This is a genomic window from Streptomyces puniciscabiei (assembly GCF_006715785.1).
In the GTDB taxonomy this organism is placed as follows: domain Bacteria; phylum Actinomycetota; class Actinomycetes; order Streptomycetales; family Streptomycetaceae; genus Streptomyces; species Streptomyces puniciscabiei.
The window spans coordinates 1-57098 of record NZ_VFNX01000009.1 but is presented as its reverse complement, the minus strand read 5'-3'; the positions used below and the strand labels follow the sequence as shown (position 1 = coordinate 57098).

Below are 57098 nucleotides of genomic sequence, written 5' to 3'. Positions count from 1 at the left end.
CGGCGTACAGGTATCCGTCGGAACTGCCGACGTAGGCGACTCCCCCGGTCACCACCGGCGAGTGCACGATCCCGCCGGTGCTGAACGTCCACCGTTTTGCGCCCGTCCTCGCGTCGAGCGCGTACAGCTTGCCGTCGTCGCTGCCCAGGTAGACCACTCCGCCCACGAGATAGGGGGCTGAGCCCAGCGCCGCTTGGGTGGTGTATGACCAGCGCCGCTCGCCTCTGGCGGCGTCGACCGTGTACAGCGTGCCGTCGTTGCTCGCCGCGTACACCAGATCACCCGCGACCGTGGGGCGGTTGACCAGGACGCCGGTGAGAGGGAAGCGCCACAGGCGGGTACCGGCCTTCGGGGGGTCGCCGTCCAGCAGCCGCCGGCCGGTGAAGGCCAGGGCGGCGGAGGCGGCAACACCGGCGGCGGCCAGCAGGACGCGCCGCCGGCCGGACGCCGCGTCCGCCGCAGCGGGGACCTCGCGCGGACCCGATCCGGTCGTCGGCGGGCAGTCACCGGTGTCGCCGCGGCCGTCCGGCGCGCGCACGAGGATGTGCCTCGGGTCCGTGCTGGGCGTGGCCGCCAACGGGCGGGGCAGCCAGCCCGGTTCGAACAGGGCCGTCGCGGACCGGCCCCGGCCCAGCACCGCCCCGACCTCGGGCAGCCCGGGGCGCCGCGCAGCGTCCTTGTCCAGGCAGCCGGCGGCGATCCCGCGCAACGGCTCCGGTACCGCGCCGAGATACGGCTCCTCGTGCATGATGCGGTACAGCAACAGGTGGGCCGTGCCCTCACCGAACGGCCCCATCCCGGTGGACGCGAAGACGAGGACCGCGCCCAGCGCGAAGACGTCCACGGCGGTGCCGACGCCCTTGCCGCGGATCTGCTCCGGCGCCATGTATCCGGGTGAGCCCATCATGGTCCCCGTGCCGGTCAGCGCGCTCGCTTCGACGACCCGGGAGATACCGAAGTCGATGACCCTGGGACCGTCGGCCGCCAGCAGCACGTTGCCCGGCTTCAGGTCGCGGTGCACCACCCCGGCCGCGTGAACGGCGGTGAGCGCCTGGACCAGTCCGAGACCCAGCTCGCGTACGGAAGACTCCGGCAGCGGCCCCCCGGCCAGGACCGCATCCTGCAGCGAGGGGCCGGGGATGTAGGTGGTGGCCAGCCAGGGCGGTTTGCCGTCGGGCTCGGCGTCGACGACTCCCGCGGTGCAGGGCCCGGACACCGACCGGGAGGCGGCGACCTCCCGGGCGAACCGCCTGCGAAAGAGCGGATCCTCCGCGAGATCGGGCCGAATGACCTTCAACGCGACCTGTTGGTTCTCCGGCGACCGGGCCAGATAGACCCGCCCCATACCCCCACTGCCCAAGCGGGCAAGCACCCGATAGCGGCCGACCTCGCGAGGATCGTCCGGCGTCAATGGCTCCATGCCGCCCGCCCCTCCCTGACTCCGCGGGGAAGGAACCTTCCCCGAGCCGCACACGTACACACTGGCCCCCCGTCCGCCCGGGCCGCGAGCGCAGCACGACAGCACGACTGGTACACGCGCCCCCAGCCCGGTCGACGCCCTGAATCAAACAGGAGTCCGCAAACCTCCTCCTTGCGGTGAACGTGCCGTGTGGCATCCGGGCGGACGCGCCGTGGCTCTGCAGGATGGGGCCCCGTTGTCTGCCCGTCGATGACCGGCCGGTGCAGCAACGGATCTCTGGGGACTCTCATCTCGCATAAGGATCACGCACGTTGACCAGAATCTCAGCCCTGACCCCCTCTGTCCGCCGCCTGGCTGCCGTCGCGGTCTCGGGCTTCCTCGTGGCCGGCCCGGCCGTCACGGGAGAGGCTTCCGCCGCTGAGGCGGCCGACGCGTCGAAGGGCGGCGCCACCGCGACGGCGTTCCGCGCCGCGCTGGACGTCTCCGGGCCGACCGGAACGGTGCCCGTGCACGCCTCGCTCAACGCGGTTCAGGCTCCGGCGACCGCCGAGAAGAAGACCCTGGACGTCGCCCTCGACAAGGTCGACGGCGACCGGCCGGTCAATCTTCTGCAGGCCGACGTCGCCATGGCCAGGGGTGATGTCGCGCGGGGCCGGGCGCAGGGCACCACCCACCTCGTGCGGGCGCGAGTCCATGTGCCCGGCCTCCCGGTGCTGCCCGTGCTGGAGGTGGAGGAGGTGACGGCCACGGCGACCTGCGTCGCCGGACAGAAGCCGACCGCCGAGTCCCAGGTCCTTGGCCCCCTCACGGCCCTGGGCAAGCCGTTGCCGAGCACGGGCGACGGTACGACCGTGGAGGTTCCCGGCGTGGGCAGGGTGCGCCTCGCGTTCTCCCACAAGGAAACGACCAGCAGCACGGCCGCCGCCACCTCGGTCCAGCTGCAGGTGTCCGTGGATCCGCTGCACCTGGGCGTCGCGAAGGTGGAGGGAACGGTGACCCTGGCGGAGGCCACCTGCCGGTCCCCTCGGGCGAACGCCCCGGTGGCGCCGGGGCGTTCGGCGCCCCGTCCGCAGCTGGTCAGCCGCTCCGAGGCCAGCGACCTGGCCAAGACCGGCGGCACCGGTCTGACCCCGTACGTCCTGTCGGCGGGAGCGACCCTCGTCACCGTGGGCGCAGGAGCCGTGAGGCTCGCCCGCCGGGGCCGCCGCAGGCACCCCTGACGTCATGACCGGCGGCAAGGCTCGCCCCCGCCGACGGAGTCGTCGTGCTCGGGGCGGGTCCTGTCGTCGCGTGGGGCCCTACGGGCTGTGGCAGGCAACCGGCGCAAGGTGATCGGCGCCCTGGGCGTGTCGGAGCCGGGCGCACGCGCGCCTGCCGGCCCGGGCAGGGCGAGGTCGGTCCTTGCGGGTCAGCGCACCCTTCCTCGCGGCTTCAGCGGTACTCCAGGCAGTTCCGGCGCGGGCAGCGGTGCCCCGTCGTACCCCTTGACCTCACCGAAAAGGAGTCCCTTCATCCAGTCCTGCCGGGCCTCTTCGATCTCTTCCTGGGACCGGTCGACGAAGTTCCACCACATATCAAAGCGATCGCGCGTTTGATGGAGGTCTGCAACCAGAAGAAGGCGATGCCTCGGTCGCAGTCGAAGGCGGAGCGGATCCAGAAGTACGGGAGGATGCGCTTGGAGGAGTATGCCGAGGAGTGGAAGGCCGGCCAGCGGCACCTGGCTGTCTCGTCGCTGCGGCACCTCGCCTCGCTGCTGGAGCACCACCTCCACCCGGCGCTCTGCAGTCGGCGGATGAACTCCTTCGATCCTTACGACAAGCTGCGCGCGGTGTTCCTCGATGCGCATCGGCTCGGCATCTTCTCCGACAACCCGTTTGATGGCGTCAAGCCGCCGCAGTACGACCCGGCTCGGGCGGTGATCCCGTCCCTCGAACAGCCGCGAGCGATACGGACCGCGGGTGACGACGCCTTCATGCTGGTCGTGGAAGCGGATCAGGGCAGCGGGCGAGGTGGACATCCCGGAAGGGATGGTCCTCTACGGCAACCGCCGCTTCTACGCGTCGAACTGCCTGAGCAACGCCATACCGATCACGGACGTCGCCAAGTGGATGGGACACAAGAGCGTCGACGTCACGTTCAAGATCTACCGGCACCTTCTGCCGGGATCGATCAGCAAGGCGGCGCAGGTTCCGGACATGGCGCTCGCGGCCTGACATATCGAGGATTCCTGGCCGCTCCGAAGCTCAGGCATCGAGCGTGGGCGAACTCAGCCGAGCTTGGGTGCATCTCGGTACACCCACGTGATCGACATGTTCAGATACTCGGCGGCCTGCGCAAGCTATGCGCTCGCGTCGATCACAGCTTGGCTCGCATGAAGGGTAGAACGGACAGAAAGAACCGACGACCAGGACGAAGAGCGAACTACGTCCGTCCACAGCGAGCGGCATCACGGTATTGAAAGGAACAACCGCCATGGCCCTGACCCAGCAGACGATGACCGATGAGCAGCGTAAATCGGTCGTTCTGGAATACCTCAAGGCCTTTGACCACGGCGGTGTGACTTCCAGCAGCGGCAACATGGTGGACCTGTTCGCCGATGACGCTCAGGTGTACTTCCCGAAGTGGGGACTGGCTACCGGCAAGGAGGAGATCGGCACGCTCTTCGCCGAAGTCGGCACCACGATCAAGGCGATCAAGCATCACTACGCTGACTTCAACTGGATCTTTTCCGGCAGCGATGTGGTGGTGTGTGAGGGGACCAGCCATGGTGAGCACCGTGACGGTCCGTGGCGCGCCGGAGTGCCCGAATGGGGCGCCGGACGATGGTGTGACGTATTCGAGATCCGCGACTGGAAGATCCAGCGTTGTTTCGTCTACCTGGATCCCGACTATGCCGGCAAGGACACCGCCCGCTATCCCTGGCTTGCCAAGCGGACCAATCCCTGAGAGCGGCTTGCCTCGGCCGGCCGCTTCACACTTTTTCTTCGACAAGTCCGAACATTATCAACTGATTGTAAATCCAGGCGTCGCCCTGGTGATCTACACGTGCGTCTTTGTCGCTGTGGATGTGTCCGCGGTGCCGGTCTGCGCCAGGGGCCTCAGGGCGGCGACGGGATTCATGGGCGGACCTGATGTCGCGATTTCGGTTACCTCGGTCGGCGGCCTTGGTCTCGACGGTCGCGACGGGATGCGTGGAGGCGTCTCTCGCGGCCGTAAGGCTTGCAGCGGAAGCGGAGCTGACCGTGGCGAGGAGAGCACCTCCGGCTACGGCGAGAGAAGCAGTGGCTATGGCGACACGCCGGACTATCGTGTTCATCGTCTTTCCTTCTGGAAGCCCATCTCTCAATGTCCGCGAGTGCTGTCCTGTGTCGTGACTGCGGGCACTGGGTCGAACCTACGCCAGGAAATGTAGTTGAACAATAAACTACATCGGTGGTGTGTGTCGCCCAGCTCGGCTTCGTGCAGCGGTCGCCAGGGCTCGGTTCCGGACGGGGTGTCGACGCGCGGTGTCGGGATACCGGCTGCCCCGTCACCGGTGCCGGCCGCACCATCCGGCGGTGGCCCGGGCCACTACCCACGTTCACGTTCTTTCAGGGGCGCGCCGTCTTCCTCGGTGCCGCACAGCCGGTGGGTCAGGACCGTGCAGTGCTTGTTCACCCGGTAGAGGACGAAGGCCGCGATGAGAGCCCCCACCATGGGGGCGAGCAGGTACACCCACAAGAAGGACGACTGCCCGGACGCCAGGGCCGGTCCGAACTGGCGTGCCGGGTTGACCGAGCCTCCTGTGGTCGTTCCCAGCAGGGCAATCGCTCCGCCGATCAGGAAGCCGACCAGCCAGGGGACCAGGCGTGCCAGGCGAGGGGCCTGCAGGAAGGAGCCGACGAGGTACACGATGACACCCATGCTGGCGGCCTCGGCGCCGAACAGCTCAGCTGCCGTCCAGCCTGCGCCGGGCTGCAATACGGCGTAGGCGACCGGGGGGTCTTTGGCCGCCGGGCCCCATACGGCGCCGGCCAGGAGTACTCCCAGAACGGAGCCGGTGAGCTGTGCCAGGACGTAGGGGACAACGGAAACGCCGGGGAAGACGCCGAACCGCCACATCGCGAGAGAGATTGCTGGATTGATGTGTCCGCCGCTCGTCCTGCCTGGCCGGCTGACGATGAGAGCGGCGATCAGTAGTCCGACAGCTGCCCCGACGATCAACAATTGCAGATGAATCCGATCGACTCCGTCGGAGATGAAGGATGGGCCCATCACCCATCGGACGATCGTGGTGACGCCGAACAGCAGCACAAATGCGAGGTAGCACTCCAGGGCGCTGTGACCCGCGATCGTCGCCGGCCGCGGAGGGGCGCTGCCGGTTCGCCCGGCCGGCCGCGGGTCGCTGGAGGGCGCGGGAGTCTCTGGCATGGCGGTCCTCGGGAACGGGAAGAGTGGACCGGCGACAGGCATCGGGACGTCGCCGGGGTGACCTCGAACGTGGCTCTGGTGCCGTCGGCTCAGCCGCTGTTTCGGCGCGCTGGAAGATAGTGAGAGACCTTGAACGGGTGCCCGGGATCCAACAGCGATCTGGCCTTCTCCTCGGCTGACCGGTCATATCCGGTGAGCCGGCCGCTGTGCTGCCGTTCATGCTCCTCCCACGGGGCCACCGCGAAGACCTCCAGGTATGTGTCCGGTTGGGAGCCGTCACGGAACAGATCCCAGCGCAGTGCACCGGTGCGCAGACGGGAGCGGCCCACAGCCTCCATCGCGTCGGTGAAAGCATCGGCGTGGTCGGCTGGAACGCGGTACTCGACCGTGACGAGAACTGGTCCTGTCGATGCCGATGGATCGAGAACCATGACGGGAGCCGGCCAGTGCATGGATGAGGTTCAGCCCGTGTGGCTGCCGAACATGGCGCGGGCGTAGGTGACTCCTATGCCGTAGGCACCGGCGTGCTGCGTGACGATGTCCATGACCGGCTCGTACGTGTCGGTGCGACCCCAGTCGCGCTGCCATTCGAGGAGGGTGGTGAGCCAGGTCGTGGGGACGATGCCACGCTGTGTCATGCGTGTGACGGCGTTGTTGTGAGCAACCGGCGAGACGCCGCCGCAGGCGTCGGTGGGAACGTACACCTGGTAGCCCTGGTCGGTGGCGGACAGGGCGGCGAACGAAATGCACACCTCGGTCCACAGGCCGGCCAGCACGATCTTGGGTCGTCCGGTGGCCTTGACGGCGTCGACCACCCGCTGGTCCTCCCAGCAGTTCATGGTGGTTCGGTCGATGGGCTCAGTACCGGGGAACTGCTCCGCCAGCGGGGCCAGCAGGGGGCCGGAGAACGACTTGGAGGCGACGGTGGTCAACACCACCGGTACGTCGAAGACTTTCGCGGACTTCGCGAGAGCCACGGTTGCGTTGATGATGTCACCGCGGTCGGCGCTGGTGGTGCCGAAGAACATCTGAGGCTGGTGATCCACCAGCACCACGACGCTGTCCTGCGCGGTGAGAAGCTGTGCGGCGGGGGCGTCCGTCACATTCTGGATGTTGACCATGGTCCTTCTGCCCTTCAGCTGTTGTGGATGCCCTGGTACCGACGGATCGTTGCCTCGCCTGCCGTACGGCCGGTCACAGAACGAAACAGGCGTCGAAGATTTCGGATGCTGCGGCATCGTCGGGAGCGAATCCCTGGACGATGCGCCACTGGCGGTGCTCTTCCGATTCGGCTGCGGCCTCGATCAGCGCTTGGGCCTGCCGCACTCCGGAGGGCGGGGTCGGGAACATCGTGTGGTGGTAGCCGCCGTAGTAGGTGACCGGGCTCCAGGACGGCGATGCGTCGGGCAGGGCGGGGGCGAGCCCCTCGAACTCCCCGGCCGCGTAGACGACGCGTCCGCCGACAACGGTCAGCAGCGACTCGATGTGGGAGATGTCCTCATCCGGAACGGTGAAGTAGTCCGCCGACAGGACCGCCACGTCGGCGTAGTAGCCCTCCTTGAGGATTCCCTTGACGTCGCTCTCGCCGGACAGTTGGGCGCCGGCGGCGGTGTACATACGCAGGGCGGTGTCCCTGTCGACCATGTTTTCGGGGGAAGCCAGAACCTGGCCGCCGATGGAGCGCCCTCGCACAAGCCATTCCAGGGACAGCCAGGGGTTGTAGCTGGAGACTCTGGTGGCGTCCGTGCCGGCGGCGACTGTGAGGCCTTGGTCGAGCATCTTGCGGATCGGCGGGGCATCGGATGCTCGAGCGGCTCCGTACCGGTCGCGGAATGCGCTGCCCTGGAACATCATCCGGTTCTGGATGGACAGGGCGCCCCCCATGGCCGCGATGCGGCTCAGGCTCGCCTCGGACACCGTTTCGGCGTGGTCGAAGAACCAGGGGACACCGCGCGGGAAGCCGGTGTCCGCCGCCACCTTGTCGAACACGTCAAGGTTGGCGGCGATGGTCTCCCCGTAGGTGGCGTGCAGGCGGAACCCCCAGCCGTTGTCGAGGAGCAGGCGTACTGCTGATTCGAGTTCGCTGTCCGCACGCTCCGGCCGCAGGGGCCTTGGCTCGGTGAAGTTCTCGTAGTCGGCGGGGGACCAGGCCAGGTTTTCGCCCGCCCCGTTCAACCTGAGCCACTCGTCGCCGTCGCCGGGCCGTACCATGCCGATCCAGCGTCGTAGATCGTCCAGTTCCTGCCCGGCGGTCTGCGGGAACAGGTGGTAGGCGATACGCATCGTCAGCAGGCCCTGTTCGGCGAGTCTCAACACCGCCCCGTAGTTCTCGGGGAAGTTCTGGAAGCCGCCACCGGCATCGATCGCGCTGGTCAGGCCGAGCCGGTTGAGCTCATGCAGGAAGTGCCTGGTGGAACCGATCTGTTCCGCATCCGACAGTTTGGGGCCCTTGGCCAGAGTGGCGTAGAGCAGGCCGGCCGCGGGAGTCGCGAGCAGAAGACCGGTGGGTTCTCCCGAGTGGTCCCGTACGATCTGGCCGCCTGGCGGAGCGACGCTGTCCTTGGTGAACCCGACTGCTCGCAACGCGGCCCGATTGAGAATCGCGGACTGATAGAGATGCAGCACGAAGACAGGAGTGTCAGGCGCCGCAGCGTTCAACTCCGATACCGTCGGCAGGCGTTGCTCGGCGAACTGTTCTCCCGTCCACCCGCCCACGACGCGCACCCACTGACCCCGGGGCGTGCGCGCCGCCTGCTCGCGCAGCATCCACAAGGCGGTGCGCAGGGAAGGGACGCCGTCCCAGCGCAACTCCAGAAGGTAGTTCAGACCACCACGGATCACGTGCAGGTGGGAGTCATTGAGCCCCGGGATGACGCGTCGGTTGAGCGCGTCGATGATGCGCGTGTCCGGCCCCACGAACGGGACTATGGTCGCATCGTCACCGATGGCGGTGATACGGCCGCCGCGTACGGCCAGAGCAGCAGCCCCGGGCCGGGCTGCATCACCTGTGTGAATACGCCCGTTACGGATGATCAGTTCGGCCGGCTCTTGTGCGTTGGGGTCAACGGCGATGCCGTCTACGGACATTGTGTTGATCATGTAGATGCTCCCTGACGCACGTGGCTGCAGCATCGGTCACGCCGGTACCGCCGGATGACGTAAAGACGCCGGATGTGCGGGAGCCGGCATCGGGCAGTGCCGGACAGTGCACTCAGGAGCCTGCAGGCCCGGCTTGCCGGAGAGGCGGCTGCCGCACAGCTTTGGGCCTGGGGACCTCCTTCATCGCTGGGCCTACATCTGAACGTGTAGGCGCCGGCCGCGGAACTCCCAGGACTGGCATCAAAAAGCCTAAAAGGCGACGTTATGTCCCATTCAGGAGGTTAGCTGCATTCAATTGCGCGGGCATCTCGGGCTGCCATCTCCGCCGTGCGGGCAACCGCGTGCTCGTGCTCCGCCTGGTGACGGGCGGCGGCGCAGGTCTCGTCACCCCCGGGTTCACCGGGTCGGTGTAACCGGGAGAGACAGTGCTGCCGCCGGAGTGGTGGATGGAGTTATGGAGAGCGAGGAGCGTCTACTCATGGCCGCCGTGAGCGGTGGCGCCTGAGGCCAAGCGGCTGTAGACCTTGTTGACGAACTTGCCCCGTTCCCGCAGGCGGCAGAGAGCGTCGATGAACTGCTCGAGCTGAGAGGATAGTGCCCAGGTGCGCCAGGAACGGCCTCACGGTCCAGCTCCGCTGCCAACCGCGGGTCTGAGGTTCCCACATGAATCTTTAACCGTCTGCTCAAGTGTTGCGACCCGACCGCCGCGGGGAGGGTAGGCAACTGGAGGACCAGGCCTCGAAGGTGGCTCGCTGTGAACGGTATGAACCCACATGGTCCCGGCACGGAACGCGATCCTGCCCACCCGCCCCGGCTGCTGGGAGTGCTCACTGTTCTGACGATGGTGACCGGGCTCGTGGACGCCATCAGCTATCTGGGCCTCGGGCATGTCTTCACTGCGAACATGACCGGCAATGTGGTGATCATCGCATTCGCGCTGGTGGGCGCACCGGGCTTCTCGTTGCCTGCATCGGTGATCTCCCTGGCCGCGTTCTTCGTCGGAGCCGTGGCGGCAGGCCGCATGGAACTGGCGCTGCGCCGTCGTCCGCGCCACCACTGGCTGCGAGCCTGCCTTGCGGTGGAGGCAGGGCTGCTGGGGGTGGCCAGTGCTGTGGCTTTTGCCCTCCCGTCCGGGGTCAGGTATTCCGTGATCGCCTTGACCGCGCTCGCTATGGGGATGCGCAACGGTACGGTGCGCAAGCTGGCCGTTCCGGATATGACAACCACGGTCCTGACCTTGACGGTCACCGGTCTCGCCTTCGATTCCTCCCTCGCCGGCGGCACCAATCCACGTGCCCTACGGCGCGTCGCCGCGGTGGTGGTGATGCTCGCAGGCGCGCTGCTGGGAGGCTGGCTCGTCCTGCACCATGATCTGGGCTGGCCGCTGCTGATCAGTGCCATCACCGTGGCGGCCACCGTTCTTGTTTTGAGGCCCCTTCCCGACAAAGGCACGTAGCCGCCGGGATCCGGGCTTTCACTGCCCGTGGTGCACCGCCGTCAAGGCGAGACATTCGGCTTGCGGTCGACGGGGGTGACCGGCGCGATCTTCTCCTTGCACGTGCGCCGCGCACCGGACCAGGGGGCAGGGACGGCATCCAGGAGGTAAGCGAAGCGGTAGGCGAGGTCTTCATAGTTGACGCGCCAGCCGCGGAAGTCCGGCCATGCCTGCTCCGGGGTGCGTTCGACCGTGTAGCCGTGCGCTGTCACATGAGCGACGGCCTCGGCGAACTCCTCGTACGTGAGCTGGATGGGCGAGTCGGGGGAAGGGTCCGGTTCGAACGGCAGGCGCCAGACCTCGGCGATGTTGCGTAAGCAGACGTAGCCGCCCCGCAACGCCAGCCGGGCATCGGCCTGCGGGCAGCTGGGACTGAGGGCGAGTTGCATGGCCGCGGCGTCCATGACGGCCAGCAGGGAGACCAGCCAGTGGTCGCCGGCTCTCGGCGAGCGGAAGCGGCTGAGCACCACGTAGCTGGTGTGGCTTTCACTGACCTCGGCCGACCAGCGCTCCCAGCTGCGGAACAAGTCCGTGAGGCTGTCGGTCAGCCCGATCTGTGCATACCGCGCCAGGATCTCCGGTCCCCAAGGCGGACTGCCGGCCCGTGCCTGCAGCATGGTCACTTCGGCTTCGCGGCGGGAGTAGGCGCCGTACAGAGCCGGAAGGTAGCCGATCTGGAGGCCGATGATGATGGGCCCGGTCGCAGCCGCGCAGAGGTCGAGCGCCGTCAGCTCCACGGTACGGCTGCTGGCGAAGCCGAGCGTGAAAAGCGCTACTCCTGTCTCCCACAGGGCGCCCACCGCGCCGAATCCGCTGATGGCCATCTGCAGCATCGAATAGCCCAGCCAGGCCGCCGCCAGCCATCCGACCAGGTGGAACAGGACGGAGACGGCGGCCTCCGGAGCCAGTACACGATCCTTCTTCTCGAAACTGGGGAAGCGGTCCGCCATGAACTGGAACGGGACGTGCACCATCCTGTGCAGCACTCGTGTGAAGGCGGACCGGGTCGGCCGGGGGATCAGCAGTGTGCGCAGCACCGACGAGAACGTACCCAGGACGATCAGCGCACCGACGACGCCGATCAGGACACGCACAGGGACCTCCCGCGGTGAAGAACTGAACGGGCTGATGTTCTCCGTTGTGCACGATGCCCTGAGTGCGCCAGCCGTCGAAGCGGCGGCGCCCGGTCAGCGGGACGTGACGTCATGGATCTCGGCGATGTAACCACCGGGAAACCTCACGATGGCGCTATGCCGGCCCGCCGAGAGGTGAGGTCCCCACAGCACCGTCGCACCGGCGGCTTCGGCCTTGGTCAGCGTCTGCGTCAGGTTCGCGACCTGGTACCCGGTGACCTCTCGCCCGAACGGGTAGGGCAGGTGTCCGCCGGACACCATGACGACGGTCTTGCCGAAGGGGGAGGTAAGGCGGATCTTGCGGTACGTCTTCCCAGGCAGCCCGATCTCGCCCGCGTCCGTCTTCGGGCTGTCCGACACGACAGACCCGCTGGTGAACTGCATATAGGAACGCAGGAATGCGCTCACCGCGTCGGCCGGCACGTACACGCGGTTCTCCGGAATCGTCGTGAGCGGCTTGTACACGGGTGCCGTGGTGTGCCAGTACAGCTGGGTGTTGATTCCGCCAGGAAACTGGATGACCGCATCCCGGCCGATGGGGTCGGGGAAGGGGGACACCAGCACATGGGCGCCGCTGGCCCGTGCCTGCCGTATGCCGGCGTCCAAGTTCGTCATCAGCCAGCCGGTGCGCTCTGCTCCGAACGGATACGGTATGGGCGTTTGGAAGTCGAAGACCGACAGAGTGCCGACGGGCGAGAGGACGAGTTCGGACTTGGTCCGGCTGGGGGTAGGGGTGACGTCCGTGACCGACACGGCCGTGTTCGTCCCACCGAAGGTGGCCTTCCAGCTGGCGGTGAACGCGGGCACCTTACCGGGCTCGACGTACACGTGTGTCGAGTCGTATTGAGGCCCGACGGCTATTCGGGAGCTGCTCCGGGCGGCCTGTTGCGTGTTGTCCGCCGCGGTCATGATCGCACCGGTGGCCAGCAGGCCGGACGTGGCCGCCAGGAGCAGGATGCGGGCGAGAACACGATTCCTCATGAGGCTCCTCCGATTCGAGGCGGCTGCCGGAGATCGCCCGGGCAGGTCCCTGCCGGGGGGCCATGCGGCGACCCCCCCGATGACTGCGCGGCGAGGTCGCATACCCGCAGAGCGTAAACAAGGCTGCATGATGACGCACCTGGGAGGTGCGTAGTCACTGCAAGGGCTCGGACGTGCCCTGGAGGCCGACCCGGTCACCGTCGCCCGCCGCTTCGGCCGCCTGTCCGAGCAGGGCGCCGCCTGCGTGGGATTCTCACCCGGCCCACCCCTGTTCGAGCAGATCTGCGTGGCCTTCGTCGTGATCGACTGCGCTCCCGGCGCCACCACCGGGGTCGCCCAGGCACTGAGCGCCCACCCTCACATGCTCATATCGAGCGCGCGGCCGCCGGCCACGACATCCTCGCCATCGCCGCCACCCGCGACCTGCCGGCCCTCTCCCGCTACACCCTCGACCTGCTCCCGCACCTTCCCTGCATCACCGCCGTGGAAGTCCGGATGGTCACCCACATGTTCACCGAGGGCGGCCGGTGGCGCATCGCCGCCCTGGACCCCGCCCAGCGTGCTCAGCTGACCGGCCCGCCCCCGGCCCGGACCCCTGTCGACCCGGGCGAGATCACGCCCTTCGACCGCGCCCTCATCACCCGGATCGCCCACGACGGCCGCGCGCCCTACCGGGCCCTGGCGAGTGACCTCGGCGTCAGCCTCAACACCGCAAAACGCCGCACCGGACAGCTCACCCGACGCGGCCTGCTGCGGTTCCGCTGCGACTTCGCCCCCTCGGCGGCCGGCCCGTCGCGGCCACCCTCTGGGCCAGAGTCCCGCCCGCCGATCTCCCCGAGATCGGCCACGCCCTCGTCCGCCTGCCCGAGACCCGCAACTGCGCCGCCGTCAGCGGCCCTCACGACGAGTTGGTGAGCTGGACCCAGGCAGAGGGCTGACCGGTGAGGGCGGACAAGCACTGGGCCGCCTCAAGACCGGTGGACCGAGCTTGTGGGGCGCGCACAGGACGTCCAGCTTATGGTCATGGAAGAGGTTTCTGCCCGTGACACCGGCTGGACGGGCACGCTCATGATCACCGTAGCCCCTCGATCCCGCCGCACCGCGTGGCTCCGGGATCGGCGGGACCGTCCGACAAGGGCTCGCGGCCGATGAATGTGGTGGCCTCGGAGGCCGACACCGGCACCTGTATGGCCGAGGGGCTGAGCGGCAGCCGGCGCGCGGAGGCGGCGGATGGTCGAGTCGGCCGCCGCAGGCCGGGAATGATCACCCCCGCCGGGTTGATCAAGGTGAAGGCCATCCGGGTACGCGACCAGCAGGTCGAGGGTCGAGGGTCGAGGCGTGGGTTGAAGCAGCCATCCGATCGATCTGTCCGCGGTGGTGCCACACATCGCGGGGCCGGTCAGCTGCGGCGGCTGCTTCCCCTGCACGACCTGTCTCGGGCGGCTGTGTCGGTACCGGGGCAGGTCTGGAGCTCGATCGTGGGGCTCTGGCCTGCTTCCGTCACGCGACCTCCGCAGGGGCCGGTCGGCCATCCCGCGCCGGGCCCCGCGGGTGCCGGCCGTGTACACGGGCAGGCACGGCTGTGCGAAAGGGGTGCGGCGGCATACATCTCCGCTTCCGGCGGAGGAGGCGAAAACCGACACCCCGGCCCTTCCCGCGACGCGACGACGGTTTCCGGGCCCTGGTCACTCCGCCCCCGCTCCGTCGAACCGGCCCAGTCCGCAGCTGACTTCATGCATGAGCGGGCCGACGGGGCGCGCACGACTCTTCTTTTTCCCGAAGTCCGTACAACCCGGAGAAGGATCCATCACGTCTGCACGCGGAGGCCCGCGATCCAGCCGAAATGCAGGCACGGACGTCCGGGCGCGCAACAGCGTGCTCCGGACAGAGGCGGCTGAGCCCAGACAGGCGCCGACATTGACATGACTCGCAAGAATCGGGACAAAAAAGGCAAATAGCTCGAACCGTCCGGCATGTGTCGTCCGTGGAACTGATTGAGCGCGCCCACGCAGGATCAGGATCCGGCCTACCGACCACCCCCGAAGTGCTTGCGGTCACCCCTTTTCCGGTCTCCGCACATCGACAGAAGAGCCAGAAGACCATGTTCGTGACCGATTCCCCCAGCCCGACTTCACTGCTCGGCCGGCCCTGCCGCCGCCATGCACTGCTCACCCTGCCGGCGCAGGAGGCGCACGTCTCCGCCGCTCGTCACTTCGCAGCCGATCTGCTGGAGACCTGGAGTGTGCCCGCGGGTGAGCGGGACTCCGCCACTCTCATCGTCGACGAACTCGCCGCCAGTGCTGCCCAGTACGGCCATGAGCGCATGACCCTGCTGCTCGCCCTCGACCACGAAACTCTGCACATCCTGGTCACCGACTCCGGCGCGGCCGTGGAGCGTCATCGCCCCGGCATCGCCTCCGACGAACACGGCCGTGGCACCGGCATCGTCCAGTTCCTTGCCCAGTCGACCGAGATTCGCCAGACACGCAGCGGCCGCGAAGTCCGCGCCTGCCTGAGGTGCTCGCCATGACCGGGCCGGACGCTCCGCACGAGCTGCGACCCCCTGCCGGGGCCGGCACCGCAGCACAGCCGGCCACCGGGGGCGGCCGCGGCGAAAGGCCACCCGACACCCCCGCCGAGTGGTCCTTCGCGACCCACAAGCCGTGTCCCATCGACGGCTGCCCGGCCCGGCCCAGGTGCCCATACGGTCCGCGGCCCGCCCATCGGCACTCGACCGAGGCGGCCCCCACCACGACACAGTGCTGTGTCAACGCTGCGGCGCCGGCCCCTGCGTACCGGCGGAGGCGTGAGCGTGGACGTCACACCGAACAGCGGCAAGGGCATCGACGCCCCGCCCCCGCACGAGGCATGTACGCACGCGCCAGATCTGCGCCGCGAGATGCACCAAGTGCTGGCCCCCGGAGCCGAACGCGCCTGGCTGCTACGCCGGAAGGCCCTCATGGGGAGGGTCCTGGCGACCCGGGCCCTGTCGCAGCGGCCGCGGAACCCGCCGAGCAACTCGTCCTCCACGACCGCCGCCAGCTCGACCTGGCTGCCGGCCCGCACCACCCCGACACCATCACGCTCGCGTGGCCGACACGGATGAGCCACGCACATGACCGCCAGTTGTCACAGCCCGCCACCAGCGACAAGGAGCTACAGAACATGGGTGGAAAGCAGAAGACACTCGCCATACTCGCCGGAGCCGCGCTGGCAGCCGGACTCGCCGGCCCGGCCTTCGGGTCCACCCCGGCTCACTCGCCGGCCCTGCGCACCGCCGCGACGGGGTCGGGGATGTCGGTCGTGGAGTGGAACCGCGAGCTCGTCACCATCCTCAGCAATCCGAAGGCGCAGCCGTCCACCGTCCAACCCACGCGCAGCTTCGCGCTTCTGCAGGCTGCCGAGTACGACGCGGTGGCATCGATCACCCGGGCCGGCCCCGCCTACGTGTTCTCGGTGACGGCGCCAAGAGGTGCTCGTGCGGACGCCGCGGCGGACCAGGCGGCCCACGATGTGCTGGTCGCCCTCTACCCGGCCAGGCGCGCAGGCTTGAACCAGCGGCTGAGCAGCCAATTGTCCGCGATTTCCGGCGGCCCGGGCAAGCAGGCGGGCATTGGTGTGGGAGCGGAGGTCGCCCGTCGGCTGATCACCCTGCGGTCCAACGACGGATCCTCAGCCAAGCCGCCGCGGTTCCGCCCCGGCGACAAGGCCGGGGACTACCGGCCCACCCCTCCCAATTTCCCGACACCGGTGTTCACCGACTGGGGCTCGGTCAAGCCGTTCGTACTGGCCGACGGACGGCAGTTCCGCCCGGCACCGCCGCCGGCCGTGAGCAGCGCCGCGTACGCCACCGCCTTGACCGAGGTCAAGAGCCTGGGAAGCAAGACCAGCACCACCCGCACTCCCGGTCAGACGGCAGCCGCGAAGTTCTGGGCGGCGGCACCCGTATGGAACGTCTGGAACCAGATCACGCAGAACCTCGTCACCTCCCAGAACGCGAACCTGGAGAAGGCGGTGAAGGTCTTCGCCCGGCTCGACCTGTCCCTCGCCGACACCGCGATCGCGATGTACGACGCCAAGTACGTCTACCACGTCTGGCGGCCCGTGACCGCCATCCGGCTCGGCGGTACGCACTACAACCCGAGCATCGTCGGGGATCCTCACTGGACCCCTCTGCTGCCGACCGCACCGGATCCGTCCTATCCCGGCGCTCACGGCGCTCTCAGCCAGGCTGCGGCAACGACGCTCGCCGGACTCTACGGGGCGCGGCATCATTTCGCGGTGACCTCGAAGGGCGTCACTCGAACCTTCACCGGCTTCCAGGACGCCGCCACCGAAGCGTGGCTCAGCCGGATCTGGGCCGGCCAGCACACCTCCCTCGACAACCACGCGGGCCAGCAACTCGGCGCCCAGGTGGCCGACTTCGTGGCAGGTCGGCTCTGACCGCACCGCCACGCCACAACCATGCACATGGTTGGGCCGAGAAGCCAGTGGTCCCGGCGCATCGGGTACCACTGGCTGAGCGGGGGCGTGGCGTCATCGTGAATGTGAGTACAGCGTCGGCTACCACGCCGGTGCGGGAAGCGGGCGCTTACGGGGCCTCCAAAGCTGCACTCGAACTTCTCACACGAGTATGGGCTGACGAGTTCGGCGCCCAGGGCGTCCGCGTGAACGCCGTGGCTCCGGGCCCTGTCCATACCCCCGGGACGGAAGAGATGGGAGGTGAAACCCTCCAGGCGATCGGGCGAACCACCGTACTGGGGCGGGTCGCATACCCTGAAGAAATCGCGGAAGCGGTTCTGTTCCTTGTTTCGTCCCGCGCCAGCTACATCACCGGCGCGGTTCTCGAGGCACGCGGCGGACAGCTCGCGATCGGATGACTTTGGGATGGGCCGCGATGGATATGCCAACCCCGACGCCCATGCCCACGATGTCTGCCTCGACCCGCAAAGAAGCTGTATCTGATCCTGGGCTGAGCAGTTGACACGGTGTAGTTACGGCAGCAGCACTGACGTGATGGTAGAGCTCTGTGCGATCGTGTACCTGCGGTGCATGGCGAGGAAGCGCTGCTGTACCGCCAGGAAGTCCCGGACGAGCAGCTGGAGCGCGTGCGCCAGGCCGCTGCAGCGTGCCCGGTCCAGGCGATCCTCGTGGGTGAGGCGGTGACCGCCGGTGCCCGGGCCCGGTGACCTTCGGGAGGGCCCCATCGTCATCGTCGGCGCGTCGCTGGCCGGGTTGCGGGCCGCTGAGGCACTGCGCGAGACGGGCTTCACCGGCTCACTGACCGTGGTCGGGGACGCGCCCGGCCTCGGTGAACACCGGTACAGCGGTTGACGCTGAGAACGATCATGGTCAGGGTGTGAGGGCGCTGACCCGGTTCTCGTACTCGCGGCGGGCCTTGCGCTGGGCCGGACCGCAGGGACTCCCTGGGCGCCGTCGAGTGGTGGGCAGCGGGCGAGGAGCTGGTGGTGCACCGCGAGGACGGCGGTGACGCGCAGGGTGTAGCCCTGGCCACGCCGTACGGTCGCCCCCTGGTCGAGCGCGGCGCGCTCGGCGGGCTCCAGTTCGGTGGTGCGGAGGTGGTCGGTGACCTTGCCGGGCATGTCGAGGGTGACCGGCAGCTCTGGGGCGGGGGCATCCTCCTCGCTGGCGGTGTGGTCGGGGAGGAGGTCGGCGACGGCGGTGCGGATCGCGCCGCGGCTGACACGGTGGTCGCGGGCGAGGGCGGCGATGGAGCGGCCTTCCAGGTACGCGGTGCGCACGTCGTCGGTCTTCGTGGCCGCCACGGCGGGGCGGCGCCCGCCCTTCGCGCCCTTGGCCTCGGCGGCGCGCAGTCCCTCGTACGTCAGCTCGCGCTGGAGGTCGCGTTGGAGTTCGCCGACGGTGGCGAGGGTCTGCACCATGAACTTCACGGTGGACAGCAGTTCGCCGGTGCGCGGGTGGCGGGCGGTGAGGTCCATAGCGGAGAACGCGCCGTCGTGGATGCGCAGGGCGAGACGGTCGCGGTGGAGCACGTCGAGCACGTCGAGGATGTGCTGGTTGCCGCGCACGAGGCGGAACATCTCGGAGATGTGCACGGTGTCGCCCGGCCGCGCACGGGTGAGCAGTTCGCGGAACTTCGGCCGCTGGAGCGGATGGAGGCGGCTGGAGGTGCCCGGGTCCTCCTCGAAGAAGACCGGGTCCTCGATCCCGGCCTCCTCCAGGACGAGGTCCTGCCGGGCGGTGGACTGCTGGTCCGTCGAGACCCGCTTGTAGACCAGGTTCGCCACCGAAGGCCCCTTCCGTACGGAGGATCGGACCCCACCTGTCGTCAAACCCTGTCAGCAATCACCATATTCAAACGAAACGACCTGAGCGAAACACATTCGGCGAGGGGCTGGCTCAGGGGCGGAATGCGTCCTGGTGGGCTTCGTCCGAGCTGGTTGCGGCCCAGGAGGCGAGCAGCATGAGGGCGTCGTGGTCGGGGGTGCCTGGTTCGGCGCTGTAGGCGGTCAGCGTGAGGCCGGGGTGGGCAGGCAGTTCCATGGCGTCGAAGTCGAGCGCGATCTCGCCGATGGCCGGGTGGCGGAACGCCTTGCGGCCGGTGCGGTGCAGGCGCACGTTGTGCTTGGCCCAGGCCGCACGGAACTCGTCGCTGCGGGTGACGAGCTCGCCGATCAGCCCGGTCAGTTCGGTATCGCCCGGGGCTCGGCCGGCTTCGGTGCGCAGCAGGGACACGGTGGTGTTGACCGAGGCGTTCCAGTCGGGGAAGAAGCCGCGGCTGGTGGGGTCGAGGAACTGGAAGCGGGCGATGTTCACCGGGGTGGGAGCCGCGGCGGTGAACAGGGGTGCGTACAGGGCGCGACCGAGGTCGTTGACGGCGAGGATGTCGAGGCCGCCGTTGCGGATGAAGGCCGGTGAGCCGGTCATGGACTCCAGGACTCGCTTGAGGCTGGCGGGAACGGTGTCCTTGGCCCGGCGAGGGGTGCGGTGGGCCGGGCGCCGGCGCTGGGCGGCGGCCAGGTCGTGCAGGTGGGAGCGTTCGGCGTCGTCGAGCTGGAGGGCGCGGCAGAGGGCGTCGAGGACTTCTTCGGAGGCGCCGGCGAGCTGGCCGCGCTCCAGGCGGACGTAGTAATCGATGCTGACACCGGCGAGCAGGGCGACTTCCTCGCGGCGCAGTCCGGGGACCCTGCGCTTGCCGTTCCCGAAGGCGGGCAGGCCGGCCTGCTCTGGGGTGATCTTGGCGCGGCGGGTGGCGAGGAACTCTCGGATCTCGCGGCTGGTGTCCATGTTGTCCAGGTTAGGAGGAGCGGGGCGCGGCTGGGAGGTTCTGCCAGTACCTGGAACGGCAGAGCCTTCCACACGCCTGTGAGCTGCGGTTTCCTCGATGTTGTCAGCAGATGCGGCCCCGGGCCGGGAAGGAGGGCAGCCCCCTCGCGGGATGCCTACCGGCCCCGGGTGGCCGACAGTGGCCTACGGCGCATCCTCGGGTCCGCGCCATCACAAGGAGTCACATCATGGCAACGCAGTCCGCGCCCCAGGAGCTGGCCGGTATCGCGCCGAAGCTGGTCGAGCTCACCAACGAGGTCCTGTTTGAGGACGTGTGGGAACGCCCCGGGCTCTCCCCGCGGGACCGCAGCCTGGTCACGGTCAGTGTGCTGGCCGCCCTCTACCGCAGCGAGCAGCTGCCGTACCACCTGGGTGTGGCCCTGGACAACGGGCTCACGATCGAGGAACTGTCCGAGGCGATCACGCACCTGGCGTTCTACGCCGGATGGCCCAACGCCATGACCGCGATCACCCTGCTGAAGAAGATCGCGGACGAGCGCTCCGCCTGATCCCCGGCGCGAGCAGCGACCCGGCTCCGCACGATCAGCGGGGCGTAGTTGACCAAGGAAGAGGAACAAGATGGCTGGCAACGGATTCGACCAGATCTTCCCGCTCGGCAAGAAGAACGACGCCTTCGCGCAGTACTTCATCGGCCAGAGCTACCTGGCTCCGCTCACCTCGGGCAGCGTTCCCGTCATGAACGTCTCCTTCGAGCCGAGCTGCCGCAACAACTGGCACATCCACCACGGCACGAACGGCGGCGGCGACCAGATCCTGCTGTGCACGGCGGGCAGCGGCTGGTACCAGGCCGAGGGCGAGGACCCCATCAGCATGGAGCCGGGCACGGTGATCCGCGTCCCCGCCGGCACAAAGCACTGGCACGGCGCGAAGGCCGACGCGTGGTTCTCCCACCTCGCCTTCATCACCCCGGGCGAAGGTGTCAGCAACGAATGGCTCGAGCCCGTCACCGACGAGGTGTACGGCAAGCTGCCGAAGAACGGAGCGAACGCATGACCGTCCTGAAGGAGACCTACACGCTGTCGAACGGCGTCGAGATCCCCAAGCTGGGGCTCGGCACCTGGTTCATCGACGACGACAAGGCGGCCGACGCGGTCCGCGCGGCCGTGCAGATCGGCTACCGCAACATCGACACCGCCCAGGCCTACGGCAACGAGCGCGGCGTCGGCGAGGGCGTGCGCACCTCCGGCGTGCCGCGCGAGGAGCTGTTCGTCTCGACCAAGCTCGCCGCGGAAATCAAGGACTACGACCAGGCGCTGGCCGCGATCGACGGCTCTCTGGAGAAGCTGGGCCTGGACCGTATCGACCTGATGCTGATCCACAGCCCGCAGCCGTGGGACGACTTCCGCGGCGGCGACTACGCCCAGGGCAACCGCGCCGCCTGGCGTGCCCTGGAGGAGGCCCACCAGGCCGGAAAGATCCGGGCGATCGGCGTCTCCAACTTCCAGCAGCACGACCTGGAGAACGTCCTTGAGGACGCGACCGTCGTCCCGCACGTGAACCAGCTGCTCGTACACGCCGGGAACACCCCCGCCGAGCTGCTGGCCTACTGCGAGAGCCGGCGGATCCTCGTCGAGGCGTACTCGCCGATCGCTCACGGCGCGATCCTGAAGAACGCCGAAGTCCAGGTGATGTCCGAGAAGTACGGCGTGTCCGTCCCCCAGCTCTGCATCCGCTACACCCTCCAGCTGGGCACGGTGTCGCTGCCCAAGACGGCAAACCCCGAGCACATGCGCTCCAACGCCCAGGTCGACTTCGAGATCTCGGACGCGGACATGGACGCGCTGCGGGGCCTGCGCGATGTGGACTACGGCGACCACAGCGCCTTTCCCGTCTTCAGCGGTAAGTGACGCCACAGGAGCGCCACCTCGCTCCGGCACGGATCGGCCACGACGCACCGAGCAGGAGCGAGGTAGTGGTGTCGGTGGCGCCGAACCAGGCAGTCAGCTTGTGCCAGGTCTTGCGGCGGGACATGGCGATGATCTTCTGTGCGCCCAGGTCCTTCGCGGCGATGACCGCGGACAGACCCACAGCGCCGTCACCACCTCAACGTCGGCCGCGACCACGGGCCCACCAGATGGTGCCCATTTCCGCGCCCATTGCGCGTCAATCAACGGCACACCCGGCCCGACGGCCCACCGGTCCAAGCGAAACGGCCTAGTCCGGCTCGCCCTCGTCGTCCTCGTCCAGCTCCGGCGTGTCCGGGTCGCGCAGCGGGCGCAGAACGCCGGCGGCCGGGACGCCGGCGGTGAAGCTGTAGCGGCCGAGCAGGTTCAGGTTGCGGTGCTTGAGCGGGGACAGGCGGGCGATGTCCGAGCTGCTTCCATCCGGCGTCCAGGCCCCGCACCAGCTCCGCCAGGTGCTCCTCCACGGGCATGTCCAGGCTCAGCGCCGCCAGGACGTCCTCCTCGACCGCGTCCCAGTCGGACCCGTCCCGCAGGTGGGCGCGCGGGTTGGACCGGCGGTGAGATGGGGAGGCGAAGACGTCGCGGTTGTTCAGGGCACGGTGCAGCTGTTCCCGTACGCACACCACGTACGCGTCCCGGTCCACCGCGCCCTGCGGCAGGTCCGGGTTGGCGTACACCGTCTTGCGCCACGCGGGCGGCACGAGCTTGTCGTCCACCTCGCGCGGCAGCAGCGGCTTGACGCCCACCTTCCGCCTCGCCAGCGCCGGCAGGCCGCGTACCCCGGCCAGGACCCGCTTGCTCGCGTTCGCCGCGTCCAGCGCCTTCGACTCGTCCAGCAACGCGAGGAACGGGCGCACGGTGGCGTACCGGTTCGCGAGCGCGGCCCGCATGGCGACCTCGGCCGAGTTCTCGTCCTCGGGGACCAGCGAAACCTCCGTGGCCGCCGCGGTCATCACGGCGGCGCGCGGGGCGACCTCCTCCACCGCCGCCCACAGCGCGGCCACGTCCAGGTCCGCTTCCTGCGCCTCGACCAGCTCCAGCTCCTCGAACAGCACCTTCGCCGCTCGCGCGAGCACCCGTGACGCCTTCTCCAGCTGCGGCAGCGTGGACAGCCGTTCCTTCTCCGCCGGCCATCCCGGCCTGGTGGACACCGATCTCGTCGCCGGCCGCTGGTCAAACGCGACGGCGCGCTGGTGGACGTGGACCTCCCGGCGCTGAAGACCCGACTCCTTGAATCGCGCGACCGGATCGTGACGGCCGGCCCCCTGTTCCGCAGCTCAGGCGTTGGGATCGAAGGGGATGCCCGAGGGCATGGAGTGTGCCAGCGCGTAGGCGAAGTCGCCGTCCTTGATCTTGATGGTGGCCGCGCCGAAGTCGGCGCTCATCAGCTTGTCCCGGAAACCGGCCGGGTAGCCGTTCCAGCCCACCAGGCGGGGGTAGAACCAGCCGCCGGTCACGTTCTCCGGAGGCTCGTCGTTGCTGTTGGCGAAGCGGAAGTCGTGGGTGGAGAGGCCGTCCTTGTGGTAGACGATCTTCGGGTGGGTGCCGTCGAAGCGGACCGAGTAGCGGGCGGCCACCTGGTAGCTGGTGTGCTGGGACACCGAGACGTACTGGACCTCGTTGTTGTTGATCCACACCACGACGTGCTCCCAGTCGTGGGTGTGCCCGATGGCGGCCGGGCCGTAGGTCGCCTGGTCCTTCTCGAAGTAGCTGGCGTACATGACGGCACACCAGCCGTTGTTGCACTTCTCGCGTGAGTAGGTGTTGGCGTTGGCGAGTTGGGCGTAGTCGTGGCAGTGCCCGTTGACGTCTCCGCCGAGTTTCAGGCCGGGGTTGATGGTGCCGTCGGCGCCGATGGCGGCGGTGGCGTAGCAGCCGTCGCCGTCGTAGTCGTAGGCGGGGGAGAAGGTCTGTTCCAGGCCGTCGGCGTTCTGCGGCAGCAACTGCAGGACGTTCGCGTGGGCGCTCGCCGGAACGGCCACGACGAGTGTCATGGCGCCCAGTGCTGCGAGCAGGGCCTTGGCAAAGGACTTCACGTTGGGCATTACGGCTCCTTGTCGGGCAGCTCGCGTCAGCAGTACAGGTTGCTGCCCGGTGAGACCCCGAGGATCTGTGTGAAGCGCTGGTAGGCGTCCACGCGGCTCTGCACCTGGGCCGGGTTCTTGCCGTCACATTCGAGGGAGCCGTTGATGCTGCGGATGGTCTGGCCGAATCCGGCGCTGTTGACCATGGCGTTGTGCGGGGTCATGCTGCCTGGTCCCGATTGGGTGTTCCAATACCACAGGCCGGTCTTCCAGGCGACGGAGGCGTTGTTCTCCACCTGCCAGGGGTTGTTGAGCAGGTCGATGCCGAGCGCGTCACCCGCCGCCTTGTAGTTGAAGTTCCAGCTGAGCTGGAGCGGTCCGCGGCCGTAGTAGGCGGCCTGTCCGGCGGGGCAGCCGTACGGCTGGCTCCAGTCGCAGTAGGTGGGGTAGTTGGCGGTGTTCTGCTCGACGACATAGACCAGTCCGCCGGTCTCGTGGCTGACGTTGGCGAGGAAGGCGGCGGCCTCCTGCTTCCTGACCGTGTCGCTGCCGGTGTTCGCGAAGCCGGGGTAGGCGCTGAGGGCCGCGGTGAGTCCGCTGTAGGTGTAGAAGGAGTTCCGGTTCGGGAACATCTGGTTGAACTGCGCCTCGCTCACCACGAAGCCGGACGGGGTGCCGTCGCCGCCGCTCGCGGGTGCGTTCCACTTCTGGTTGGCGCCGCCGCTGCAGCTCCAGATCTGTGTCCGGGTGCCGTTGGCGGAGTTGTTGTCGGTGACGTCCAGGCACTTGTTCGCCTGGGGGTTGACGATGTCGTGGGCGGCGGTGACGGTCCACTTCTGGTTCGCGCCGCCGGTACAGGACCACAGCTGCACCTTGGCGCCGTCGGCGGTCGAATTGCCGGTCACGTCGAGGCACTTGCCGAGGGCGCGGATCGTGCCGTCGCTGCCGACCGTCCACTGCTGGGCGTTGGTGCCGTTGCAGTCGTAGAGCTGGACGGGCGTGCCGTCGGCGGAGTTGGCCCCGGCGACGTCGAGGCACTTGCCGGCGAGTCCGGTGATGGCTCCGGTGTCGGCCTGGGCGGGGCCTGCGGTGAGCAGGCACGCGGTGAGCCCCAGTGCGGCGGTGAGGGCGGCTGTGGAAAGGGATCGGGCCATGAGAGGGGGGTGGCCTTTCACATGGGGGGTGGCGGCCGACGCCTCACCTCATGAACGGAGGGAGGCGTCGTACAGCGCATGGCTGACCCGAGAACCTAAAGGGGGCGGCGACTTTCGTCAAGTAGTGAAGTAAGCATAGTGGAAAGGTGGTTGGCGGGAGGACGGCCAAGAGCCGCGGTCGCGCCGACGGTGGCGCCGAGAGCGCGGAGGCCTCTGCGACTCGGGCCGTCGGGTCCGGCGGGGTCGTACGACCCCGCCGGACCCGCCAGTCAGGGGATCAGTATGCGTTCGCTGTCCGTGCCACCGGATCGGCTACCAGCCGACGGCGACCAGGAGCCATTGCGGATCGGCGTGGGAGATGAAGGAGGACTGGCCCGCCACGTCGTCGTAGGGGAAACCGTAGGCGAGGTGGTTGATGGCGTTGTCGTGCCAGAACTTGGCGTAGTAGTTGGCTGGTGCCGCCTTGTAGAACTGGGCCGGGTCGGACTGCTGGGAGGCCGGCAGGGTGGCGACGTGGCGGTTGAGGGCGGCACACATGTCGGGGTTGCCCGCCAGCGAGGCGGCGCAGCCGAAGATGTCGGAGGTGGCCGCGTTCACGCCCACTGACTGGGCGTAGGCGGCGAAGTAGTTCGCGTTGGCGCCGCCCGCGCGGAAACTGGGGTCGCTGCCGGGCGCGATGATCCGGTACGGGGCCTGGGTCTGGGCCAGGACCTTGAACTGGTCCGGAACGGCGTCGGTGAAGCGCTGGAAGGTGGTGGCGCGGTCCTCGGCGAAGGTCTGCCGGTTCTCGCCGACCTCGGCGTCGTAACCGTCCTTGCTGTGCAGGCGCATGGCCAGCTTGAGGCCGAAGGCGTCGACCCGGGTGGTGTTGCCGTTGAAGACGTTGTTGCCGACGGTGAACTCGATGAAGTCGTAGTACGGGCTGTTGGGCGAACCGAGGTAGAAGTACATGCGGCCCGCGGAGTTGGCCGGCATGTCGAGGTAGGGCTGCTCGGCGATGGAGTGCACCTGCCCGTTGAAGCTCCAGTACACCTGGCTGTCGGGGTACTTGCCGTTGGTGCGGTTGAGGATCTTCACCTCGACGGCGTTGCTCGCCGGGGGGATGTCGCTGGTGCTGCCCCAGAAGTCGTCCGGCGGGGTGGTGCCGCCGGGGCCGTAGACCTGGAACTCCCACAGGGAGTAGCCGTACGGGGTGCCCCGCGCGGTGCCGTAGAGGCGGACGTAGCGGCCACTGCCGGAGATGGCGATGTCCTGCGTTCCGCCGGTGGTGGTGGTGGTGGTGGAGTAGACGGTGGTCCAGGTGCTGGCGTCGGTGGACGTCTGGATCTGGAAGGCGGTCGCGTAGGCGGCCTCCCAGTTCAGGGTGACACGGCTGAGCTGCTGGACGGATCCGAGGTCGACCCGCAGCCATTGCGGGTCGGAGAAGGCAGAGGACCAGCGGGTGCCTGTGTTGCCGTCGACCGCAGCGCTTGCGGGAAAGGAGCCGTTCTCGGTCGAGGAGGCGGTGGCGGGCCTGCCCTGGGACAGCAACTGGTCGGCGGCGCGCGCGGGCGTCGGTGCCAGGACTGCGAAGCAGGCGGCGATCAGGACGACGACCAGGCCGAGGGCCGCGCGTGGGCGTGCGGCGCCGACCGGCGGTCTGCGGGTGGGTGCGCCGGCGGAACTCTGCATGTGGGGTCTCCTCAAGCCGGTCCGGCATGCGTGGGGATGGAGCAACAGCAGACATGAGAGCGCTCTCTCGGGTTGTAGTCCTACCGGTGTCAGCCGTCAACAACTGAAGCCGAAATCAGTCGGGTTTGCGGCTCTGTCGACGACACGGCACTGATCTCGCCACAGGTGTCGCGTGTGGTGCGTCCGGCGCATTCGGCTTCCGGCCGCGCGATCAGCCCAAGCCGGGCTCTGCTTACATCCCTTGACGCATCCGGTACGGACCTGACCGCGCCGTCATGCCGACTCGCGACCCACAAGTCAGGGCTCGGAGACGACCGGCGTCGCGTCTGTGAGTGCGCCGTTGGGTGTGCTCGTCGAGCAAGCGGGTCAGCTCCGCCGCCCTCTCCTCAACCGGCCGGCGGACGTGGTCAGTCGAGGACGGGAGGTGACGGCGATACCGAGTCGTCGAAGCCGACGACGGCCACGTCCTCGGGCACCCGGCGGCTGCGCCGGCGCCGCACTTGGCAGGCGCCGTGGGCCATGAGGTCGTTGGCCGCGAACACGCCGTCCGTGTCCGGGTGGCGGTCCAGCAGTCCGACATGGCCGCGATACCGCTGTCGAGGGTCAAGCCGCCCTCGGCGAGTGGGACGTACGGGCGGCCGTGACGGGCGAGCGTGTCGCGGAACCCGGCCAGGTGTTCCCGGCTCGCCGCTACGTCCAAGGGGCCGCATGGCTGAGGCCCGCGTCGAGCAGGGTGCCGAGGGTGCGGGCAGCGGCCGGGGTGTCCGCGAAGGACTCCGTCGCGCCTCGATGTACCCGGGCACGACGATCCCCGGTTCTGCGCCTCGCCCCAAGAGGGCCGATCCGACACTGTCCCTGGTCGGCCCAGCCACGGGACGCGGCGGACCACACCTCCCTGGGGGCCCTCACCGAACCCGCCGATGACCAAGATAATTCACGCCTTATATTTTGATGTATTGACGGCGGGGCGGGCTGCCCCTAGCGTCCGATCCGCATCGCGCCCCCACATCGCGACCAAGGAGAAACGTGTGACCGACGTTCCCGCCGCCGTCCCCGCCGCGCGCGACCGCGCACCCCGCCGGCGCAGACGCACGGCCGCCCTCACGACAGCCTTCCTGCTGCCGGCCGCCGCCGGTATCGCGCTGGCTACCGCCCCGAGTGCCGCCGCCGCGAGCATCCCCACCGCTCCCACCGCCGTCGTCAACGCAGGCAGCGGCAAGTGCGTCGACGCGAGCGGCGGTGCCACCGGCAACGGCACAGCCGTGCAGCAGTACGCCTGCAACGGCACCGGAGCGCAGTCCTGGCAGTTCACCCCGACCGACGGCGGCTACTACCGGATCGGCGTGGCCTCAGCGCCGGACCAGGTCTGGGACGAGACCGGCGTCTCCACCGCCGACGGCGCGCCGACCCAGCTGTGGCTCTACGGCGGCGGCGCCAACCAGCAGTGGCAGCCGGTCGCGGAGGCCTCCGGCACGTACCACTTCGTCAACCGCAACAGCGGCAAGTGCCTCGACGTGCCGTCCGCGTCCACCGCCGACAGCGTCCAGCTGCAGCAATACACCTGCAACGGCACCGCCGCCCAGTCCTTCTCGCTCTCCGCCGGCATCACCCCGCCGGCCGGCACCCCGGACTTCGGCCCCAACGTCACGGTGTTCGACCCGTCGATGCCGACGTCCACCATCCAGTCGAAGATCAACCAGGTCTACAGCACCCAGCAGAACAACGAGTTCGGCACCCAGCGCAACGCCCTGCTGTTCACCCCCGGCACCTACAACGTCGACATACCCGTCGGCTACTACACCCAGGTCGCCGGACTCGGCCTGTCACCGGACCAGGTGTCCATCACCGGCGGAGGCGTGCACGTCGAGGGTCACACCAGCGACGGCAACGCCACCCAGAACTTCTGGCGCGACGCCGAGAACATGTCGGTGAGCCCCGGCTCGGGCAGCACCATGTGGGCCGTCTCGCAGGCCGACCCGTTCCGGCGCATGGACGTGCACGGCAGCATGAAGCTGTGGGACGACACCCACGGCACCAGCACCAACTGGTCCAGCGGCGGCTACATCGGCGACTCGCGGGTCTCCGGCCAGATCAACTCCGGGACCCAGCAGCAGTTCCTCACCCAGGACACCGCCATGAACGGCGGCTGGACCGGGCACAACTGGAACATGGTCTTCGTCGGCGACACCGGCGCACCGGCGACCAGCTTCCCCAATCCGCAGTACACCACCGTCGCCCAGAGCCCCGTGATGCGCGAGAAGCCGTTCATCTACGTCGACAGCTCGGGCAACTGGCAGGTGTTCGTCCCCTCGGTGGGCACGAATGTCCAGGGCCCCGACTGGACGAACGGCAACGCCCCGGGCACCTCGCTGCCGATCAGCCAGTTCTACATCGTCATGCCCGGTGACACCGCCACGACGATCAACAACGCGCTCGCCGCCGGCAAGAACCTGATCGTCACCCCGGGCGTCTACCACCTGTCCGCCCCGCTCGACATCACCCGCCCCGACACCGTCGTCCTCGGCCTGGGCCTGGCCACCCTCGTCCCGGACAACGGCGTCACCGCGATCACCACCGCCGATGCCGACGGCATCGACATCGCCGGCCTGCTGATCAGCGCGAACACCACCAACTCCAACACCCTCATGCAGGTCGGCCCGACCGGCTCGACCGCCCGTCACACCGCCGACCCGATCGTGCTGCACGACGTGTTCTTCCGCATCGGCGGCGACATCGCCGGCAAGGCCACCCAGTCACTGGTGATCAACAGCAACGACGTCATCGGCGACGACCTCTGGCTGTGGCGCGCGGACCACACCAACGGCGTCGGCTGGACGACCAACCCGGCCGCAGGCGGACTGATCGTCAACGGCAACAACGTCACCATGTACGGCCTGGCGGTCGAGCACTACCAGAAGTACCAGACCACCTGGAACGGCAACGGCGGCCGCACGTACTTCTACCAGAGCGAGACCCCCTACGACGTGCCTGATCAGGCCGGCTGGACCACCAGCGGAGGGGACCTCGGCTACGCCTCCTACAAGGTCGCCAACTCGGTCACCTCCCACGAGGCGTGGGGTGTGGGTGTCTACGCCTACCTCCGCGACAACCCCTCCGTCGTCCTCGGCCACGCCATCGAGGTGCCTACCACGTCAGCGGTGAAGTTCCACAGCATGGTCACCACGGTCCTGGGTGGAGACGGCACCATCAACCACGTCATCGACAACACCGGCAACCAGGTAACCCCCAGCAGCAACGTGGCGTACCTGGTGAGCTATCCGTAAGTCCGGCAACGGCCCGACGGCACAGGGTGCAACTTGTCCGTGCCCTGTGCGGGTGACGTGGGCCGGGCAGACCGGCCGGGCAGGGACTGTAAATCGTTCGGTGCAACTCCCGATCATGGAAGATGCATCGATGACCAGTGAGAACGTGGCCGAGCACGAGGCCGGCGAGTCGGCGGCGGCTGTGTCGGCCAAGGCCGTGGACGACGAGCTGATCGACGAGCTGGTGAGCCGGGCTCAGGCAGAGGGGCTGCAGCTGACCAAGCGGCTCCTGGAGTCCGGTCTCGAAGGCGAGATCACCGACCACCTCGGCTATGACAAGCACGATCCGGCGGGCAAGGACGGTGGCAACTCCCGCAACGGCAAACGCTCCAAGACCGTCCTGACCGACGTGGGGCCGGTGGAGATAGCCGTGCCCCGCGATCGGGACGGCTCCTTCGAGCCGAAGATCGTCAGAAAGCGGCAGAAGCGCCTGCCCGGCGTCGACGAGATGGTGATCTCGCTGGCTGCGAAGGGCCTGACCACCGGTGAGGTCCAGGCCCACCTTGCGGAGGTCTATGGCGCCGAGGTCTCCCGGCAGACCATCTCCACCATCACCGACAAGGTCCTCGAGGGCATGGCCGAATGGCAGAGCCGCCCTCTGGACTCGGCACTTCAGGGCGGCCTGCTCGTTCGGGAAGTGTCCGCGGGCCTGTCTACATGGCTATCGTGTCGCTCGATCCCACCGGCAAGGGCCAGGCCCGCTGGACCATGCGCTGGAAGACGGCGCTGAACGCCTTCGACATCACCTTCGACGGCCGACTCTCAGCAGCCCGCCAGTAACCCAACCACCCTGGTTACACCCTTCGTTTGACAGACCCCGTCGTCGAAGTCAGGTCGTCCCTGCGCTGATACCAGCCAGGTTTGAGTGGGGTCCACGCTGGCTGTTCTGGTGCTCGATTGGATGGCAGAGCGACTGGCTTCACTCTTGTAGGATCTCGCCGCGTACGACATGTCGATCTTTTACCTGGGCTTTCTTGGTTGTCTCACGGCCGTGTCACCATGATCAGTCTCAAGTCCGTGGCATTTCCTCGTCCGACACCGGGCAGGTCGGCCGGTCGTCCACCCCACCGCCGCTGTTGACCCATTCCATGGCGCTCAGGGGCGCACGCGAATGACGGTCTTGCCCTTGCGCCGCTCGGTCGGGTTGAGCGCAGGGACGGCGTCGTCGAGGGTCGCGACGGTTCCGATGTGCGTGCGAAGGCGCCCGTCCCGCACCCGGTCGACGATCTCCACCAGCTGACTCGGAACGGACTCGACGACGAAGTCGACCGCCAAGCCGTCGACAGGGCGAGCCTCAACAGGCCCGACCACCGACACCAGCGTCCCGCCAGGCCGGATGATTCTCGCCGAGCGCCTTTGGATGTCAGCGCCGATGACATCGAAGACCACGTCGACCCCGCCGATGTCGTCGAGATCCTCGGTGGCGAGGTCGAGGAACTCGTTCGCGCCGAAGTCGAGCGCCGCCTGGCGGTCCGCCGCCCGCCCGGTACCGATGACGTAGGCGCCGAACTCCCGGGCGAGCTGGGTAACCACAGACCCGACTGCGCCGGCGGCGCCGTGTGCGAGGACGCTCTGCCCCGCCTGAAGACGACCGTGCTGGAACAGACCTTGCCATGCGGTCAGGCCGGAGATCGGCAGGCTCGCACCCACCGTGAAGTCGACGTTCCCCGGCAGCGGCGCCAGGTTGCGTGCCTCCACGGCCGCGTACTCGGCCAGGGTTCCATCGCGGTGCCAGTCCGTGATCCCGAACACCCGCTGTCCCGCCGAGAGCCCTGTCGTGCCGTAGCCGAGGGAGGTGACCACTCCGGCGAACTCGTGGCCGATGATCGCCTGGGCCCGATCGCGACCGGCGCGATCGACCCACGTCGAGGGCCACTCCCACTCCGCGGGGACGAAGCCCGACGCATGGACTTCAACGACGACGTCGTTGATCGCCGGCGTCGGCTCAGGCCGCTCCGCGAGTGTGATCCCGGCTGCTTCCGCGGCAGGATCCGTCGCGACGATTGCCTTCACTGGCGCCTCCGTATATCTCGTGCTCGCCGGCTCTGTGCGCCGCCCAAGCCATGGAGTGGGCTGATTAGCCCACAGTGGAACGGCAACAAGATCCGTCACCACAGACGGATGGACCACTGAAACGCGTCGAGTCCAACCGGGCTCGACGAGCACCACACACCCAGGGCGGCAGCACCCACCCACGCGCTAGTCTCACGGCGATGTCGTATATGGCATCGGTACGACACGGCTCGTGCGATGACGACATCAGCCGTAAGACCCAACTGGTTCGGTGTAGAGACTCCGCTTCCGTGTCTTGTCACGCTGCCGTGACCTGCGGCTTCTAGCGGTGTCTTATACCGTGGCCAGCCATCCAGTCACGAACATGACCGTGCCCTTTGGCCGCTCTCTGCCGAGAGTGCCGAGGGCCGCGTACCGGTGGCTAGGGGCCTGTTCGGCGGATCGCGTCACAGGAAAGCAGCGGTGAGCCATTGGCGCAGATGTGCGGCCCAAGCCCCGCGTCTGTGGCACGACCCGCTGGACAGGGCCCCAGGGCACTGGGCACTCACGTCTTCTTCTTGTGCATCGTCCGTAGGCGCAATTTGACCTTGACCTCCAGGTGCTTACCGTCCAGCCAGCTGCGCATCTGGGGAATGAACTCGTTGGCGCCCTGTTGGAGCCGCTGGCTGTCGTCCATCCACTTGCGGAGCAGATCGATGGGGTGCCCGTGCAGCGCCACGACTTCGTCAATCTCGTTTGCGGTCACGCAGTGGGCATCTGCGGCAGGCGTGAGCTCGGCGAGGGCAAACAGTTCGCTGTAGCGGTTGGCGGCCTTCTTCACCGGGTCGAGGTCGCCCAGCGAGGGGAGGTAGATCACTTCGGCGAGGCGGTCGGAGGCTTCCTTGCCGTGAACGCGTCGTGTTCCGCTTGGGGGGGCTTCCTCCGATGTCCTCCGCGAGTTCGATCCCCGTGTCCTGCGCACCTGCCGGGCACAAGGGCGCGGGAGCGGACCGTTGGTCTGGTACACGCTGCCCGTCGGCACGGTCTCCCATCGTCGAGGTCCTGCATCAGGCGAGAGCAGCGGTGATAGCTATTCCCCCGCACGTTGTCAGGACGGTGCGGGACGCAATGGTCTGCCGGAGTCGGCGTCAAGACGGGGTCGACGGTGGTCGATTGCGGGTCTACTCGGATTTTCGATGGGCCCTCTCAGACCGTCGCCGGCTAGCGAACCTGCAGTACGTCGACTTCGGGAGACCTCACGAAGGTCTGCACGTAATCGATGGCTGCCTGCAACGCGTCCCTCAGCGGTGTGATGTCCCGAGCGACCTGAGCGAGGAGGCTGCCGCCCTGGAATGCGGAGAGAAGCAGATTGGCCAGCTGCGTCGGATCCGCGTCAGTGCTGATGCGGCCGAGTTGCTGCATGTGCTGGAGCCCGTCGCGGAAGATGTCCCGCCACTGATCGAACGCACTCGCGAGCTCATCGTGGACGTCAAGGTCGGTCTTGATGATCTCGCTCGCGAGGGAGCCGAGGCTGCAGCCTTCCTGGTAGGCGCGCTCGTAGCCGGCGTAGAAATCCGCCCACTCCCGAAATGCGTCGAAATCCTCGAAGGAGGAGAATCGCTCATCGCGATGGAATGCGAGGACGCGATCGGCCTGCCATGCGATGACTGCCAGGACGAGACTCTCCTTGGTCGGGAAGTAGTGGTTGAGCTGTGACCCACTGACGCCGGCTGCGCGACGGAGCTGCTCGTTGTTCGTCGCGTGGACTCCGTTCGTGTAGATGAGTTCCGCGGCATGCTCCAGGATCCGGGTACGCGTCGCCTGGCCCTTGTCCGTGAGCTTGCGAGGCACCCGAGCTCGTGTCGTGGCTTCCATGCGTCGCACCATACCGCAGAGTGGGCTTGACAGCCCAGTGATGGGTTGTGTTAGCTCCGAGAAGTGGGCTGCCTAGCCCAAAAAATGTTCGACCCGACCTGGGCTCGGCGACTGCTCGCACGCCTACCGGAGGTTGATTTGCTATGGCACGACTGAACGTTCCCTCTTCCGACGATGTCCCCGCGGGTGCGCAAGGCATCCTCGGCAACATTGGCGGACAGCTCGGCTTCGTCCCGAACATGTTCAAGACCATCGCGTCGAACCCGACCGTTCTTGACGCCGTCGTGACGCTGCAGAGCACCATGAGTCGCGTTCTGGACGCGAAGACGCGGCACACCATCGCGCTCGCGGTCTCGGAGGTCAACGGCTGCGCTTACTGCCTGGCGATTCACACGTACGTGTCATCCGAACTCAGCGGCATGTCGAGCGACGACATCGACCTGGCTCGCGCCGGGAGCTCGGTGGACCCCAAGCGCGCCGCAGCCGCTCGCTTCGCTCAGCGGGTGGTCGAGAGCCGCGGGCGAGTCAGCGACGCAGACCTCGCGGCTGTGCGCGGCGCCGGCTACACCGACCCGCAGATCCTGGCGATCGTCACGGTCGCAGTGCAGGCCCTGCTGACCAATTTTCTCAACAACGTCAACCAGACCGACATCGACATCCCCTCCGCCAGCTCGGTCGGTATGTCCAGCTGACGCCGAAACCCCCGACTGAAGATATCGCGACCGACCTGTACCTACCGTCGGCCGGACCGAGTGAAGGGAAAACCATGAAGGCAAGCGGAGTGTCGGGACCCGATGCGGACGTCGTCCTCCTGGAGGTGCCTGAGCCGTCGGCTCCTGGTGCTGGTCAGCTTCTGCTGGAGGTGGAGGCGGCCGGTGTCGGTCCGTGGGATCGGTTGCTGAACGGTGCGGGCTGGGATGTGGGGCTGCGTCCGCCGGCGGCGCTGGGTGTGGAGGGCGTGGGCCGGGTTGTGGCTGTGGGTCCTGATGTCGAGGGCTTTGCTGTCGGTGACCGGGTGCTTGCGCATGAGGCCCCGTTGCCCGGTGGCAGTGGCTTCTGGGCTGAGCGGGTGCTGATCACTGCGGCCAGTGCTGCGATTTGCCCGGCGGGGCTGGATCCGGTGCAGGCGGGGGCGCTGCCGGTTGCCGGGCTCACGGCGTACCAGTCACTGGAGGTGCTGGGGCTGAGCCGGGGGGAGCGGCTTCTGATCACCAATGGTGGTGGGGCGACCGGTGTGCTGGCGTTGCAGATTGCTGCTGCTCGAGGGATCGAGGTGACGGTGACGGCGTCCGCTTCGGCTGCTGAGCGCCTGCGTGGTCTGGGTGCGTTGGCGGTCGTCGACTACCACGACCCGGATTGGGCGGGTCGGGTTCGTGGTGGGTTCGATGGTGTGCTGATCGCTGCTGGCGGTACGGCTCGGGCCGCGCTGTCGCTGGTGCGGGACGGTGGGCGTCTGGTGTCGCTGACCTCGGACGCGCCGGCGGGGGAGCGTGGTATCACCAGTACGGATCTCTACGTCCGGCCTGATGCCGCTCAGCTTGCCCATCTGGCGGAGGCGGTCGTGGAGGGAAAGCTGAAGCAGAACGTGGAAGCGCTCCCGTTGAATGAGGGGCCGGCCGCTTTCGCCCGGGTGTCCGCCGGGCAGGCCGGTGGCAAGAAGCTCGTGCTGACCTGAGCACGTCCAGCGCGGGGTGTCGCCCGGTCCTGACACCGACTCATGGCACCCGCCGGACACGGTACGGCCGCGTGCGCGGCCGTACCCACCAGGCCCGGCGCGCATCAGGCGGTCGGTCCGGCTCACGGTGGCACCGTGGAGGCCGACCGCCGGTCGGGCTCCGGGACACGGTCCCCGAAACGGCCGTCCGCGCGGATGTGATGACTGACCGGGGTGTCGGCGGACACGGGCGCCCAACGCGACCGGGGAGGGCGCGCAACAGCGCGGAGCGAGCGCCGGGGCTTCGGCGGACCAGGCCATCGGCCTGTTGTGGGCGCACTCGAAAAGGGCTGCGTCGTGACGGCCCAGGAGGGTGGGGCACGCAGACGTGGCAGGAAAGGTTGGAGGAGCGATGGGAATAATCACTGAGGACATGCGGCAGATCGTCACCAGCGCCAAGCTGGCGTTCGTTGCGACGGTCTGCGAGGACGGCTCTCCGAACCTCTCCCCGAAGGGGTCCGTGCGCGTCTACGACGACGATCACCTGGTATTCATGAACATGGCCTCGCCCAATACGGTGGAGAACCTGCGGCACAATCCGCTGGTTGAGGTCAACGTGATCGACTTCCTGCTCCGGCGGGGTTACCGCTTCAAGGGAACGGCCGAGATCCGCGGGGAAGGCGACCCGGTGTACGACTGGTCCCGCCAGTGGGTGCTGAACACCCACGGCGATCCCATCTACCCGTGCCACGAGGCCGTACTGATCAGGGTGGACCGGGTGCTGCGGGTGGACTCTCCCGCGTACACGTTCGGGCACGCGAACGAGGATGACCTGAAGCATGAGTGGGCCGCCAACTACGGTGTGACATACCTTTGATGCGACATCGGACCACCTGTCCCGCATGGCCGGCCGCAGACCGTGGTCTGCGCCGGCCGGCCGCCGGAGTACGAGCGTCCGCCGAAGGGCTCGGCGGCGGACGCGGTCAGGGTGCAGATCCGCAAGCTTTTGCGGGAGACGCCGACGATGCCGGCGACGGTGATTGTGGAGCGGATCGGCTGGCAGCGGGGGAGGACGGTTCCTCAAGGAACGTGTTGTGTGTGAGCTCGGGCCGGCGTGTTTGCCGGTGGTCCCGGTGTCCCCGACGACGTATCGGCCGGGCGAGCCGGCCCAGTGTGACCTGTGGTTCTCCGAGGCGGACAGCCCGCTCGGCCATGGGTAGACGGGCCGGCCGCCGGTCTTGGTGATCGCCGCGAGCATGCTGCCCTGCCCCCGCGGCGGACCGGGGACCTGATCCCGGCCCCGGTCCGGGAACGGCTGGCGATCGCCACCGCGGAGTACAACAATTGCACCTACTGCCTCTCCGCCCACACCTGCATAGGGGCGCATGTCGCCGAGGTCGACGCCGAGGATCCGGAGCGTGCCCGCCACGCGGAGTCCGCCGGCCCGCACGGGGCCGCGCTGCCGGCCCTGTCCGACGCCCGCGGCCGCGGCCACATCGGCGAGACGCAGCTCAAGGCTGCCCGGGCCGCGGGCGTCACTGACGCCGAGATCGCCGAGATCGTGGGCAATCCGGCGTTGAACATCCCCACGAACCACTTCAACGTGCTCGCCGATACCGACAACGAATGGCCGGTCGTCAGCCCGCACACCCACGGCTGACCGGCGCGCCCCGGCCTGGCCGACGAGCCCCCCGGCATCCGCGACCAGAGCCGAGGGGCGGCGTCAGCACCGCCTCGACCGTCGTCAGGCACTTCCAGGATTGTGAGGAAGAACATGAGCGAACCGCACGAAACTCCCACAGACGTCCCTTACGACGTGGTCGTGCTGGGCGCGGGCCCGGTCGGTGCGAACGTCGCCGACCGCGCCCGTGCCGCCGGTCTCTCCGTAGCGGTCGTGGAACGGGAGCTGGTCGGCGGTGAATGCGCGTACTGGGCGTGCGTGCCCAGCAAGGCGCTGCTGCGGCCGGTCCTCGCGGTCGCCGACGCACGCCGCGTGGACGGCGCCCGGCAGGCCGTCACCGGCCGGATCGACACCGGGGGCGTCTTCGCCCGCCGCAACCGCTATGTCTCCGACTGAGACGACTCACGACAGGCTCTGTTCCTCAAGTCCATCGGAGCCGACCTCTTCCGTGGCCACGGCCGTCTCGACGGGCCCCGACGCGTCAGCGTCACCCGTGACGACGGCGCCCGACAGACCCTCACGGCCCGGCACGCGGTGGCCATCGCCACCGGCAGCCGACCGGCGTTGCCCGGCATCCCAGGCATCGCCGAGGCCCGTCCCTGGACGAACCGGCACGGCACCGACTCCAGCACCGTGCCCGCCCGCCTCGCCATCATCGGCGGCGGCGGAGTCGCCATCGAGATGGCCACTCTCTGGCAGGGCCTCGGCGCCCAGGTCACCCTGCTCGCCCGCCGCCGATTGATCCCCCGCATGGAACCCTTCGCCGGCGAACTGGTCGCCCAGGGACTGGGCGAGGCGGGCGCGGACGTGCGGATCGACGTCCAGGTAACCGCCCTGCGCCGCCCGGACCCGCAGGGCCCGGTCACCCTCACCCTCGACGACGGCGGCGAGCTTCAGGCCGACGAGGTCCTGGTCGCCACCGGCCGCACCCCCGCCACCGACGACATCGGCCTGGACACGGTCGGCCTCACCCCCGGCTCCTGGCTGGAGGTGGACACCACCTGCCTGGTACAGGGGGTCGACGGCGACTGGCTGTACGCCCTCGGCGACGTCAACCATCGTGCCCTGCTCACCCACCAGGGCAAATACCAAGCTCGGACCGCGGGCGACGCCATCGGCGCCCGCGCTGCCGGCCGCCCGCTGGACGACACGCCGTGGGGCGACCACGCCACCACCGCCGACCAGCACGCCGTAGCCCAGGTCTTCTTCAGCGACCCCGAGGCGGCCGCGGTGGGCCTGAGCGCCGAACAGGCGGAGCGCGCCGGATACCGCATCAAGACCGTCGACCGCGACTTCAACGCCGCCCAGGGCGCCAACCTCTACGCCGACGGCTACCAGGGCCACGCCCGGCTGGTCGTCGACCTCGACCGGGAAGTCCTCCTCGGAGTGACCTTCGTCGGCCCCGGCGTCAGCGAGCTCCTGCACTCGGCAACCATCGCGGTCGCCGGCGAGATCCCGCTCAAACGGCTCAGGCACGCGATCGCCCCCTTCCCCACCGTCAGCGAGATCTGGCTCTTCCTCCTCGCCGCCTACCAGCGCGATCAGGAGACGCCGTAGACCACCGCCACCTGACACCCCGCCTGCCCCCGGCCAGGGTGGCTGGGAACTCCCCCGTGCTCAGCAGCCCACCAGGTGGTCAAGGACGGCGGCGACGTGCACGTCCTTGTGGGTGTCTACGCCGGGCACCACCGAAGGCGGCGTGGCCGGAGCCTCGGCAGCTTGGACGGCACGGAAGGAAGGGGGCATGTTGAGGGTGGTCACGGTGCTCTTGTTCGACGACGCGGTACCGATGGCCGGAGCCGGTCGGTGGAGCGGTCAGGACTGTGACGGTGCCTCCCAGGCCAAGGCCCCTATCGGGACACACTCAGCCGGCCCGGTGGCCGTACGCGTCGCTCCGGCCGGGCCGACAGATCAAACACAAGGCACAAGCAGCCAGCCAGAGTACGAGTCAGGCCGCGGCCGAAACGACACGCCATCATCCTCACAGCCCGAGTAGTGGGCCGTACCGCCTGTGACCCGGTCGATTCCGACAATCGACAGCAGTACGTGGTGTCGCACCCCCGCGCGCTCCTCGGCGACGAGAAGATTTCTCGTGGCAGTGCCGAAATAGACGCGTCGACAGACTGCGGCACGACCCCTTCGGCTTCAGCCGGCCCCCTCACCGCGCTAGGGATCCGACGCGCGGGTGACCATGAGGCGGGCGAAAGCGCAGATCAGATCGTGCCGCCAGGCCCAGGTAGCGAAGATGCGCAGGTGGAGGCGGCGGCCGCCGCGGGTGCCGCGGGCTGTGGCCGAGGCATGGGCGAGGAAGGTCGAGCGGCTTGCCGGGGCCCGTTCCTGGACCGTGACCGAGCAGCGTGGTCTCCACCACCGCCTCGCGCGCCTTGGCGGCCGACCAGCACCTCGAGCCGCTGGTCACGTCCCTGACCGCCCCCGTACGGTCGGCGCTTCGATCTGCGGGACGCCGACGATGCGGCCGACTACCAGGGCTCAGGCCGCCTCAACCCGCCGACCGTCGTGCTTCGTCACTGGGGAAGCGTGGCCGATAGCTGCGGGAGACCTCGTGCACCTTGCGGAGGCCAAGGAACCCGAGGACGACCGCGGTCAGGATGGCGATGGCGGAGGCGACCAGGTTCCGCAGGGTGTCCCCGGCGCCGGCGGCCTCGCAGACGACCGCGGCCAGCACGCCGGTGACGACGGAGTTGATGACGCAGACGACCACAGGTGAGCCGGACAGCCACTGCGTCACCCCGAGCCGGCGGCGGAAGCTGTAGGTCGTCCAGATCCCTGGCGGGTCGTCGTGGTGGCTCGCGATGAAGTACGGCTCAAGCTCCGGTGCGAGCTCGACGTATGCGTGCCGCAGCCGGTTCATGCCGATGATCAGCCAGGTGTCCTCGATGTCCGCCTCGATCAGGCGGAAGTACGTCCCGAACCCGACGAGCAGGACAACTGGCAGCACCAGCAACGCGAACGTCGTGAATGCGGACCCGAACTGGGTCGCGTTGGCCACCAGCGAGAGCGCCACCACCGCGGCCGACAGCACCGTCAGATACGTCCCGGTGCGGCTGAAGATCTCCTGCCACGTCATGTTCCGCGTCGCCAGCAAACTCCAGTGCTCGGTCGCCAGAAATTGCGCATGCGGCGTCCCGGCATCAACACCCTTGAGCTCTCTCATCCCCCGAGTGTGACCTCAGTCGTCGAAGAGTTTGAAAGGGCCCGCCGGTGCTGTCAGCAGTGAGTGCGACGAAGAGCTTGCCACGGGGGAGGTCATCGGTTGAGATGCGCGGGCCGGATACTGCCGGGAAGCACGCCCATCCCGCGACCACAACCGGCACGTTCGCCTGGTATGGCCTCTCGGTCGCCATGCAGCGGGGCAGGGGGTCACGGCAGCTGCAAGGTACGGATCGACATCAGCGTGAGCTGTAGCCCGCGGGGTCGGTCGACGAGCAGCGCCTCGCACTCCGAGCACGCTGGGCAGCGCACCACCATGCCGGGACAGCGCAGGTAGACCCGGGTCTCGGCGACGCGGTGCCGATCGCCGCACGCGGCGCACTCCAGGACGATGGTGCTTGCCTCCCGGCCCAGGACCAGCGACAACGCTCCGGCGACGGCGTTGCCGTCCACGTGGCCGTCCTCTGGATGCACCGAGAGGGGGTCTTCCTCTGTGTTCACGTCGGGGCTCCTATCCGAACCTCTCTGTCCTCAACAGATCAGTGTCCGCGCCGGCGTCGGTCAGTGCGCGTGCAGTGTCCTCCACGAATGTGGTCGGGCCGCACACGTAAACCCGCAGCCGCGGCTCGCGAACGCCACCGGAGCCAAGCAGCGCACTCAGCTGAGCGGCTCTCAGCCGGCCGTACTCGAATCCCGGCGCCCGTTCCCGGGTGAGCCGAACGGTGGTCTCCGGCCCGCCGGGACTGCTCAGCTCGTCGCCGAAGATGACCCGATCGGCCGTACGCGCGGAGTACACCAGTCGCACGGGGGTGCCGTGAGCGCGGGCGGCACGCCAGATCGCGCGCATCGGCGCGATGCCGGAGCCGCCGGCCACCAGAAGCAGCGGTGCGTCGTCGTCGGGCTCCCACACGAAGTAGCCCCCTACCGGTCCCATGACCTCCAGGACATCACCGTCACTGGCGATGTCGACCAGGTACGGGGACACCTCGCCGTCGTCCACGCGTTCCACGGTGATCTGCGGCGCCTCGTCAGGCGCGGAGGACAGTGAGTAACTGCGGGTGGCCTGGTACCCGTCCTCGGCGGTGAGCCGGACATCGACGTGCTGGCCGGCCACATGGCCCGGCCAGTCGGCGACGGTGAACCGGATGCTGCGCGCGGAGGCGGTTTCACGCGTTGTACCGGCGACGGTGACGGTTCGCCAGCCTTGGACAGGTCGCAATCGCGGTGGCATGGCTGATCGGTCAGCTCCCGTAGTAACGCTGCTCGAGGAACGGGTCACCGCGGTGGTGGTAGCCGGCGGTTTCCCAGAATCCCAGCTCGTCTTCGGGCATCACACGGATCCCGCGCAGCCACTTGGCGGACTTCCACAGATACAGGTGCGGCACCAGCAGCCGGACCGGCCCGCCGTGCTCGGCGGGGATGGGACCGCCCTCGAAGCCCACCGCGACGATCGCGTCGCGGTCCACCAGATCCTCCACCAGGAGATTCGTGGTGTAGCCGCCGTAGGAGGACACCAGCGCGTAGGGCTCGTCGGCCACCCCCGCGTCCTCCAGCACGGCCGCCACCGGAACGCCCTGCCAGGTCGTCCTCAGTTTGGACCAGTGCGTGACACAGTGGATGTCAGTCGTCAGGTCCACTACGCCGAGACCGCGAAGCGATTCCCATGCGTAGGTCCGCTCCGTGGTCCCGTCAGTGACCACCAGCTCCCACGCCCGGTTCGGTACATGCTGGGTCGGCCCCGCCGTGAGCACGGGGAAGTCGTCGGTGACGTACTGCCCCGGAGGGACCGCGCCTTCCGTGCGTCGAGGACGGCCTGTGAATCCCCGCGTAACCATGAGTCACTCACCACCCTTCGTATGGGAAGGCTAACCGGATGTGACCATTCGTGCCCGCCGTGGCCATCGCCCCGAAGCGACCAACACAGTCGGCTGGGCCATCGCCGATGCCCGGCATGGATCACTCAGGACGTCGCCCTCCCCGCCGGCCCGACGTGGTCGGCGCCCGGTCGCTGCCGTGTGCGCTGCTCACTGCCCCGTGCGCCATGCCTGTACGTAGTCCGTAGTACAGCCAGGGGCGTACGTCGCCGTGGCCGCTCACCTCGAATCCCGCGTCCACGATGAGGCCATCCAGGAGATCCACCCGGTGGTGGGCCATGGCGTGCCCGGCTCCGCCGTGCACCAGACGGCGGCCGATCACGCTCTTCGGCGGGCGGAACTCCACCACCAACAGCCGTCCGCCGGGCCGCAGGACGCGGTGTATCTGGCGCAGGGCGGTGGGCCGGAGGTCTTCCGGCAGGTGATGGAGCATCAGGCTGGTGACGACCGTGTCGTAGGAGGCGTCCGGCTGGTCGACGGCTCCAAGTCCGCCCTCTACCGCGAGGCCCTGGACCACGCTACCCACGCGGTCTCCGCGCTCCTGCACCAGGCCGCGGACGCGGGCCGCCCGGTGCCCGAAGTGCTCGCGTCCTTCCTCGACCCGGCCCACATGGACCGTTTCCACCAGCCCGGCGCACACGGCTTCCTCTTCGCCGACGCGACCGCGCGGGCCCACGACCTGGAACTCGGCGCGTCCCTGCGCCAGGTCCACCAGCATTTCGCCGACACGCTCGCCGACCTGCACCGCCGCGGCCAGGCGGCCGGCGACGTGCGGGACGACATCGACGCTCACACCGCAGCGTGGTGGCTCATCTCGGTTCTGGCGGGCCGCCCCTTCCGTGCGGCGGTGGTTTCCGACAGCGACAGACTCGAGGCCGACGGGCGAGGCGGTGCTCCATCGGGAAGAACGGACAGGTACCGCACCAGCGAGTGCTGCAGCTGGGGTGGTGCTTCACATCGCGGTGACGTTGGCGGCGATACCGGATTCCACCGAAGTGCCCATCGAAATGCTCGGTCACTCTGTGAACATCATCGCTCAGCGATCCGCACGTGCACGCCCCTTCTGATCGTTGGGGACTTGGCATTTCAATGGGGCGTGCGGGGTGACCGTGTCGCGTCTGCAGCTGTCAGGTCTCCCGGCGCTCGCTCAGAGCAGTGCTAGGCCCCTCGCCGCTGCTGTCCGCGATGACTGGCCGGAACTGGGCAGGGAGGCCGTCCAAGCGGTCAGGACCGGCCGCGGCGGCCACGGCAGGGGCTGCCTCGGCCAACCAGATGCGAAACCGCTCGGCGGCTTCGCTGTAGGGGACGTGAGCCAGGACACGGTGTTCCCCGGAGGGGCAGAAGTCGACGGTTGCAAGCGACCATCTTCGATGCATGTCGTCAGTCCGTCGCGAGCCAGCCCAGTCGTCTGTGCTGTGGAGGGTAGTCTCCGCGCCGACTGCGGGGCGACGTTCCTCCCACTCCACCTGAACTTGTTGGGTTCTCACAACGCCCCGGGCGTTCGGCATGCGATCACTAGCCCCCAGGGTCAATCGGCTCCCGAGGGCAGCATCGGCTGACAGCGCCATGCAGTCGACCTATCCGCGAGGCCGGGCTCCACGCGACGACCACACAGCTTGACCCCGCCCTGACTACCTGTCAGTAAAGTCAGCATTGGGTCAGCATTCGTCCGGCCAAAGCGGCCTTCAGATGCCCACACGTTGGAAACGCGAGATGCCCTCGGAGGCGTCCGTGCGGCAGCATCCGATGGCCTAGCCGCCACAGATACTCTTTGCGAGGCGGGCGCCGAGATCGTCTCGAACCTACCTGACCGGAAGACCGGATACTCCCAGGTCAGCGCGCCCTTCCGCGTGGTTTCAACGGCACCGGCGGCAGCTCGGGTGCTGGCAGTGGAGCTCCGTCGTAGCCCTTCACCTCGCCGAATCGGACCCCCTTCATCCACTCCTCGCGAGCCTGTACGATCTCCTCCTGGGAGCGGGCGACGAAGTTCCACCACATGATCAGCTCCTCCGCGAACGGCTCGCCGCCCAGCAGCATGACTCCGGCGTCCGACTCGGCGCGCAGCGGGAGTTCGGAGCGGCCGCAGCCGAGGTAGAGCAGGGAACCGGGCAGCACCGGTACGCCGTCCACGTGCACCTCGCCGGACATGGCAAGGACGCCGTACTCGAAGTCGGGCTCCAGGGGCAGCCGTACGTCGGCACCCCGGGTGAGGGTGAGGTCGGCGCCGGCGATCGGGGTGTACGTCGTACCGGGGGAGGGAGTGCCGTCGAGGCTGCCCAGGAGCACCGTGGCGGTCAGGCCGGGCGCGCTGAGCGTGGGCAGGTCCGGGTGGTACTCGAAGTGCGGGGCGGTGTGGCGGTGCTCGTCGGGCAGTGCGACCCACAGTTGCGCGCCGTGCAGGAAACGGGCGTGCGGGCGCGGGCTCTCCTCGGAGTGGCTGATCCCGCGGCCCGAGGTCATCAGGCCCAGCTGCCTGGGCCTGATCGTCTGCAGGCTGCCCGTCGAGTCGCGGTGCAGCACCTCACCCTCGTGCAGCCAGCTGACCGTCTGCAGCCCGATGTGCGGATGCGGCGGGACCTGCATGCCGGGCTCGTCGGCGATGTCGTCCGGCCCGTAGTGGTCCACGAAGGCCCACGCGCCGATCATGCGACGGCCGAGGTTCGGCAGCAGCCGGCGCACCTCGGTCGACTCGCCCAGCCGGACACGACGGGGGCTCAGCAGTTCGCGGACGGGCTCGGCCACGACGAATCCGCGGCCGCCGCAGACACTGGGCACGGGCGCGCGGTCAAGATTGCTCATGGCGCCCAACTTAGCGGGGCGGGCGTCGTACCGGTGAGTGCGGAAACACGCGTTTTCCTGGTTGAGCCAATCAACTGATTTACATTCGGGTGCCGCATGCCGAGGCGGCTACACCGTCGACGCGCCGGGGGAGGGGACGTACGTCCTCGTCGCCTCCGTCGCGGGCCGCCACCCGCGGGCCGCCACCGTCGTCGTCGGCGCGCATCCGGTCTCGAGCGACCTGTTGCTCGGCGGCACCGCCGGGCCGGCCGACGTGGTGCGGGCCGCGGACGGCGGGGAGCCGGTCACCGGGGCGGTGGTGGTCGCCGCCGGTGTGCGTGGTGAGGTGCCGGCGACAGTACGGACCGACGGACTGGGCGAGTTCAGCCTCACCGGTCCGGTACCGGGCACGATCACCCTCGCCGTCAGCTCAGCCTGGCACGGGCCGCTCGCCCTGCCCGTGGAGATCGGCGGTGCCGCCGTCACCCGGGTAGCGGCCGAACTGCGGCCCGGCGCCCGGGCGGACCGGTCGGCGACGCCCGGGTGGCCCTGCTGGAGGTCACGGGCAACGTCGTGGCGACGGCCACCACGACATCGAACTCGCCCACCGGGGGGCGTAGTTCGCACCTGCCGGGGCAGCGGTGCACGGGCCGGAACTCATGGTTGCGGTGCGCTCGGTGACGGTTCGGCCGTGGACGAGGCGACCGGACTCGGGACCGCGGACGGCGTGCCGGTCGTCGGACGCGCAGGGCGGGCCGGCTCGATCGGGCGGGACCGGCCGCCGTGCACCGTGAAGAACACAAGCGCGGCGACGGCGGCCAGCGCCAGCGCACTGACCACGACCCGGCGCAGCAGCACCCGGCGGGACCGTACCACCGCCGTCGGCGGGCGCAGCGGCCGCAGGTCGGCGGGCCCGACGGAGTGCGCCCGTGCGGCCAGCGCGGCCCGCAGCCGCTCCTCGACCGGCGTCCCGGCCGTCCCGGTGGCGGACTCGTTCATCGCAGCCCCTCCAGACGTCGGCCGAGGGCGTCCAGGGCCCGGCTGGCCGTGGACTTGACGGCACCTCGCGACAGGCCGAGCGTCGTCGCGATCTCGGCCTCGCTCAGATGCGACCAGTAGCGCAGCACCAGAACCTCCCGCTGCCGCCGGGTCAGCGTGCGCAGCGCCGCGAGCACCTCGCGGTGGTCCTCGTGCAGCAGTACGTCCTCCTCGGCGCCGGGTGCGTGCCGCTCGGGTGCGGGGGTGTGCGCTCGTACGGTCCTGCGCCGGCGCAGCACCGACCGGGCCGCGTTGACGACGCTGGTCCTCAGATACGCCTCCGGGTCGTCGAGCGAGGCGAGCCGGTGGCCGTGCCGGCGGAAGAGCGCGGTGAAGGCGTCCTGCACGACGTCCTCGGCGGTGGGCAGATCGTCCACCAGCAGCACCGCGAGCCGGACCAGGGCGAGCCGACGGTGGTGGTACAACTCCTCGATGCCGGGTGGCTGTTCGGGAGCCACGGTGAGGCGGACCGCTCGGACCGCGCCGGTGGCGCCCGTACCGGGAGCCGGATCGGTGGGCGCGTCCGTACGGGCGCGGGCGAGGACGCAGGCGAGGACACGGGCGCGCAGTGCCTGGGTGAACCTCCGCCAGGGCGTGGGGCGTCGCGGGATGCCGGGCGCCCGGTCCCAGGGCAGGGCCGCCGTCGGCGGTGTGGCTGTCGTCATGGGTCTCCCGGAGCCGGAAGCGGGGCGCCGCCGAGCGCCGGCCCGCTTCCGGCCCTGCCTAGGTACTGCTGCTCAGCGGTGCTGGGGAAGGGACGCCGGCGTCGCGAGGCCGTGGTGCGGACCGTGCCCGGGCCGCGCCGGTGCGGGCACCGGGCTCGGGGTGGCGTGGGCGGGAGCCGACGGTACGGGACTCGGGGCGGCGTGCGTCGGCGCCGGCACAGGTGTCGGAGTGGCCGGTGCCGGCTTCGGAGTCGCGGTGCGGGCCGGTGACGGTACGGGGGACGGGGTCGCGGTGCGGGCCGGTGACGGTACGGGGGACGGGGTCGCGGTGCGGGCCGGTGACGGTACGGGGGACGGGGTCGCGGTGCGGGCCGGTGACGGTACGGGGGACGGGGTCGCGGTGCGGGCCGGCGAGGGTACCGGGGACGGGGTTGCCGTGCGTGCTGGTGACGGCACGGGGGACGGGGTCGCGTGGTTGCCGTCCTGGGCCGCCTGGGCGGTCATGGTGCCGGCGACAGCCAGGGCCGCGCCTATGGCGGAAACCCCCAGGGCGGCCCTCAGCCTGCGGGTACGGCCAGGGCGGGATGCACGGTGTGCGGACATGGGTTCCTTCGGTCGTTCGGGGTCGGACATCTGGTCTGAGTGGAGGCCTCCATCCCGACAGACGTCCGGCCCCGGCCGAGGTTGCAGGCGACGGCCGACCAATTTTTCCGCACCCGCCATCGCCGGGGTGCCGTCGAGCCGGATCGCCCGGATGAGGCCCGCTCTGGCACGCCGGTCTGCGGTCGGCGCCCGAGGACGAGGACGGGGGACAGGCCCAGCCGGGGGGCCGCGGCGGCGGTCAGCCGGGCGTGGTTGCTCTGCGGGGCGCCCGTGGTCACGTGCGTGTCCGCGCCCTCGGCGAGGGCCGCGCCCACCGTCCACTCCAGTTTGCGGATCTTGTTTCCGCCGCCGCCCAGACCGGTCAGGGAGTGGCTCACGGCGTACGCCCCTCGGTGCGGAGCAGGTGCGGCGCAGATGCGGACCGGCGCCGACCGGATGGTGATCCGGCGCCGGTCGACGTCGTTCGCGACCAGTCGATCACACCGGCAGCAGCCGGGCGATCAGCGCGCTGAGCTGACGGGCCGTACGGCACTCGTGCATCTCGACCAGCTCGGCGTACGCGGGCGCGGCCGAGTCGCCGCTGCCCCACCGGTCGCGAGGCTCGGGGTTCAGCCAGTACACGCGCCGCGCCCGCCCTGCGACCTCCCGTACGGCGGCCAGGTTCGGGTCGCTCATGTTCGTCCGGGCGTCACCGAGGACGAACACGGTCGTGCGCGGGCCCACCGCGGTGCCGTACCGCGCCGTGAACTCGCCGAGGGCCACGCCGTAGTCGCTGCTGCCGTGCCAGCCGGTGAGCGTGGCCTCGGCGTGGATGCGGGCGCCGAGCCCGTCGGGGTCGGCGCGGCCGTGGTCGAGCAGGCCGGTCACCTCGTCGAGCCGGTTGACGAAGGCGAACACGCGGACCTTGCTGAACTGGTCGTGCAGCGCCTGCACCAGCAGCATCGTGAAGTCGGAGAAGCCCGACACCGACCCGGACACGTCGCAGAGAAGCACCAGTTCGGGGCGGACCGGGCGGCGCCGGCGCAGCACCGGACGCATCGGCACCCCGCCCGTCGACAGCGAGGAGCGCAGGGTGCGGCGCAGGTCGACGGTGCCGCGCGCGGCCCGGCGCCGGCGTGCGGCGAGCCGGGTGGCCAGCTTGCGCGCGAGCGGCTGGACCGCCCTGCGCAGCTCGGCCAGTTGGTCCCGGTTCGCGGACAGGAAGTCGACCCGGTCCGCGGTCGGCACGACACCGCGCCGGGCGATCTCGTCCCGCCCGCGCCGCTCGGCGACCCGGCGCCGCGCCTCCGCCCCGACCATCCGCCGGAACTCCTCGATACGGCGCCGGATCTCGTCGTCCAGCAGCCGGTCCGCGAAACCGGCCCCGGTCCTGGCGCCGGTCCCCTCGCGGCCCCGTACATCCGCCCGCACCCGGGCCAACAGGGTCTGCGGACGCAGTCGGTCCAGCGTCTGGTAGGCCGACCAGCCGTCCGAGCCGGGTGAACTGCCGTAGCCACCCAGGCCGTCGACCGCCTCCGCCGCCAACTGGGCCATCAGCGCCTGGTCGTCGGTGGCCAGCGCCTCGGCCAGCCGGTCGCGCAGCTCGTCCCGGCCGGCGCCGCCGGGGCGGTGGAGGCCGCCGACCGTGCGCGGGAAGTACAGGTCGAAGACCGGGTCGAACACCGCGCGCTGAGCGGGCCCGTGCAGCAGCGTCGCGGCCAGCCCCTCGCGCAGCCGCTCCCGGTCCGTGAGCCCCAGCGCCTCCACCGCGCGGGCCGCGTCCACGGTCTCGCCGGTGCCGATCCGCACGCCGTGCGCGCGCAGCGCCCCGACCAGCCCGGTGATCCGGTCTGCGACCGCGGTCACAGCGCGTCCAGGTCGAGCTTCGCCGCCGCCTTCTGGATGTCGTCCTGATGCTTGAGGATCACCCCGAGGCTGTCCCGTACGACCGTCTCGTCCAGGGTGTCGGCGCCCAGCGCCAGCAGGGTGCGCGCCCAGTCGATGGTCTCCGCGACGGACGGCACCTTGCGCAGGTCCATCGCGCGCAGCGCCCCGACCACCCGGACCACCGACTCGGCCAGCGCCGCGGTCAGGCCCGGCACCTTCAGCCGTACGATCCGCCGTTCCAGCTCCTCCTCGGGGAAGCCGATGTGCAGGAACAGGCAGCGGCGGCGCAGGGCCTCGGACAGCTCCCGGCCGGCGTTGGAGGTGAGGACGACGAACGGGCGGCGGGTCGCGGTGACCGTGCCCAGCTCCGGGACCGTGATCTGGAAGTCGCTGAGCACCTCCAGCAGCAGTCCCTCCATCTCGACGTCGGCCTTGTCGGTCTCGTCGATCAGCAGCACCGTCGGCTCCGCACTGCGGATGGCGGTGAGCAGCGGGCGGGGGAGCAGGAACTCCTCGCTGAAGATGTCGGTGCGGGTCTCGTCCCAGCTCTCGTCGCGGCCCGCGCTGATCCGCAGCAGCTGCTTGGCGTGGTTCCACTCGTACAGCGCGCGGGACTCGTCCACGCCCTCGTAGCACTGCAGCCGGACCAGCCGGGCTCCGGCCACCTGGGCGACCGCCTTGGCCAGCTCGGTCTTCCCGACCCCGGCCGGGCCCTCCACCAGCAGCGGCTTACCGAGCCGGTCGGCGAGGAACACGGTCGTGGCGACGGCGGGCGAGGCGAGGTAGCCGGTCTCGGCGAGGCGGGCGGAGACGTCGTCGACGGACGTGAACAACGGGGCCTCCGGCAGGTCGGTAGCAGGGTCCGGACTCCTATCTAAGCGCTTGTTCAGTCGCCGTGTCACGTGGACCGGCTCGCTACGGCCGGCCCGCCGAGCGATATACACCGATCGGTTTCCATTCGTCCGCGCCTCCGGTTAACCTCGCTGCATGGCTTCCCCCGACAAGGTGTCCCCGCGCGACCGGCTGCTCGACGCGGCCGCCCGGCTCTCCTACCGCGAGGGCGTCTCCGTCGGCATCGAGGCGCTGTGCCGCGAGGCGGGCGTCTCCAAGCGTTCGATGTACCAGTTCTTCCCGAGCAAGGACGCGATGCTGGCCGCGGGCCTGGAACGCCGCATCCCCTGGTACGACGCCCAGCTCGCACATCCCGACCCGGAGGCCGCCACCCCGCGCGAGCGCATCCTGTACGTCTTCGAACGTCTTGAGCAGGCCTCCGTGGCCGCCGACTACCACGGCTGCCCCTATCTGGCCGTCCTGGTGGAGCTGAAGGACCCAGGGCATCCGGCGACCGAGGTCGCCCGGCGCGTCAAGGAGCGGCTGGCCGGGACCCTTCGCGCCGAGGCGGAGCGCGGCGGCGCCCGTGACCCCGAGCTGCTCGCCCGCCAGCTCCTCCTGATCTTCGACGGCGCCAGCGCGCGGGCCGGTGCCGGGGTGGAACGCCTGGACGACGGACTGGCGACGGCCACGGCGACGGCGCTGCTGGATGCGGCGGGGGTGCACTAGCAGCGCCCCGGAGGGGCGCCGGCTGTGTCCGGATGGGCGGCTGCCGAAGCGTGGGCGCGAGAGCCCCCGGACGACTGCCTCGCGCACAACGCATGGATCTGCGGTGCCTGTCTGAGCACCCGCCGCTGGATCCTGCGCTGGAGGCCGCGGTCACACCCGCCACGTCCGCGGCCCGCATGCCGCCGATCTCCACCGTCGCCCCTACGCGGTACACGCCGTGGTCGTTGTGGGGGAAGTTCGGTACGACGTTGACCGCCTTGCCCGCCGCGATTCCCGCCCCCCGGTCCGATCGCCTCCACCACCCCGGAGGCCTCGTTGCCCAGCCGTGCCGGAGGTGACGCCGGATCAGCTCAGCAGGATCACTTCCAGCGTGCGCGGACCGTGCACGCCCTCCACCCGGTCCAGCTCGATGTCGCTCGTGGCCGACGGGCCGGAGATCCAGGTCAACGGGCGGGCCGGGTCGAGGCGTTCGAGGGCCTGCGGGACCGAGGAGACCACCTGGTCCGGCACCCGGACGACACAGATGTGGTGGTCGGGGATGAGCGAGATACGGCGCCGGCCCTGGTCGGGGGAGCCGTCCAGGACGATCGTGCCGGTCTCGGCGATCGCCACGGCACACCCCGTCACCACACTGCCGACCCGGTCCAGCCGCTGCGCTGTGCTCACCGCCCGGTCATGGATCCGCACCGGGTCGGCGGCGGCCAGCCACGCCGGTGGCAGCCCCGGCGGTACCAGCACCTCCTGCGAGCCACGCCGGGCCAGCAGCCGCATGACGAGATGCGGCATCTCCTCGTCGGTGGCGCGGTGCACGATCGCCCGGTAGTCCGCCAGGTTCTCCGCCAGCAGCTCCACCGTCTGCCCGGTCGTACGGCCGCCGTGCTCCCGCAGATAGTCCCGGCCCACGGCCTCCTCGTACGGCCGCTCGTCCGGCGCCACATCGGCGAGCGCGCGCCGTACCCGGCCCAGGATCCGTTCCCTGCTGCTCACTTGGCGCCGTCCTTTCCACCACGGGTGCGCTGCCACCAGTCCCGGAACGGTTCCGCCGGTACGGCGGGCAGGTCCCGGGTGGCGCTCCACGCCTTGCCCGGGCCCGGCAGGGTACGGGGGTGAAGCCGGCGGGTGCGGGAGGCGAGGCGCTGGCCGGTGCGCAGGGCGCCGGGGTGGGTGAACGCCCAGCGTGCCGCGCGCATGGCCGCCCGCTCGGCGGCGTGCCCCTTGGCCGGTTTCAGCAGCACCCTGTTGCCCTGCCGGACCGCCGGACCGCCCTCCACCACCCGCTCCCGCAGGTGCACCAGCACCTCGGGGATGTCGATGGCGACCGGGCAGACCTCGTAGCAGGCGCCGCACAGCGACGAGGCGTACGGCAGCGAGGCGTCGATCTCGCTCGCGGTGCCCCGGAGTTGGGGGCTGAGGATCGCGCCGATCGGACCGGGATAGACCGAGCCGTAGGCGTGTCCGCCCGCCCGCTCGTACACCGGGCACACATTCAGGCAGGCGGAGCAGCGGATGCAGCGCAGGGCCTGGCGGCCGACCCGGTCGGCGAGGGTGTCGGTGCGGCCGTTGTCGAGCAGGACGAGGTGGAAGGTCCGGGGGCCGTCGCCGTCCGTGGTGCCGGTCCACATCGACGTGTAGGGGTTCATGCGCTCGGCGGTGGAGGAGCGGGGGAGGGTCTGCAGGAAGACCTCCAGGTCCCGCCAGGTGGGGACGATCTTCTCGATGCCGACGACCGAGATGAGCGTCTCCGGCAGGGTCAGGCACATCCGGCCGTTGCCCTCGGACTCCACGACGACGAGGGTGCCGGTCTCGGCGACCATGAAGTTGGCGCCGGAGATGCCGACCTTGGCGCGCAGGAACTTCTCCCGCAGGTGCAGCCGCGCGGCCTCGGCGAGTTCGGCCGGAGTGTCGGTCAGGTCCTCGGGGGCGGGGCGGCCCCACGCGGCCATCTCGGAGCGGAAGATGTCCCGGATCTCACCCCGGTTGCGGTGGATGGCCGGCACCAGGATGTGCGAGGGCCGGTCCTTGCCCAGCTGCACGATGAGCTCGGCGAGATCGGTCTCGTAGGCCCGGATGCTCTCCTTCTCCAGGGCTTCGTTGAGCCCGATCTCCTGTGTGGCCATCGACTTGACCTTGACGACCTCCGACTCGCCGGTCGCCTTGACCAGGTCGGCCACGATGCGGTTGGCCTCGTCGGCGTCCGCGGCCCAGTGGACGGTACCGCCCGCCGCGGTCACCGACTCCTCCAACCGCTCCAGGTAGCGGTCGAGATGGCGCAGCGTGTGGTCCTTGATCCGGCGGCCCGCCTCGCGCAGCTCCGCCCAGTCGTCCAACTCGGCCACCGCACGGGCCCGTTTGGCGCGGATGGTGTGGGTCGCGTGCCGCAGATTGCCCCGCAGGGTCGTGTTGTCCAGGGCGTCGTGAGCCGCCTTCGGAAAGGCCGGCATGCCGACGAACGTTCCGCTCATGCCGCCGGTTCCTCCTCCGTGCTCGCCAGGATCTCCGCGATGTGCACCGGCCGCATGCCCACCTCCAGGCGGCTCATGGTGCCGCCGATGTGCATCAGACACGAGTTGTCCGCCGCGCACAGCACCTCGGCCCCGGTCGACTCGGCGTTGCGCACCTTGTCCGTGCCCATCGCGGCCGACACCTCGGCGTTCTTCAGCGCGAACGTGCCACCGAAACCGCAGCACTCCTCGGCACCCGGCAACTCCAGCAGCTCCAGGCCCTTGACGGCCTGCAGCAGCCGGTGCGGCCGGTCGCCCAGCCCGAGGCCGCGCAGCCCGTGGCAGGTGGGGTGATAGGTGACCTTGTGCGGGTAGTAGGCACCGACGTCCGTCACCCCCAGCACGTCCACCAGGAACTCGGTCAGCTCGTACGTCTTCGGCACCACCGGCGCCAGCGTCCGCGCCAGCGAGTCCCCGCGGCCCTCGGCGCGCGCCCGCTCGCCCATCCGCGGATACAGCTCCCGCACCATCGCCCCGCAGGATCCGGAGGGAGTGACGATCGCGTCGTACTCGCGGAAGACATCGGAGAAGTGCCGGGCCAGCGGCTCGGCGTCGTGCCGGTAACCGGTGTTGTAGTGCGCCTGCCCGCAGCAGCTCTGGCCCTTCGGGAAGTCGATGTCGACACCCAGTCTGGTCAGCAGCTTCACCACGGCACGGCCGGTGTCCGGATAGAGCGTGTCGTTGACACAGGTCAGGAACAGGGCGACACGCATCGCGGCTCCTCGGGGTCGGTCATCGGACGAGTGCAGGGTAGTCGGCGAACACCGCCGAAGGGAGACCGCCGCTCACCGTGTGGCGAGCCGCGCCGCGGCCTCCCGCCAGCGGGCGCCGTCGCCACGGGGCGCGTACCGGGTCAGCGGCTGTGTGCGGCTGAGCAGCCGGCGCATCGCGGGCAGGCCGCCGACGAGCCCGTGGGCGCGCGCCTGGACCAGGACGTTGCCGAGGGCCGCCGCCTCCGTGGCGCCCGCGACCACGGGCAGCCCGCAGGCGTCGGCGGTCAGCTGGCACAGCAGCGCGTTGCGGGTGCCGCCCCCGACGAGGTACACCACGTCCACCGGATGGTCGGCCAGCCGCTGTGCGTCCTCGACGGCCCGTCGGTGGGCGAGGGCCAGCGAGTCCAGGACGCACCGGGTGACCTCGGCCCGCGTCTGCGGGACCGGCTGCCCGGACGCCCGGCAGGCCTCGGCGATCCGCTCCGGCATCCGCCCCGGCGCCAGGAACCTCTCGTCCCCGGCGTCCACCACCGAGCGCAGCGTGGGCACGGTACCGGCCTCACGCAACAGCAGCCCCAAGTCCGGCTCGCCCCAGTTCCGTTGGCACTCCTGGAGCAGCCACAGCCCCATGATGTTGCGCAGATACCGGACCGTGCCGTCGAGCCCCAGCTCGTTGGTGAAGTTCGCGTGCCGGCTCTCCTCGGTGAGCACCGGAGCGGTCAGCTCCAGTCCCGCCAGGGACCAGGTGCCGGTGCAGATGTAGGCGAAGGACTCACCGGTCGCCGGGACGGCGGCCACCGCGGAGGCGGTGTCGTGCGAGCCGACGGCCGTCACCGGCACGGGACCGGTCAGCCCGGTCTCCTCCAGCACCTCAGGGCGCAGCAGCCCGGCCGGATCACCGGGCTGCCGCAGCGGCGCGAACAGGGTGAGGTCGATACCGAGCCGCTCGGCGATGCCGTGTGCCCACGTCCGCGTCCGCGGATCGACGAGCTGGGTGGTGGACGCGTTGGTCAGCTCGGTGCCCTGCTCGCCGGTCAGCCAGTACGACACCAGGTCCGGGACGAGCAACAGCCGTTCCGCAGAGCACAGTTGGCGCCTCTCGCGGGCCGCCGTCAGCTGGTACAGGGTGTTGAAGGGCGCGTACTGGATGCCCGTCGCCGCGTACAGCTGGGCGGCCGGCACGGTCGCCCACACCTTCTCCGGCACACCCTCGGTGCGAGCGTCGCGATAGTGCACCGGGTTGCCCAGCAGGGCGCCGTCCCCGTCCAGCAGGCCGTAGTCGACGGCCCAGCTGTCGATGCCGACGGAAGCCACCTGGCCCGCCGCCCGCAGCCCGTCCAGGACCCCGCCGTACAGCGCGAGGATGTCCCAGCGCAGCCCCTCCGCGAGGCGCACCGGCCGGTTGCGGAACCGGTGCGCCTCGCTCAGCTCCAGCGAGTCCGGGCCGACCCGGCCGACCATCACCCGCCCGCTGGAGGCGCCGAGGTCGACCGCGGCGTACGCCTTCACGAGCCCGCTCACCGCAGGAACGCGGCCGCGACACCCGCGTCCACGGGGATGTGCAGGCCGGTGGTGTGGGTGAGATCGCCGCCGGTCAGCGCGAAGACGGCGTTCGCGACGTGATCCGGCAGCACCTCCCGCTTGAGGATGGTCCGCTGGGCGTAGAACTCGCCCAGCTTCTCCTCCGGCACCCCGTAGACCGCGGCCCGCTGTGCGCCCCAGCCGCCCGCGAAGATCCCGGAACCGCGCACCACACCGTCCGGGTTGACCCCGTTGACCCGGATGCCGTGCTCGCCCAACTCGGCGGCCAGCAGCCGTACTTGATGGGCCTGGTCGGCCTTGGTGGCGGAGTAGGCGATGTTGTTCGGCCCGGCGAAGACGGCGTTCTTGGACGCGATGTACACGATGTCACCGCCCAGCCCCTGCGCGATCATCACCCGCGCCGCCTCCCGCGAGACGAGGAAGGAACCGCGGGCCATGATGTCGTGCTGCAGGTCCCAGTCGCGCGCCGAAGTCTCCAGCAGTGGCTTGGAGATGGAGATCCCGGCGTTGTTGACGACCAGGTCGACGCCGCCGAAGGCGAGCACGGCCGCCCTGAAGGCAGCGGCGATCTGCTCCTCGTCCGTCACGTCCACCGTGACGGCGACGGCCTTGTCGGGCCCGCCCAGCTCCTCGGCGGCCGTGGCGGCGTTGCCGCCGTCGAGATCCGCGACGACGACACACGCCCCTTCGGTCACCAGCCGGTGCGCGATCGCCCTGCCGATCCCGCTGCCCGCCCCGGTGACCAGGGCGACCCGGGTGGCCAGCGGCTTCGGCTTCGGCATCCGCCGGAGCTTGGCCTCCTCCAGCGCCCAGTACTCGATGCGGAACTTCTCCGACTCCTCGATCGGCGCGTACGCCGACACCGCCTCGGCGCCGCGCATCACCTGGATGGCGTTGACGTAGAACTCACCGGCCACGCGGGCGGTCTGCTTGTCCTTGCCGAAGCTGAACATGCCCACACCGGGGACGAGCACGATGGCCGGGTCGGCGCCGCGCATGGCGGGGGAGTCGGCGGCCGCGTGCCGCTGGTAGTAGGCGGCGTACTCCTCGCGGTAGGCCGCGTGGAGCTCCTGGAGCCGGGCGACGGCCTCCTCCAGCGGCGCGGTCGGCGGCAGGTCCAGCACCAGCGGCCGTACCTTCGTGCGCAGGAAGTGGTCGGGGCAGGAGGTGCCGAGGGCGGCCAGCCGGGGGTGCTCGGCGCGGGCGAGGAAGTCCAGCACGGCGTCGGAGTCGTCGAAGTGCCCGACCTGCGCCTTGTCCAGCGAGGCGAGCGCCCGCACGTACGGCGCGAGCGCCGCGGCCCGCTCCCGGCGCTCGGCCTCGGGAAGGGCCTCGTACCCCTCGATCACGGGCCCGAAGGGCTCGGCCTTCCCGCGCTCCGCCAAGAACGCCTCGGCAGTGCGGATGATGTGCAGCGAGTTGCGCTCGCACTCCTCGGAACTGTCGCCCCAGGCGGTGATGCCGTGCCCGCCCAGGATGCAGCCGACGGCCCGCGGGTTGGCGGCCTTGACCGCCGCGATGTCCAGCCCGAGCTGGAACCCGGGCCGCCGCCACGGCACCCACGCCACCGTGTCCCCGAAGCACTCGGCGGTCAGCTTCTCCCCGTCGGCCGCGCAGGCGAGCGCGATCCCGGAGTCCGGTG

The 57098-nt window shown here is 69.6% G+C and carries 48 protein-coding genes and 7 pseudogenes; 20 read left to right on the top strand and 35 right to left on the bottom strand.

From position 1 onward, the window contains the following. Positions 1-1420, bottom strand: a 1420-nt coding sequence (locus FB563_RS43445) for a serine/threonine-protein kinase (RefSeq protein ID WP_167528565.1), incomplete at its 3' end; no start/stop codon positions are given. A gap of 311 nt (positions 1421-1731) precedes the next feature. Here FB563_RS43445 and FB563_RS42665 point away from each other — a divergent pair. Beyond that, positions 1732-2640, top strand: coding sequence for an SCO1860 family LAETG-anchored protein (locus tag FB563_RS42665; RefSeq protein WP_063797055.1), 909 nt, complete (start codon positions 1732-1734; stop codon positions 2638-2640). A gap of 188 nt (positions 2641-2828) precedes the next feature. Here the strand turns inward: FB563_RS42665 and FB563_RS44850 are convergent. Continuing rightward, a pseudogene (locus FB563_RS44850) lies at positions 2829-2993 on the bottom strand (pirin-like C-terminal cupin domain-containing protein); the annotation flags it as partial. A 436-nt stretch (positions 2994-3429) separates the two neighbouring features. Between FB563_RS44850 and FB563_RS43435 the strand changes: the two are divergent. Continuing rightward, complete coding sequence (locus tag FB563_RS43435) at positions 3430-3633, top strand: site-specific integrase (RefSeq protein ID WP_159045489.1); 204 nt, start codon at positions 3430-3432, stop codon at positions 3631-3633. Positions 3634-3892: 259 nt separating this feature from the next. Then, complete coding sequence (locus tag FB563_RS42650; RefSeq protein ID WP_055705596.1) at positions 3893-4366, top strand: nuclear transport factor 2 family protein; 474 nt, start codon at positions 3893-3895, stop codon at positions 4364-4366. 624 nt (positions 4367-4990) lie between these two features. On the opposite strand, the gene FB563_RS42645 is transcribed toward FB563_RS42650, so the two are convergent. The 4 genes from FB563_RS42645 to FB563_RS42630 form a co-directional block, all read right to left on the bottom strand. Next, entirely contained in the window at positions 4991-5713 is a 723-nt protein-coding gene (locus FB563_RS42645; protein ID WP_159045488.1) for an MIP/aquaporin family protein, read from the bottom strand. Between the two features lie 206 nt (positions 5714-5919). Then, on the bottom strand, positions 5920-6282 hold the full coding sequence (locus tag FB563_RS42640; RefSeq protein WP_079048707.1) for an MFS transporter: 363 nt from the start codon (positions 6280-6282) through the stop codon (positions 5920-5922). A 9-nt stretch (positions 6283-6291) separates the two neighbouring features. After that, positions 6292-6951: a hydrolase gene (locus tag FB563_RS42635; protein WP_055705593.1), complete on the bottom strand. Its 660-nt coding sequence runs from the start codon at positions 6949-6951 to the stop codon at positions 6292-6294. Between the two features lie 73 nt (positions 6952-7024). Beyond that, positions 7025-8929 carry an amidohydrolase gene (locus FB563_RS42630; protein ID WP_199832779.1) on the bottom strand — a complete coding sequence of 635 codons (1905 nt, stop codon included), beginning with the start codon at positions 8927-8929 and terminating at the stop codon, positions 7025-7027. A 763-nt stretch (positions 8930-9692) separates the two neighbouring features. Between FB563_RS42630 and FB563_RS42625 the strand changes: the two genes are divergently transcribed. Further along, complete coding sequence (locus FB563_RS42625; RefSeq protein WP_055705592.1) at positions 9693-10385, top strand: YoaK family protein; 693 nt, start codon at positions 9693-9695, stop codon at positions 10383-10385. Between the two features lie 41 nt (positions 10386-10426). Here the strand turns inward: FB563_RS42625 and FB563_RS42620 are convergent, their stop codons facing one another. Beyond that, the gene (locus tag FB563_RS42620; protein WP_055705591.1) at positions 10427-11518 is read right to left on the bottom strand and encodes a hypothetical protein; all 1092 of its coding nucleotides are present in this window, start codon (positions 11516-11518) and stop codon (positions 10427-10429) included. 93 nt (positions 11519-11611) lie between these two features. Beyond that, positions 11612-12538 carry a hypothetical protein gene (locus FB563_RS42615; RefSeq protein WP_055705590.1) on the bottom strand — a complete coding sequence of 309 codons (927 nt, stop codon included), beginning with the start codon at positions 12536-12538 and terminating at the stop codon, positions 11612-11614. A gap of 495 nt (positions 12539-13033) precedes the next feature. Here FB563_RS42615 and FB563_RS44840 point away from each other — a divergent pair, with 495 nt between their 5' ends. From FB563_RS44840 to FB563_RS42590, 5 genes are all read left to right on the top strand, one after another. Beyond that, entirely contained in the window at positions 13034-13453 is a 420-nt protein-coding gene (locus FB563_RS44840) for an Lrp/AsnC family transcriptional regulator (protein WP_055705589.1), read from the top strand. A gap of 1069 nt (positions 13454-14522) precedes the next feature. Further along, positions 14523-15068 (top strand): ATP-binding protein, encoded by a 546-nt coding sequence (locus FB563_RS44835; protein WP_244329083.1) that lies wholly within the window; start codon positions 14523-14525, stop codon positions 15066-15068. Between the two features lie 276 nt (positions 15069-15344). Further along, complete coding sequence (locus FB563_RS42600; protein WP_234357700.1) at positions 15345-15644, top strand: hypothetical protein; 300 nt, start codon at positions 15345-15347, stop codon at positions 15642-15644. Positions 15645-15703: 59 nt separating this feature from the next. Further along, positions 15704-16981, top strand: a complete 1278-nt coding sequence (locus tag FB563_RS42595; protein WP_055705588.1) for a vanadium-dependent haloperoxidase — start codon at positions 15704-15706, stop codon at positions 16979-16981. Then, entirely contained in the window at positions 16879-17418 is a 540-nt protein-coding gene (locus FB563_RS42590; protein WP_234357699.1) for an SDR family NAD(P)-dependent oxidoreductase, read from the top strand. The genes FB563_RS42595 and FB563_RS42590 overlap by 103 nt, the downstream gene beginning before the upstream one ends. Positions 17419-18405: 987 nt before the next feature. Here FB563_RS42590 and FB563_RS44830 read toward each other — a convergent pair. Both FB563_RS44830 and FB563_RS42575 read right to left on the bottom strand, forming a co-directional pair. Beyond that, positions 18406-18807: pseudogene (locus FB563_RS44830) on the bottom strand (recombinase family protein); the annotation flags it as partial. A 112-nt stretch (positions 18808-18919) separates the two neighbouring features. Next, positions 18920-19807, bottom strand: coding sequence for a helix-turn-helix transcriptional regulator (locus FB563_RS42575; protein WP_055705587.1), 888 nt, complete (start codon positions 19805-19807; stop codon positions 18920-18922). A 227-nt stretch (positions 19808-20034) separates the two neighbouring features. On the opposite strand from FB563_RS42575, the gene FB563_RS42570 reads away from it, so the two are divergent. The 3 genes from FB563_RS42570 to FB563_RS42560 all read left to right on the top strand — a co-directional run bounded on the left by FB563_RS42570 (position 20035) and on the right by FB563_RS42560 (position 21714). Then, positions 20035-20355 (top strand): carboxymuconolactone decarboxylase family protein, encoded by a 321-nt coding sequence (locus FB563_RS42570; RefSeq protein ID WP_055705586.1) that lies wholly within the window; start codon positions 20035-20037, stop codon positions 20353-20355. Between the two features lie 70 nt (positions 20356-20425). Beyond that, entirely contained in the window at positions 20426-20860 is a 435-nt protein-coding gene (locus tag FB563_RS42565) for a cupin domain-containing protein (RefSeq protein ID WP_055705585.1), read from the top strand. Next, the gene (locus FB563_RS42560) at positions 20857-21714 is read left to right on the top strand and encodes an aldo/keto reductase (protein WP_055705584.1); all 858 of its coding nucleotides are present in this window, start codon (positions 20857-20859) and stop codon (positions 21712-21714) included. The genes FB563_RS42565 and FB563_RS42560 overlap by 4 nt, the downstream gene beginning before the upstream one ends. 61 nt (positions 21715-21775) lie before the next feature. Here the strand turns inward: FB563_RS42560 and FB563_RS44825 are convergent. The 6 genes and pseudogenes from FB563_RS44825 to FB563_RS44820 form a co-directional block, all read right to left on the bottom strand. After that, positions 21776-21907: pseudogene (locus FB563_RS44825) on the bottom strand (IMP dehydrogenase); the annotation flags it as partial. Between the two features lie 262 nt (positions 21908-22169). Then, a pseudogene (locus FB563_RS42550) lies at positions 22170-22934 on the bottom strand (Tn3 family transposase); the annotation flags it as partial. A gap of 114 nt (positions 22935-23048) precedes the next feature. Then, positions 23049-23816, bottom strand: a complete 768-nt coding sequence (locus tag FB563_RS42540) for an NPP1 family protein (protein WP_055705581.1) — start codon at positions 23814-23816, stop codon at positions 23049-23051. 26 nt (positions 23817-23842) lie between these two features. Next, positions 23843-24949 (bottom strand): lectin, encoded by a 1107-nt coding sequence (locus FB563_RS42535; RefSeq protein ID WP_055705580.1) that lies wholly within the window; start codon positions 24947-24949, stop codon positions 23843-23845. A gap of 312 nt (positions 24950-25261) precedes the next feature. Beyond that, on the bottom strand, positions 25262-26620 hold the full coding sequence (locus FB563_RS42530) for a beta-1,3-glucanase family protein (RefSeq protein WP_055705579.1): 1359 nt from the start codon (positions 26618-26620) through the stop codon (positions 25262-25264). A 297-nt stretch (positions 26621-26917) separates the two neighbouring features. Continuing rightward, positions 26918-27329, bottom strand: a pseudogene (locus FB563_RS44820) (substrate-binding domain-containing protein); the annotation flags it as partial. Between the two features lie 319 nt (positions 27330-27648). Here FB563_RS44820 and FB563_RS42520 point away from each other — a divergent pair. Together FB563_RS42520 and FB563_RS42515 are read left to right on the top strand one after the other, a co-directional pair. Then, complete coding sequence (locus tag FB563_RS42520; RefSeq protein WP_411573178.1) at positions 27649-29904, top strand: RICIN domain-containing protein; 2256 nt, start codon at positions 27649-27651, stop codon at positions 29902-29904. Between the two features lie 130 nt (positions 29905-30034). Beyond that, positions 30035-30547 (top strand): annotated as a pseudogene (locus FB563_RS42515) (transposase); the annotation flags it as partial. Positions 30548-31038: 491 nt separating this feature from the next. Here FB563_RS42515 and FB563_RS42510 read toward each other — a convergent pair. From FB563_RS42510 to FB563_RS42500, 3 genes are all read right to left on the bottom strand, one after another. Further along, positions 31039-31956 (bottom strand): NADP-dependent oxidoreductase, encoded by a 918-nt coding sequence (locus FB563_RS42510; RefSeq protein WP_055705578.1) that lies wholly within the window; start codon positions 31954-31956, stop codon positions 31039-31041. Positions 31957-32500: 544 nt separating this feature from the next. After that, the gene (locus FB563_RS42505; RefSeq protein ID WP_055705577.1) at positions 32501-32812 is read right to left on the bottom strand and encodes a hypothetical protein; all 312 of its coding nucleotides are present in this window, start codon (positions 32810-32812) and stop codon (positions 32501-32503) included. Between the two features lie 344 nt (positions 32813-33156). Further along, positions 33157-33810 carry a TetR/AcrR family transcriptional regulator gene (locus FB563_RS42500; RefSeq protein WP_055705576.1) on the bottom strand — a complete coding sequence of 218 codons (654 nt, stop codon included), beginning with the start codon at positions 33808-33810 and terminating at the stop codon, positions 33157-33159. A 143-nt stretch (positions 33811-33953) separates the two neighbouring features. Between FB563_RS42500 and FB563_RS42495 the strand changes: the two genes are divergently transcribed. The 5 genes and pseudogenes from FB563_RS42495 (at position 33954) to FB563_RS42470 (ending at position 38702) form a co-directional block, all read left to right on the top strand. After that, on the top strand, positions 33954-34502 hold the full coding sequence (locus FB563_RS42495; protein WP_055705575.1) for a carboxymuconolactone decarboxylase family protein: 549 nt from the start codon (positions 33954-33956) through the stop codon (positions 34500-34502). A gap of 74 nt (positions 34503-34576) precedes the next feature. Continuing rightward, positions 34577-35485 carry an NADP-dependent oxidoreductase gene (locus FB563_RS42490; protein ID WP_079048704.1) on the top strand — a complete coding sequence of 303 codons (909 nt, stop codon included), beginning with the start codon at positions 34577-34579 and terminating at the stop codon, positions 35483-35485. Between the two features lie 391 nt (positions 35486-35876). Next, on the top strand, positions 35877-36341 hold the full coding sequence (locus tag FB563_RS42485; RefSeq protein ID WP_055705573.1) for a pyridoxamine 5'-phosphate oxidase family protein: 465 nt from the start codon (positions 35877-35879) through the stop codon (positions 36339-36341). A 303-nt stretch (positions 36342-36644) separates the two neighbouring features. Further along, the gene (locus FB563_RS42475) at positions 36645-37124 is read left to right on the top strand and encodes a carboxymuconolactone decarboxylase family protein (protein ID WP_055705572.1); all 480 of its coding nucleotides are present in this window, start codon (positions 36645-36647) and stop codon (positions 37122-37124) included. Positions 37125-37238: 114 nt separating this feature from the next. Next, positions 37239-38702, top strand: a pseudogene (locus FB563_RS42470) (dihydrolipoyl dehydrogenase family protein). 60 nt (positions 38703-38762) lie between these two features. On the opposite strand, the gene FB563_RS43430 reads toward FB563_RS42470, so the two are convergent. The 11 genes from FB563_RS43430 to FB563_RS42395 form a co-directional block, all read right to left on the bottom strand. Beyond that, on the bottom strand, positions 38763-38906 hold the full coding sequence (locus tag FB563_RS43430) for a hypothetical protein (RefSeq protein WP_159045485.1): 144 nt from the start codon (positions 38904-38906) through the stop codon (positions 38763-38765). Between the two features lie 739 nt (positions 38907-39645). Further along, complete coding sequence (locus FB563_RS42460) at positions 39646-40320, bottom strand: hypothetical protein (protein WP_142219298.1); 675 nt, start codon at positions 40318-40320, stop codon at positions 39646-39648. A gap of 206 nt (positions 40321-40526) precedes the next feature. Further along, positions 40527-40817: a DUF6510 family protein gene (locus FB563_RS42455; RefSeq protein ID WP_079048703.1), complete on the bottom strand. Its 291-nt coding sequence runs from the start codon at positions 40815-40817 to the stop codon at positions 40527-40529. A 10-nt stretch (positions 40818-40827) separates the two neighbouring features. Further along, positions 40828-41535 carry an FAD-binding oxidoreductase gene (locus FB563_RS42450; RefSeq protein WP_234357697.1) on the bottom strand — a complete coding sequence of 236 codons (708 nt, stop codon included), beginning with the start codon at positions 41533-41535 and terminating at the stop codon, positions 40828-40830. A 22-nt stretch (positions 41536-41557) separates the two neighbouring features. Next, positions 41558-42151 carry a molybdopterin-dependent oxidoreductase gene (locus FB563_RS42445; RefSeq protein ID WP_055705569.1) on the bottom strand — a complete coding sequence of 198 codons (594 nt, stop codon included), beginning with the start codon at positions 42149-42151 and terminating at the stop codon, positions 41558-41560. Positions 42152-42272: 121 nt separating this feature from the next. Continuing rightward, on the bottom strand, positions 42273-42983 hold the full coding sequence (locus FB563_RS42440) for a class I SAM-dependent methyltransferase (protein ID WP_055705568.1): 711 nt from the start codon (positions 42981-42983) through the stop codon (positions 42273-42275). A gap of 1040 nt (positions 42984-44023) precedes the next feature. Then, the gene (locus FB563_RS42430; protein ID WP_055705566.1) at positions 44024-44989 is read right to left on the bottom strand and encodes a pirin family protein; all 966 of its coding nucleotides are present in this window, start codon (positions 44987-44989) and stop codon (positions 44024-44026) included. Positions 44990-45625: 636 nt separating this feature from the next. Further along, positions 45626-45967: a hypothetical protein gene (locus FB563_RS42420; RefSeq protein WP_055705564.1), complete on the bottom strand. Its 342-nt coding sequence runs from the start codon at positions 45965-45967 to the stop codon at positions 45626-45628. Beyond that, a complete protein-coding gene (locus FB563_RS42415; protein ID WP_142219297.1) occupies positions 45964-46671 on the bottom strand; it encodes an RNA polymerase sigma factor in 708 nt (235 codons plus the stop codon). Before FB563_RS42415 ends, FB563_RS42420 begins: the two co-directional genes overlap by 4 nt. Positions 46672-47751: 1080 nt before the next feature. Beyond that, entirely contained in the window at positions 47752-49119 is a 1368-nt protein-coding gene (locus tag FB563_RS42400; RefSeq protein WP_055710279.1) for a vWA domain-containing protein, read from the bottom strand. Continuing rightward, positions 49116-49973 (bottom strand): AAA family ATPase, encoded by an 858-nt coding sequence (locus FB563_RS42395; RefSeq protein ID WP_055710280.1) that lies wholly within the window; start codon positions 49971-49973, stop codon positions 49116-49118. Before FB563_RS42395 ends, FB563_RS42400 begins: the two co-directional genes overlap by 4 nt. A gap of 154 nt (positions 49974-50127) precedes the next feature. Here FB563_RS42395 and FB563_RS42390 point away from each other — a divergent pair, with 154 nt between their 5' ends. Then, complete coding sequence (locus tag FB563_RS42390; protein ID WP_055710281.1) at positions 50128-50700, top strand: TetR/AcrR family transcriptional regulator; 573 nt, start codon at positions 50128-50130, stop codon at positions 50698-50700. A 345-nt stretch (positions 50701-51045) separates the two neighbouring features. On the opposite strand, the gene FB563_RS42380 is transcribed toward FB563_RS42390, so the two are convergent. From FB563_RS42380 to rhaD, 5 genes are all read right to left on the bottom strand, one after another. After that, positions 51046-51687, bottom strand: coding sequence for a LutC/YkgG family protein (locus tag FB563_RS42380; protein WP_055710283.1), 642 nt, complete (start codon positions 51685-51687; stop codon positions 51046-51048). Next, positions 51684-53162, bottom strand: coding sequence for a LutB/LldF family L-lactate oxidation iron-sulfur protein (locus FB563_RS42375; protein ID WP_055710284.1), 1479 nt, complete (start codon positions 53160-53162; stop codon positions 51684-51686). Before FB563_RS42375 ends, FB563_RS42380 begins: the two co-directional genes overlap by 4 nt. Then, positions 53159-53914: a (Fe-S)-binding protein gene (locus FB563_RS42370; protein ID WP_055710285.1), complete on the bottom strand. Its 756-nt coding sequence runs from the start codon at positions 53912-53914 to the stop codon at positions 53159-53161. Before FB563_RS42370 ends, FB563_RS42375 begins: the two co-directional genes overlap by 4 nt. Positions 53915-53986: 72 nt before the next feature. Next, positions 53987-55423 (bottom strand): rhamnulokinase, encoded by a 1437-nt coding sequence (locus FB563_RS42365; protein ID WP_055710286.1) that lies wholly within the window; start codon positions 55421-55423, stop codon positions 53987-53989. An 8-nt stretch (positions 55424-55431) separates the two neighbouring features. Beyond that, a partial coding sequence (rhaD, locus tag FB563_RS42360; protein WP_142219295.1) for a bifunctional rhamnulose-1-phosphate aldolase/short-chain dehydrogenase occupies positions 55432-57098 on the bottom strand: 1667 nt, incomplete at its 5' end.

Excerpts from the sequence above, each read along its gene's own strand:
- FB563_RS42375 (WP_055710284.1), bottom strand. The coding sequence starts at position 53,162 with ATGAGCGGAACGTTCGTCGGCATGCCGGCCTTTCCGAAGGCGGCTCAC.
- FB563_RS42415 (WP_142219297.1), bottom strand. The coding sequence starts at position 46,671 with ATGACGACAGCCACACCGCCGACGGCGGCCCTGCCCTGGGACCGGGCG.
- FB563_RS42420 (WP_055705564.1), bottom strand. The coding sequence starts at position 45,967 with ATGAACGAGTCCGCCACCGGGACGGCCGGGACGCCGGTCGAGGAGCGG.
- FB563_RS42485 (WP_055705573.1), top strand. The coding sequence starts at position 35,877 with ATGGGAATAATCACTGAGGACATGCGGCAGATCGTCACCAGCGCCAAG.
- FB563_RS42575 (WP_055705587.1), bottom strand. The coding sequence starts at position 19,807 with ATGGACACCAGCCGCGAGATCCGAGAGTTCCTCGCCACCCGCCGCGCC.
- FB563_RS42635 (WP_055705593.1), bottom strand. The coding sequence starts at position 6,951 with ATGGTCAACATCCAGAATGTGACGGACGCCCCCGCCGCACAGCTTCTC.
- FB563_RS42500 (WP_055705576.1), bottom strand. The coding sequence starts at position 33,810 with ATGGAAGCCACGACACGAGCTCGGGTGCCTCGCAAGCTCACGGACAAG.
- FB563_RS42565 (WP_055705585.1), top strand. The coding sequence starts at position 20,426 with ATGGCTGGCAACGGATTCGACCAGATCTTCCCGCTCGGCAAGAAGAAC.
- FB563_RS42640 (WP_079048707.1), bottom strand. The coding sequence starts at position 6,282 with ATGCACTGGCCGGCTCCCGTCATGGTTCTCGATCCATCGGCATCGACA.
- FB563_RS42625 (WP_055705592.1), top strand. The coding sequence starts at position 9,693 with ATGAACCCACATGGTCCCGGCACGGAACGCGATCCTGCCCACCCGCCC.
- FB563_RS42570 (WP_055705586.1), top strand. The coding sequence starts at position 20,035 with ATGGCAACGCAGTCCGCGCCCCAGGAGCTGGCCGGTATCGCGCCGAAG.
- FB563_RS42650 (WP_055705596.1), top strand. The coding sequence starts at position 3,893 with ATGGCCCTGACCCAGCAGACGATGACCGATGAGCAGCGTAAATCGGTC.
- FB563_RS42495 (WP_055705575.1), top strand. The coding sequence starts at position 33,954 with ATGGCACGACTGAACGTTCCCTCTTCCGACGATGTCCCCGCGGGTGCG.
- FB563_RS42535 (WP_055705580.1), bottom strand. The coding sequence starts at position 24,949 with ATGGCCCGATCCCTTTCCACAGCCGCCCTCACCGCCGCACTGGGGCTC.
- FB563_RS42560 (WP_055705584.1), top strand. The coding sequence starts at position 20,857 with ATGACCGTCCTGAAGGAGACCTACACGCTGTCGAACGGCGTCGAGATC.
- FB563_RS42540 (WP_055705581.1), bottom strand. The coding sequence starts at position 23,816 with ATGCCCAACGTGAAGTCCTTTGCCAAGGCCCTGCTCGCAGCACTGGGC.
- FB563_RS44840 (WP_055705589.1), top strand. The coding sequence starts at position 13,034 with ATGGTCACCCACATGTTCACCGAGGGCGGCCGGTGGCGCATCGCCGCC.
- FB563_RS42595 (WP_055705588.1), top strand. The coding sequence starts at position 15,704 with ATGGGTGGAAAGCAGAAGACACTCGCCATACTCGCCGGAGCCGCGCTG.
- FB563_RS42370 (WP_055710285.1), bottom strand. The coding sequence starts at position 53,914 with ATGCGTGTCGCCCTGTTCCTGACCTGTGTCAACGACACGCTCTATCCG.
- FB563_RS42530 (WP_055705579.1), bottom strand. The coding sequence starts at position 26,620 with ATGCAGAGTTCCGCCGGCGCACCCACCCGCAGACCGCCGGTCGGCGCC.
- FB563_RS42445 (WP_055705569.1), bottom strand. The coding sequence starts at position 42,151 with ATGGTTACGCGGGGATTCACAGGCCGTCCTCGACGCACGGAAGGCGCG.
- FB563_RS42615 (WP_055705590.1), bottom strand. The coding sequence starts at position 12,538 with ATGAGGAATCGTGTTCTCGCCCGCATCCTGCTCCTGGCGGCCACGTCC.
- FB563_RS42490 (WP_079048704.1), top strand. The coding sequence starts at position 34,577 with ATGAAGGCAAGCGGAGTGTCGGGACCCGATGCGGACGTCGTCCTCCTG.
- FB563_RS42630 (WP_199832779.1), bottom strand. The coding sequence starts at position 8,929 with ATGATCAACACAATGTCCGTAGACGGCATCGCCGTTGACCCCAACGCA.
- FB563_RS42460 (WP_142219298.1), bottom strand. The coding sequence starts at position 40,320 with ATGAGAGAGCTCAAGGGTGTTGATGCCGGGACGCCGCATGCGCAATTT.
- FB563_RS42430 (WP_055705566.1), bottom strand. The coding sequence starts at position 44,989 with ATGAGCAATCTTGACCGCGCGCCCGTGCCCAGTGTCTGCGGCGGCCGC.
- FB563_RS42390 (WP_055710281.1), top strand. The coding sequence starts at position 50,128 with ATGGCTTCCCCCGACAAGGTGTCCCCGCGCGACCGGCTGCTCGACGCG.